Source organism: Streptomyces sp. SUK 48, assembly GCF_009650765.1.
Classification (GTDB): Bacteria; Actinomycetota; Actinomycetes; order Streptomycetales; family Streptomycetaceae; genus Streptomyces.
The window spans coordinates 566,059-623,729 of the sequence record NZ_CP045740.1 but is presented as its reverse complement, the minus strand read 5'-3'; the positions used below and the strand labels follow the sequence as shown (position 1 = coordinate 623,729).

Sequence of the window (57,671 nt, the reverse complement as noted above, 5' to 3'; positions counted from 1 at the left end):
CGCCGCCCTCGACCACTGGCGCACCCGGCTGGCCGGCCTCACCCCGCTGGAGCTGCCCACCGACCACCCCCGCCCCGACACCCCCGGCGGGCGCGGCGACGCCCACGTCCTCACCCTGCCGCCCGCCCTGACCGGCGCGCTCGCCGAACTCGGCCGCCGCGCGGGCACGACGTCGTACATGACGGTGCTCGCCGCCTTCCAGGCCGCGCTGGCCTTCCACAGCGGACAGCGGGACATCGCGGTCGGCACCGTCGTGGCCAACCGGGAGCGGGCCGAGACCGAGCAGCTCGTCGGGTTCTTCGTCAACACCCTGGTGCTGCGCGGTGACTTCACCGACGACCCGACACCGGCCGCGCTGCTCGCCCGTACCCGGGAGCGGGTGCTGGAGGCGTTCTCGCACCAGTCGCTGCCGTTCGAGCGGGTGGTGGAGGCGCTCAGCCCCGAGCGCGACCTCGCCCGCAACCCGCTCGTGCAGGTCCTGTACACGCACACCGACACCAGCGGCTCCGCCTTCGACCTCGGCGCGGCCGGCGGGACGCCGTACCGGATCGACCTCACCACCGCCAAGTTCGACCTCACCCTCGATCTGCGCGACGGCGACGGCCGCACCGAGCTGGCGTTCGTCTACCGGCCCGACCTGTACGACGCCGCCTCCGTCGCGGCCCTCGCCCGGCACACCGTGAACCTGCTGGCGGCGTTCTGCGCCACCCCCGACATCCGGCTCAGCGCCATCGACCCGCTGACCCCCGCCGAGCGCGCCTTCCTGCTCGGCCCGGGCGGGCCCGCGAACGCCGGCAACGAGCCCCGGACCGCCCCGCGCACCGCCCCCGACCGGCTCGCCGAGCACATCGGCGCGGCGCCGGAGGCGATCGCGGTGGTGCGCGGCACCCGGTGCCTGACCTACGCCGAACTCGACGCCCGGGCCTCGCGCCTGGCCCGGCGGCTGCGCGCGGCCGGGGTCACCCCCGGCGCCCTGGTCGGCGTCTGCCTCGACCGCACCCCCGACCTGGCCGTCGCCCTGCTCGGCGTCTGGCGCGCCGGAGCCGCCTACCTCCCGCTCGACCCCTCCCACCCGAAGGCCCGCCGCGAGTTCACCGTCGCCGACTCCGGCATCGAGTGGATCGTCACCGACCGCGCCACCCGCGGCGCGGTGGAGCAACTGCCGGTCCGGCTGCTGGCGTTGGACGAGGACGGCGGCCCCGAGGAGGAGAGCCCCGACCTCCTCCCCGCCCCCGAGGACCTCGCGTACGTCATCTACACCTCCGGTTCCACCGGCCGCCCCAAGGGCGTCGAGATCACCCACGGCAACCTGGCCTGGCTGCTGGCCGCCGCCGACCGGCACTTCGTCTTCGGGCCGGACGACGTGTGGACGCTGATGCACTCGCCCGCTTTCGACTTCTCGGTCTGGGAGCTGTGGGCGCCGCTGACCAGCGGCGGACGCGTGGTGGTGCTCGGCGCCGACGAGGTGCGCGACCCGGCCGCCGTGCACCGGGTGCTGCGCGAACAGGGCGTCACCGTCCTCAACCAGACCCCGGCCGCCTTCAAGGGCCTGCGCGCCCATCTGAAGAGCGCCGGCGGCGACTTCGCCGAACTCCCGCTGCGTACCGTGGTGTTCGGCGGTGACGCCTTCGACGTCCGCGACTACGGCGACTGGTTCACCGCCCTGGGCGAGAAGCCCGCCCTGGTGAACATGTACGGCATCACCGAGACCACGGTGCACGTCACCTTCCGCACCATCACCGAGGACGATGTGCGCGGCACCGTCCGTTCCCCCATCGGGCGTCCGCTCACCGGACAGCACGGGTACGTCCTCGACCCCGACGGCCGGCTCGTGCCCTCCGGCAGCGTCGGCGAACTGTACGTCTCCGGCGGCGGCGTGGCCCGCGGCTACCGCAACCGGCCCGAACTGACCGCCGAACGCTTCTTGGACGACCCCTTCGGGGCGCCCGGTGCCCGGATGTACCGCACCGGCGACCTCGTACGGGTGCTGCCCGACGGCCAGTTGGCGTACATCGGGCGCGCCGACCACCAGGTGAAGATCCGCGGCTACCGCATCGAGCCCGGCGAGATCGAGACCGCGCTGCGCGCCCTGCCCGGCGTCGCCGATGTCGCGGTGGTCGCCCGCCGAGACGGCGACACGGCCCGCCTGGTCGCCCACGTCGTCACCCCGGAGGCCCGCCCCCTCGATCCGCCCGCGCTGCGCGAAGGGCTGCGGCTGACCCTGCCCGACTACATGGTCCCCGCGCTGTTCGTCCGGCACGAGCGGCTGCCGCTGACCGCCAACGGCAAGGTGGACCGCGCCGCGCTCACCGCCGTCGCCCCCGCCGCGGCCGGACCCGGCACCCATGTGCCGCCCGAGGGCCCCGTCGAGCAGGCGCTGGCCGGAGTGTGGAGCCAGGTGCTCGGCGCCGAACACGTCGGCCGCGGCGACAACTTCTTCGACCTGGGCGGCGACTCGATCCTCGCGCTGCGCCTGGTCGGCCTCGGCCGGCTCGCCGGGCTCGGCTTCTCCGTCGCCGACGTCTTCCGCACCCGCACCCTCGCCGACCTCGCCGCCCTCGTCACCGAGGCCGTCGACGCGCCCGCCCCCGTCGCCCCGTTCTCCCAGCTCGACCCCGCCGACGCGGGCCGGCTGCCCGACGGCCTGGAGGACGCCTACCCGCTGACCATGCTCCAGGCCGGCATGCTGCACGAGATGCTCGCCGACCCCCGGCGCGGCGCCTACCACAACGTCACCGACCTGAAGATCAGCACCCCGGAAGGCTTCGACCTCCCCGCGTTCCAGGCGGCCGTGGACGCGGTCGTCGCCGGACACCCCATCCTGCGCAGCTCCGTCGACCTCGTCGGCTACCGCGAACCCCTCCAGCTCGTGCACCGCGCCGCCCGCCTGCGCGTCGGCTACACCGATCTGCGCAACCTGCCCCGCGACGAACAGCGCGCGCGGCTGCGGGAGTTCGTGGACGAGGAGTTCGACCGGCGCTTCGACCTGGCCGCCGCGCCCCTGGTCCGCATCCATCTGCACCACATCACCGACCACGATCTGCGGCTCGTGCTCACCGACTGCCATGTGGTGCTGGACGGCTGGAGCCTCACCTCGCTCGTCGCCGACCTGCTCGCCCTGCACCGCGAGGCCGTCGCCCACGGCACCACGCCCCGGCCCCCGCAGGCCCCCGCGTTCGCCGAGTACGTGGCCCTGGAGCGGGCCGCCCTCGACAGCGAGGAGTCGCTGACGTACTGGCGCGACAGCCTCGCCGACCTGCGCCCCGTGACCTTCCGCCGCCGCACCCAGGGCGGTACGGGCACCGACCGGCCGCCGGTGCACGAGGTCCGGCGCTCCTACGCCCATCTCGCCGAGCGCATCGGCACACTGGCGAAGAACGCCGGGGTGCCGCGCCGCACCGTACTGCTCACCGCCTTCCACCACACCATGAGCCTGTTCGCCGACCGCGACGAGAGCGCCCTCGGGCACAGCATCGGCCTGGTCACCAACGGTCGGCCCGAGGTGCCCGGCGCCGACCGGATGCGCGGACTCTTCCTGAACACCGTGCCGTTCGGCGTCACCCGCCCGCGCGGCAGCTGGCGCGGCTATCTGCGGGACGTGTTCGAGGCCGAGAAGGAGATGCTGCCGCATCGCAGGGTGCCCCTGGTCCGCATCGCCCGACTGCGGCCCACCGAGCCGAGCCTGACGGACACCGTCTTCAACTACGTCAACTTCCACCGGCTGTCGCACGACTCCTGGGACGACTCCCTGGAGATCGCCCGGACCATGTTCCCGCTGCTGGTCAACGCCAGCGTCAACGCCTTCACCCTCGACGTGGACCCGGAGTTCGTCGCCCCCGCCACGGCCGAGCAGCTGGCCGACGTGTACTGCGCCCAGCTGGAGGCCATGGTCGCCGGCCCCGACGCCCGGGTCACCCGGCCCGCACTCACCGGCGCCGCCCGCGCCACCGCCCTCGACGACTGGGCACGCGGACCCGAGATCCCGTCCTCGCCGCTGATGCTGCACGAGCACATCGCCCGCCACGCGGCCCGCACTCCGGACGCGGTCGCGGTCGAGCACCGCGGACAGCGGCTGTCGTACGGCGAACTCAACGAACAGGCCGAGCAGTTGGCGCGGCGGTTGCGGAGTCTGGGCGTCGGCCCGGAGACGGTCGTCGGGATCTGCGTCGAGCGCGGGCCGGACCTGGTGCGCGCCGCCGTCGGCGTGCTGCGCTCCGGCGGTGCCTTCCTGCCGCTGGACCCCCAGCACCCCACCGAGCGCCTGAAGTTCATGGCCGACGACAGCGGCATGCGGGTCCTGCTGACCCAGCGCGCCCTCGACGGCACGGTGCCCTTCGAGGGCCCCGTGCTCCATCTCGACGCCCCCGCCGAGCCCATGGAGCCCGTCCCGGGCCGGGAGCCCGACGCCGACACCCTCGCCTACATCATCTACACCTCCGGCTCGACCGGCACCCCCAAGGGCGTCGCCCTGCCGCACCGCGGACTGTCCAACATGCTGGAAGGCCAGCGCGACCTGGTACGCCCCACCCCCGGGGACCGGGTGCTCCAGTTCGCGTCCTTCGGATTCGACGCCTCGATCCTGGAACTCACCTGGTCCCTCGCCAACGGCGGCCGCCTGGTCACCGCGCCCAAGGAGGACCTGCGCCCCGGCCCCGACCTCGCCCGCACCCTGCGCGCGGCCCGCGTCACCTGCGCCATGCTGCCGCCCAGCGCCCTCGCGGTGCTCGGCGAGGACGACTTCCCCGAGCTGCGGGTCCTCCAGGTCGCCGGCGAGTCCTGCCCCGCCGAACTCGCCGACGTCTGGTCGCGCGGCCGCCGCTTCCACAACGTCTACGGCCTCACCGAGACCTCCGTATGGTCCGTGGCCGTCGAACTCAGCCCCGGCCAGGGCCAGCCGCCCATCGGCACCCCGATCCGCAACACCCGCGTGCACGTCCTGGACGACGACCTCCAGCCCGTCCCGGCCGGCGTCCCCGGCGAGATCTACCTCGGCGGCCAGGCCGTCGGCCGCGGCTACCTCGGCCGCCCCGGACTCACCGCCGCCACCTACGTGCCCGACCCCTACGGGCTCCCCGGCGAGCGGCTGTGCCGCACCGGCGACCTCGGCACCCACCGGCCCGACGGCTCCGTGGAATGGCTCGGCCGCCGCGACTCACAGGTCAAGCTGCGCGGCTTCCGCATCGAACTCGGCGAGATCGAGCACGCGCTGCAGGCACTGCCCGAGGTCCGCCAGGCCGTCGTACTGCACCGCACCGACCTGCCCGGCGGCGAACCGGCCCTCGTCGCCTACCTCGTCCCGCGGGCCCCCGCCCGGCCCGCCTCCGAGGAGCTGCGCCGCGCCCTGCGCGCCTCGCTGTCCGCGTACATGATCCCCGCCCGGTTCGTGCTCCTCGACGAACTGCCCGTCAACCGCAGCGGCAAGATCGACAAGCGGGCGCTGCCGCTGCCGCCCGCCGAACTCGACCAGAGCGAGACCGAGTTCGTCGCCCCGGCCACCCCGGCGGAGAAGGTCCTCGCCGAGATCTGGCGCGAGGTCCTCGGCCTCGCCCGGATCGGCGTCCACGACGACTTCTTCCGCATCGGCGGCAGCTCCCTGTCCACCGTCCGGGTCTCCCTGATGTCTGCCGCACGCGGCCTGACCGTCTCCGTCGGCGACCTGATCGAGCACCCGACCATCGCTCAGCTCGCCGAGCACGCCACCCGCGCGGCCGGGGCGGGCCTGCCCGCCGCCGTCACCTCCGAGGTACGGCTGCGCGAGGGCACCGGCGACCCGCTGTGGTGCGTGCACCCCACGGGCGGCAGCGCCGCCTGGTTCGTACCGCTCGCCCGCGCCCTGCCGCCCGGCCGCCCCGTGCACGCCTTCCAGGCGCGCGGACTGCTCGGCGGGGTGGACCCGAGCACCGTCACCGGGATCGCCGCCAACTACGTCGCCGAGATCACCGACCGGGCCCCGGACACCACCCCGGACGCCACCCCGGACACCACCGGCGAGCGGGCCCCGCACGCCCTCCTCGGCTGGTCCATGGGCGCCAACATCGCCCTGGAGATGGCCACCCAGCTGCACCGCGCCGGCCACCCGGTGGCCCCGCTCGTCCTGATCGAGCCGTACCTGCCCAACCCCGCAGCCCGCGCCCGGCTCAGCGGCGTCACCGACGACCTGCGCACCGCCTGGCGCCAGCGCGACCTGATCCGGCAGCTGCCGCCGTCCCCGGAGCGCGACCGGGCCACCGCCGAGCTCACCGCCACCCTGCTGGGCGCCGGCATGAGCCCCGCCGAGGCCGCCCTCGTCGAGAACGCGCCCATCGAGGTGTGGCACTCGCTGCTGGCCGCCCTCGCCGGCTACGAGGTCCGCCCCTACCCCGGCCACATCCACCTCGTGGTCGGCAGCGAGGCCGCGGGCCTGCCGCGCGGACGCACCATGCCGGGCCTGGACGTCGACTACGACACCTACCTCGCCCGCTGGCGCGACCTGGCCGGCGGCGGACTGACCGTGCACATCAGCGAGGGCGACCACATGTCGATGATGGCGGAGCCGCGGGTCGGCGGCATCGCCGGGATCCTCACCGCGATCGAGGAAGGGGAGAACCGATGACGACCGCGACCTCGACGAGTACGGCGACCGCCCCCGCGCCGGTGTTCACCGAGCGCTACCTGCTGTCCCCGGACATGATCGCCGACCCCTACGGGCACCTCGACGCCCTGCGCGCGCACGCCCCCGTGCACTGGAGCCCGATGCACCACGCCTGGCTGGTCACCGGCTACGACCAGGTGATGCGCTGCCTGCGCGACCCGGCCGTCACGGCCGACCGGGTACGGCCCCTGATGGACGCCGTACCGCAGGGCGCCCGGGAGGACGCCGAGCGGGCGTTCGGCATCCTGTCCCGCTGGATGGTGTTCAACGACCCCCCGCAGCACCGCAGGCTGCGCCAGGTCTTCCAGGAGGCGTTCGCCGCACGGGCGGTGGCCCGCTACCGGACCTTCACCGAGAAGGCCACCCGGGCCGTCCTCGCCCGCAAGGCCGTCCCCGGCCGCACCGGCGACCTGATGGCCGACGTGGCCAAGCCGCTGCCCGCCCTGGTGTTCGCCCGCTGGCTCGGCATCCCGCGCACCGACGCCGCCGCCTTCTGGTACTGGAACGCCCGCGTCGCCGACCTCGTGCTCGGCACCGCCCAGGAGGAGAGCGAGTACCGGGCCTCCCTCCAGGCCCTGGTGAGCCTGGAGGACTACCTCGCGGGGCTGGTGGCCCGGCGCCGCGCCGAACCCGCCGACGACCTGATCAGCCAGGTCCTGAAGGAGGGCCGGGTGGGGGAGTCGGTCACCGAGGAGGAGTTCGTCGGGATGCTCACCCAGATGGCGTTCGCCGGCGGGGAGACCACCAGCAACCTCATCGCCAACACCGTCCTCGCCCTGCACACCCGCCCCGGTCAGCTCGCCGCCGTACGCGAGGACCCCGCGCTGGCCCAGGGCGCCGTGGAGGAGGCGCTGCGCCTGGACGGGCCGTCCAAGATGTCGATCCGCGCCGCCGTCTCGGACCTGGAACTGGACGGCCACACCCTGCGCGCGGGCGACCGGATCTTCCTGGTGACCGCCGCCGCCAACCGCGATCCGGCCCGCTTCCCCGACCCCGGCCTGTTCGACGTCCGCCGCACCGGCGCCACCCACCTCGGCTTCGGCTTCGGCGCCCACTTCTGCATCGGCGCCGCGCTGGCCCGGCTGGTGGCCGTCGCCGCCGTCAAGACGCTGGTCCGCGACCACCCGGGCCTGACCCTGACCGACCCCGGCGCGCTCACCTGGCAGCCGTCCCTCCTCAACCGCAGCCTCACCGCGCTGCCCGTCCGCTACTGACCGGACCGCCGCGCGCGGCCGCACCCCCGAAAGGCACATCATGGCCACCACCCTCGCCGGCGCCGGTCCCCGGCTGTGGGCACCCGCCCGGCAGCGGCCCTTCCGACTCCTGTGGCTGGGACAGTCGTTGTCCCTGCTCGGCGACGGCTTCAGCGTCGTCGCGTTCTCCTGGATCACCCTCGGCCTGACCGGCTCCACCCTCACCCTCGGCTACGTCCTCGCCTTCCAGGCCGTACCCCGCGCCCTGCTCACCCTGGTCGGCGGCAGCCTCAGCGACTCCTGGTCCACCCGCACCCTGATGATCGCCTCCAGCTGGACCCGCGCCGTCCTGATGGCCGGGGTCGGACTGGCCGGTCTCACCGGGCACCTGACGGTCTGGATGCTGTGCGCGGCGGCCGCCGCGTTCGGCGCGGTGGACGCCTTCTTCCAGCCGGCCCGGGTGTCGATCCTGCCCTCGGTGGTGGACAAGGACCTGCTCACCCCGGCCAACGCGCTGCTCGGCGCGGGTTCGCGCACCGCGGCCGTCCTCGGCCCGGCGGTCGGCGGTGTGGTCATCGCGCTGACCCGGGCGCCGGTCGCGTTCGTGGTCGACGCCGTCTGCTTCGCGCTGTGCGGCTGGTGCGTGTCCCTGATCGCCGCCCGGCCCCGCCCCGCCGCCGCGCCGAAGGAGGACGCGAAGCCCGCCGACGACAAGGAGGTCGAGCGCCCCCCGTCCCTGGGCGCCCGCATCCGCGAGGGCGTCGTCTTCACCCTCCGCGACCCGCGGCTGCGCACGGTCGTCGTCCTCGACACCGCCGTCAACTTCTGCTACGCCGGGCCCTTCACCGTCGGCTTCGCCACCCTCGCCGAGCAGGTGCTGCGCGGCGGCTCGGCCACCCTGGGCGTGCTCAACGGCTCCCTCGCCGGCGGCGCGATGCTCGGCACCCTGGCCGGCGGCGCGATGGGCGGGCGGCCCCGGGTCGGCCTGCTGGTGGCCGCGCTGGCCGGCTGGCTGGGCGCCGGGATGGCGGTGCTCGGGCTGGTGCACAGCACCCCGGCGATCGTGGGGACCGTGCTGGCGATGGGCTTCGCCATCGGCTTCCAGGGGGTGTTCGGGCTGAGCTGGATCCAGCGCAACATCCCCCAGGAGGTGCTCAGCCGGGTCATCTCCGTCGACATGGTCCTCGGCTACGCCGCCGCCCCGCTCTCCCTCATCGTCTGCGGCGCGCTGGCCCGCACCAGCACGCTCGCCCTGTTCGGGGTGGTCGCCGCGGTGCTCGCCCTCACCGGGCTCGCGGTGCTCGGCTCCCGGGCGGTGCGCGAGATGCGGTAGGGCCCCGCCGGACGGGCGCTAGGAATCGCGCAGGGCGGCCGAACGCGCGCACAGATCCGCGCGGTTGGCCGCCCCCGTCTTCGTGATCAGACTGGCGATGTGCTTCTCCGCCGTACGGGGAGATATGAACAGCCGGTCGGCGATGTCCTTGTTGGACAGCCGCTCCGCGAGCAGCCGGAACACCTCGAACTCCCGGACCGTGACGCCCTGGGCGCGCAACTGGTCCGGGATGCCGCTGCTCCCGGTGCGGTGCTGGCGCACGGGGGCGCCGAGCCGGCGCAGCCCCGCCCGGCAGGCGCCCGCCACGGCCGGGACGTCCCGCTCGTGGAAGTAGTGCTCCGCCTGCCGCAGCCAACTGACCGGATCGCCCCAGCCGTCCTGGTGCGCCGCGTCCGCGATCAGCCGCAGCCCGAGGTGCCGGGCCAGCGGATACGGCTCCGCCACCGCCTGCGCCGCCTCGGCCGCGCGCGCCGCCTCGGCCCCCGCGCCCTCCCGGCCCAGCAGCACCGCCTCCGTGAGCAGCACGAACTGCCGGTTCCAGCGCATCCGGGCCATCGCGGTGGCGGTGATCTCCGCGTGCCGGGTGCGGTCCGCGCGCCCGGCGAGCACGTCCAGCAGCAGCACCATGCCGTGAGTGCCGCTGAGATGGTAGGTCGAGGGGTTGTCCGCCTCCAGCGCCAGCACCGTGCCCAGATCCTCCCGGGCCAGCTCCCGGTCCTCCTCCAGCAGCGCGCAGAACGCCCGGGCCAGCCCGTGGCTCAGCGGCTCCTCCTGCGAACCGGCCCCGTCCCACTGCGCGAACGCGGCCAGCGCCGTCTCCATCCCGGCACGGTCGGCGTGGTGCGCCGCGAGGACCGCCTGCGCCATCAGGACGTACCGCACGGCGGGCGCGAGCCGCAGCCGCCGTACGACGGCCAGGCACTCGGCGGCCCGCGCGCGGGCGGTGTCGTCGTCACCCCGCAGTACGGCGTCGAGGACGAGGATGCCCTCGACGGTGTGCACGATGTTGACCGAGCCGAGCCGCAGCGCCTCCTCGCGCGCCGCCAGCAGGCCCGACGTGTCGCCCTCCGCGAGCCAGGCGTTGCCGCCGAGCCGGGTGGCCGCGTACATCCGCTGGAGGGGCAGCCGGTGGCGTTCGGCCGTGGCGAGGGCCTGGCCGAGCATCGCCTCGGACTCCTCCGGGTCCCGTTCGCGGGCCACGGTGGCGAGCAACTCCTGTGCCTGGCAGGCCACCACGGGCAGCCCGTGGCGTTCGGCGGTGTCGGCGGCCGAGCGGGCCAGCTTCTCCGCGTGCTGGGTGCGGTCGGGACCGGGGGTGTCGAGGGCCAGATAGGCCGCCGTCACATCGACGGTGGCGGCGGTCGTCTCGTCCGGCGACGCCGCCAGCACCTCACGGGCGCGGGCCACCTGCCGGTTGCCGTCGCTCCACCGTCCCGCGGTATGGGCGACCTTGGCCAGCCGGGCGTGCAGCGTGGCGAGCCGCACCGGACTGAGCCCGAAGCCGCCCAGCACATGGAGATCCTCGGCCAGTTCGAAGGCGCGCGCGAAGTCGCCGGCCTCGGCGAGCGCGGGCAGCAGGTTCTCCAGGACCGCGGCCCGGCCCTGCGCGTCCCCGGCCTCGGCCAGCAGGTTCTCGGCGCGGCAGAGCAGGGTCACGGCGGAGCCCAGCGCACCGGCCGCGAGGGCCCGGCCGCCCGCGTCCGCGAACAGCAGCCCGGCCGCGCCCTGGTCCCCGGCCTCGCTGCGCAGCCCCGCCGCCAACGCGCACCAGTCGCCGCCGAGTTCGGGATGCAGTTCCTCGACGGCCTCCGCGCCCCGGCGCGCGAGGTCGGCCCGCTGACCGGGGGTCATCTGCGTGAACAGGGCCTCCACGGTCAGCGAGTGCCGGAAGGAGTACCAGTCGGGGGCCGGTTCGTCGGGGATCACCAGACGGGCCGCGACGCCCGCGTGCAGATGGCTGAGCAGCGCGCGGTCGTCCACCCCGCTCATCCGCTGGAGCACGGTCAGCGGGAAGCGGCGGCCGAGCACGGCGGCCGCCGACAGCAGGGTCAGGCCCTGCGCGCCGAGCCGGTCGATGCGGCGCAGGATGTCCCGCGCCAGCGTGGAGGAGACATCGCTGCGCAGATCCCCGATCGCCCGCCAGCCGTCCTGGCCCTGCACCAGGGTGCCCGCCCCGATCATGGTCTGGAGCAGCTCCTCGACCAGGTACGGGCTGCCGGAACTGTCCTCCCACAGCCGCTGGAGGACCGTCTGCGGCACCTCTTGCGGGTCGGCCGCGCCCAGTTGGGCCGCGACCATCTCGTCCGCCTGCCCCCGGGTCAGCGGCGGGATCTCCAGAAGGGTGGCGGCACCGCGCCGGCGCGCGGACTGGGCCAGGTCGAGGGCGTCGCTGAAGTCCGTGCGCACGGTGGCGAGCAGCAGCACCGGCGTGTACTCCAGGTTGTCCACGAGGTATTCGAGGACGCCGAGCGTCTCGGGGTCGGCGTCGTGCAGATCCTCCAGGAGCAGCAACTGGCCCTGCCCGCGCCCGGCCGCGATCAGCAGCCGCAGCACCGCCTCGCCCAGGATGACCATGGAGCTGCTCTCGCGCTCCCCGGTGTCCCAGTCGGGAATCAGCCGTCCGAGCACCGGCCGGTACGGGCCGAGGGCCAGGTCGTCCATGGACGCGCCGCCCCGGAACAGCGACATCAGCGCCTCGGTCAGCGGCCGGAAAGGTACCGCCGGGCCCGTGGTGCTGCTGCGGCCGCGCAGTACCCGCATGCCGGCGTCGAGCGCGCCGCCGACCACCTCGGCCGCGAGCCGCGACTTGCCGACGCCGGCCTCGCCGACCAGGAAGACCACACCGCCGCGTCCCTGTTGAGCGCCGCTCAACGCACGTTCGAGGAGGTGGAGCTGGGGACCCCGCCCGACCAGGGAAGGCGCATGGGAACGCATGAACGCTGATGATAATCGGAATATCGGCACCTGTGGCAGATCGCCCGCCCGGACCGTACGGCTCCGCTTGGGCACACGGCGGCGCGGACCCGCAAGACGGGTCCGCGCCATCACGCCTGTGCCGGCCCGCGGTGCCTACCGGGGGGCGGAGACCGAGGTGTCCATGGTGCTCAGCGTGATGACAAGGCCGCTGGTGAGGACCATTCCAGCCAGCACCCGGGCGCGGGCGCAGGCGCGGTTGCGGCCCTTGAGGGTGATGCCACCGGCCGCGTCCTGCTCGTCGGCGGCGATCTCGGGAGCGATCTCGGCGGCGTCGGCGGCGTCGGCGGTGGCGGCGAAGTTCTTGTCCATGAGGTGATCCCCTTCAGATGGTCCCGCGCGGGTGGGCGCGGGGGCGGAGGCGGAGACGTGCGGTGTGGTCAGTTGCCGTACCGGCCGGGGTGTCCCAGGAGCAGGACGGAGGGCACGGTGTCGGGGTGGGCGAGGCGGAGCAGTCCGTAGCCGATGCCGGAGAGACCGGTCAGCAGCCCGGGGGAGGGAACGTGGTCGGGGGTGGCGCAGCGGTGGCCCTGCGCCTCGACGAACGCGAGTGCCTGCCCGGTGCGCAGGGTCAGGGCTTCGGCGGCCGGGGTGTCGCCCCGCCCGGCCAGGACGGTGAGGGCGTCCAGGGCGCCGAGGGCACCCTGGCCGAGGCTGAGATCGGGCCCGACCTCGGCGGCCCGCAGCCGGGCCGAGAAATCGGCCGTGGCGGAGGGGAGTTCGGTGAGCGTGGCGGCGGCGGCCGCCGTTCCGGCGAGCCCCTGCGCCCACGACGGATCGGTGTCCGCCGCCCGCGCCTGCCGGACCGCGCCGTCGAGCAGGGCCCGGCCGGTGCTCGCGGGCGCCGCGGAGCGCTCCGGGCGAGCGGCGGCGTACCGCAGCAGCGCCCAGCCGATCCCGGCGGCGCCGTCCGCGAAACCGGCGTCCTCGACGGGTCCCGCCTGGCACAGCCGGTCCGCCAGGGCGTCCGCCAGCTCCAGCGCGCCCGGGGTCCCGGTCGCCTCGTGCACGGCGACGGCGGCGGCCAGCGCCCCGGCCGTGCCGCCGGCCAGCCCGGGGTCCGTACATCCTTCCGCCGCGTGGGCGAGCGCGGTGAGCGCGTCCGGCAGACACCGCGCCAACTCCTCGCCCAGCAGGGCCGAGAGCCGGACCAGGGCGTAGCAGATACCGCCGAGACCGTCGTAGGCACCGGGGCCCGCCGCCGCGCCCAGCTCGGGGTCGGCGGCCAGGGCCTTCAGCAGCGCGGGCAGCGGCCGTACCGCCTCCCGGGCCAGCGCGGTGTACCGGTCGGCGCCGGTCAGCGCGCCGGTGTGGGCGAGGAAGAGCGCCACCCCGCAGTAGCCCTGCGCGAGCCCGGCGCCCATCGGCAGCACCGCCCAGTGCGGGCCCGAGACCCGTTCCAGACCGAGCCAGTTGGCGCGCCCGCCGTCGCGTACGGCGCGGGCGGCGATGTCGTCGGCGATCCCGCACACCGCGGCCAGCAGCCGGGACGCGTCGGGCACCACGGCCGGCACGGGCGCGACCGCGAGCGCCGACCGCGGCCGGTCCGCCGGATCGCAGGCGCCCCGGGCGGCCAGCGTCGCCGAGACGATCCATTCCTGGTCGCGGCAGTCGATCTCGTCCATCCGCGCGATCTTCTTGCGCACCGCGGCCAGGCTCGCCTCCGGCAGCACGTCCTCCAGGAAGGTCCCGTCGGCCGTCCGGACCCCTGTTCCGGACGGCCGATGGGTGAACAGGGGCACGTCGCCGCGCCACAGGTCGGCCGTCTCGTGCTCGATGAGCAGCGAGCGGGCCCGGTCGTGCTCGGACTCGGTCCACAGCACGGCGAACACCCCGTCCCGGGCGAGCGCGTCACCGAGCAGCGCCGGATGCGTGGACTCCTCCAGCAGGGTCGCGTACAGCCGGGTGGCACGGGCGATCAGCCGCGCCGGGCTGTCGGCGGCCGCCGCCAACGGGCCGTCCTCACCGGCCAGTTCGCCGCCGTGCGCCGCGATGGCCGCGTACGCCGTGCGGAAGCCGTCGAGCAGCGCCGCCCGGTGGTCGGCGCCGTCCAGCGGGCGGCCGTCGGGCAGCGGCTGGTTCTGGGCTGCCGGGCTGAGCAGCGGCCCCCGTACGGCGCGCATGGTGTCGAGGCCGCTGTCCGCCCAGTGCAGGCCCTCGCTGGGGAAGGTGCCGTCGGTGGAGCGGCCCAGCGCGGAGATGTCCAGCGCGCCGTGCTCGCCGATCAGCAGATGGGGCAGCAGGCAGGTGCGGTGCACGGAGGTGTGCAGGGCCTCCGCGGCCGGGTCGGCGCCGGCCGTCATGGCCTGCCCGAGCCCGGTGTGCAGCAGCGTCTCGGCGTCCACCAGGACCGGCTGGTCGCCGCAGGCGATGACGTTCTCGTAGTGCATGTCGGCGCCGTCCACCGCGTAGAGCAGCGCGAGCAGCACGCCCTGGCGGCGGTAGAAGGCGTCGGTCTCGGTGACCGAGCGGCACCAGCGGTGGGCCACGAACTCCAGCCAGCCGTAACCCTCCCGGCGCAGGCTGCGGGCGGTGCGCAGCGGGAGGCCGGGCACCTTGGTGTCCATCCAGGCCGCCAGCTCGTCCAGCAGGGCGTGCTGGCCGAGGGGCCGCGGCTTGTACACCACCCGGGCCCCGCCGGCGAAGCGCAGGACGGCCACCGACCGGTTGCCCTGGTGGGCGTCGCCGAGCCCGAGTTCCACCCGGGTGAGCGCGCCCGGCTCGCGGCCGTCGAGGAGGACGGCGACCAGGTCGTCCCGGTCGGCCCGGAAGCGGGTGATCAGCTCGGCCGCCGCGGCCAGGGCGTCCAGCGCGGTCTGCCCGAGCATCCGGGCCAGCACCGGGTAGGCGGCGAACAGTTCAGAGAGCCCCCGCCGGGTGCCCGCGCCGGCGACGAAGGAGGCGAACCGCTCCCGGGGGGTCGCCCCCTCGAGGCGCCCGGCGCGCCGGGCCCCGGCCAGTTCCCGTACGAGGGTCCGCGCGGCCAGCCGTACCAGCTGCGCGGTGAGCCAGGTGTCGAACTCGGCCTGCCACACGCTCCGTTCGGTGGCCGGCAGGCCCGGCAGCAGCGCGGCGAGGCGGGCGGCGGCCGGGGCGACGAGCGGTCGTACGACCGGGGCGAAGACCTCGGCGCCCGTCCCGTCCGCGGCCGGCTCCGCGCGGTGGTCGGGGGCGGCGTCCAGGGCCGCCTCCACGTACCGGACCCAGCCGGGCTCGGCGGCGCGGGCGGCGAGCCGCTCGGCGGGCTCCGCCGCGAGGGCCGCCGCCGTGGCGCCGTCCACCCCGAGGTGCGCCAGCCGCAGCGCGAAGCCCTCGGCGTCCCCGGCGGCCCAGGGGGCGCGGACGGGGGCGGCGGGGTCGGCGGGCGCGGCCGGTCGGCCGGGGGCGGCGAGGCGCTCCGCGAGGGAAAGCGCCGGGGCCCACCAGGCGAGCGGCAGGCCGGCGCTCCGGGGAGCCGGGAGGCTGGCGGTCTCAGTCACAGGAAGAAGGTCCCAGACGCGGGCAGGCCCCCACATGGGGAAGTGACCCCCATATTCTCCCCGGCCCCTCCCCAGGGGTGGGGCCGGGAACCGTGGGGGATGGGGAAACCGCAGGTCGGCGCCGTACTACCCATGACCCCCACGACCGCCCCCCATACGTCCCCAGGAGCACCCCCCATGCCCCTACGGGTGCCACCCGTACGCATCCCTACCCAGAGGCGCCCCCACACGCCGCGCCGGGCACCCCACAGGGGCGGCGCACCCGCGGCCACGCGTCCGACATGCCCTCACGGGGGCCGCGCATGCCCTTACGGGGGACCGCCCCCACCGCCCGGCGGGGCCCCGCACCGGAAAGGTGGGGACCGACTACCGATGCCCGCACCCGGGCGGCGGCGGCAGGGTGAGCGTCGTACCCCACAGGCCGCCCGCGGTGCTCACCACCGGGCGAACGACCTTGCAAGGAGCAGAAGATGGGAGTTCCCGTACCCGTCGGTGTGGTCGCCCTCGACCCGGTCCTGGAGGCCGGCACCCGCAGTACCCTGCTCGCCTGCCCGGAACTCACCGTGTGCGAGCCCGGGAACGCCCGGGTCGCCGTGCTCACCGTGGACCGGCTCGGCCCGGCCGAACTCGACATGGTGCGCACCACCCGTGCCCACCTGACGCGTCCCGCCGTCGTCCTGGTGGCCGGCGCGCTCGCCTCCGGAGACGCCCTGCACGCCCTCGCCGCCGGCGCCCGGGGCCTGCTGCTGCGCCGCGAGGCGGACGCGTCCCGGCTGGCCCACGCGGTGCTCGCCGCCGCGCAGGACGACTGCACCGTCCCCACCGACCTGCTCGAACAGGTCCTCGACCGGCCCGAGAACGACGATCGGGGCTGGGCCGGCGGATCGCTCTCCGACCGCGAACGCTCGGTGCTGCGCCTGGTCGCCGACGGGCACGAGACGGCGGAGATCGCCCAGCAGCTCGCCTACTCGCCGCGCACCGTGACCACCGTGGTGCACGACATCACCCAGCGGTTCCGACTGCGCAACCGCGCCCACGCGGTCGCCTACGCACTGAGAGCGGGCCTGCTGTGACCGCCACCCTGACCGCCGCACCCGGCGGAGCGACCACGACCCTGCCCCTGCGTGTCCAGCCGTCACGGCACGCGGACCGGGTGCGCGAACTCGCCCGCCGCGCGGGACTCGACTGCGCGATCGGCCACGGGCAGCCCGGGACCGTCACCGTCGTCGTCACCGACGACGCCGAACGGGCGCTGCGCATAACCCGGTTGCCCGGGCCGCTGCTGCTGGTGTGCGACACGGTGGGCCGCACCGGGCTGCTTCAGGCCCTGCGCGCCGGAGCCGTGGTGCTGCGCAGGGCGGACCTCACCGAGGAGAGCCTCGTCGCGGCCGTCCGCCGCGCCGGGGCGCCGCACCCGAGCATCCCCTACCCGGAGCTGTCCCACCTGCTGACCACCGGTCCGGGACGCGGCGGCCACGCGGCGCACGAGGACCGGCCGCCGTCCTTGACGGGCCGTCAGATGTCCGTGCTGCGGCTCATGGCGGACGGGCACGGCAACGCGGGCATCGCGGGGCTGCTGGACTGTTCCGAGCACACCGTGAAGAACGTCGTCTACGAGATCATGGCCCGGCTCGGCGCCCGCAACCGGGCCCACGCGGTGGCGCGCGCGGTGCGCCACGGACTGATCTGAGATGCGGCGGCCGGCGACCCGGGGGTCACACCCCCGGACTCGGCAGCAGCCGGGGAGTGATGCGCTCCTCCACGGCCCGCCCGTCCTCGCGGCGCACCACGTACGCCCCCTTGCCCGGCAACTCCGCGACCGCCTCGATAAGTTCGGTGCCCCGGTAGACCAGGCCCACCCCGTCGTCGGTGCAGTGCGCCGTGGGCAGGGTGCCGTCGGCGACCAGCCGGTGGATCAGCGGACGCCGGCCCGGGTCGGAGTCGTAGTGCACCCCGTTGCCGTACGGCAGCAGCCCCAACGCGTCCGTCACCGGCCGCAGTTCAGGGCCGAAGGAGTCCGTGGCGCCGCCCTCGAACCAGCAGATGGAACCCGCGCTGACCCCGGCGAGCACCACCCCCGCCCGCCAGGCCCGCCGCATGACCGCGTCCAGGCCGTGCACCCGCCACACGGCGAGCAGGTTCGCCACCGAGCCGCCCATCACCCACACCACGTCGTGGTCCAGGACCGTGCCCTCGACGTCCTCGACGTTCGGCATGGGGAACAGGTGCAGGGGCGTCAGATCGAAGCCCGCCACCCGGGCCGCCTCCGACATCCGCGCCGTGACGTGCTCGGCGTCCCCGATCGCGGTGCCGACGTACAGGATGCGCGGTCGCCGTCCGTGCACACCGGAGAGATCCACCGCGTGCTGGACCAGGGCGTCGAAGAGCACCCGGGTGCGTGCGGCGGCGCGATGTCCTCCGGAGGTGGCGACGATGGTGGGTTCCGGGGCGGTCACGCGGTGATCGTAGCGCGCGGAACGTGCTCCGGACGTGGGGGAGTCGTGAAGGCCCGCCCGTGGGGACGGGTGGGGCAGTGCCCGCGAAGAGGGGCGCGGGCGCGTCCGCGAGGACGGGCGGGGCACAACGCGGCGGGGACCGGTCGTCGGACCGGTCCCCGCCGTCTTCGCGTGCGCTGTTCCCGTCGCGCCCTCACTCCCGTCGCAGCGCCACGGCCGCCGCGTACCCCGCCGGGACGAGGACGTCCCGCAGCTGCCAGTCCGGCGACGGCGACACCGGCCGCGGCCCGGTGCCGACGTGGTCCAGGGCCGGATCGCGCACCAGCCCCGTGCCCAGCCCCTTGAGGTACGCCTCCTTGCGCACCCAGGTCCGGGTGAAGGCCGCCTGCCGCTCGTGTGCCGGGAGCCGGGCCAGCTCCGCCACCTCCGCCGCGTGCAGCGCGCACTGGGCGCTGCGCACCGCCTCCACCGTGGCCACGCCCTCCACATCGACCCCGACCGGGGCGCCGGCGAGCGCCACCAGCACCAGGTCCCCGCTGTGCGAGAGGGAGAAGTGCACCCCCGAGGTGCGCAGCACGGGCCGCCCGTGCGGGCCCCCGCAGCCCGCGCACGGCTCCCGCGTCAGCGGCAGCTCGTCCGCCGGGACCCCCAGCAGGGGGCTGAGCAGGGCGCGCAGCGTGGCATGCGCGATCACGTACGCGTCCCGGTCCCGGGGCCGCCGGAAGGCACGGGCCCGCGCCCGCTCCTGCGCGTCCAGCAACTCCTGGGCGCGCAGCAGCGACCGGTCGTCCTGGCTGCCGACCTCGGTCAGATACAGCTCCAGCGGACCGCGCAGCGGCCGGGGGCCGACGGGGTATTGCGGGTACGGCGGACCGGGCAGGTCCAGGAGGGCGGGGCACAGCGGGCCGGGGGGCGCGGCCGACGACGGCGGGTCGCCCGGTTGCGCCGGTGTCCGGAGGGTCGTGAGCACACCGCCGGACTCCGTCGCCGTCAGCAGGTCGACTCCCGCAGTGAGCAAGGTTCTTGACGGTACGTCACTCACGCGCTCCGTAGGCCGCCGTGTCGGCGGTGCGTTGGCCGGCCGGGCCGGCGTCAGGGCCGGCCGGACCTCAGACATCGGCCCCGGCGAGCCGGCGGCGCAGGCTCAGCGGGCGCATGTCCGTCCAGACGGCGTCGATGTGGTCGAGGCACTCCTGCCGGCTGCCCTCGCGGCCCTCCCGGTGCCAGCCGGCCGGCAGCTCGCGGTCCGCCCGCCAGATCGAGTACTGCTCCTCGTCGTTGCGCACCACGAGATACACGTCCCCGGCGTCGGGGCGCGTCTCGTCGCCGCCGGCGGCGTTCGCGGAGTCGGATTGCGTCACGGTGAACCTCCCGCAGGTGATGGGCCGGCCGCGGATCAGGGTCCGGCGACGCAAGAGTGCCCGGCACCCGCCCCGCCGGGTCAGGGACGAACACGCCGAAGCGGTGGCACCCGTTGCTGCCGGAACTTCCCTGGTGACCCACCGCCCCGACGCGGGACCGTGCTCTTCGGTCGCGGGCCGCCCGGCACCCCGGAAACCCCGGGCCACGCGATTTCCCGCGCACCCCATTCGGAAGGAGCACGCGATGTCGGACGAGCACGCACCTGTCCTGCTGCCGGGCGGAGGCTGGCGGCTGTGGGAGCAGTTCGCGCTCCGCGGCCCCGGCTTCCCCGCCGACGGCGTGCTGCGCCTCGCCCCGCCCGGACTCGCCGAGGCCGCCGACAAGTTCGGCCCCGGCGACGAGTTGTCCGGACCGGAGTGGGGGGCCTTCACGGAGGATCTCGCGACGGCGGCCGTGGACACCGCGCGCTACCTCCAGGAGATCGCGGCCCAGCCCCGCTTCCAGGCCGCGCTCGCCTGGCAGAACCCCGCCGTCCTGCGCACCGGCATCGCGCCGTTCCTGCGCTGGACCCCGAGCGCGGACAGCCGCAGCAGCATGCCGCGGCAGCGCGAGGAGCTGGTCGCGCACTACTGGCAGCGGTTCTGCGTGAAGAACGACACCATCGGCTTCTTCGGACCCGTCGGCTGGGGCCACTGGGACCCGGCCGACGGCGGCGGCGTCACCATGTCCCCCGGCGACGGCTTCCTCGCCGCCCGCGAGGTGTACTTCTCCGGCTGGGCGATCGACGCCCTGGCGAAGGTCCTGGCCGCGGACAGCGCGCTGATGCGCTGGATACCGCCGCGCCGGGTCTCGTTCGTGCGCTGCGCCGACGGGACGGTCCAGGTGCCCGGCCGCCCCGCCCGGCAGATCGGCGACCGCGAACGCGCCGTACTGGAACTCTGCGACGGCACCCGGCACCTGCCCGCCGTCGCCGCCGAGCTGGGCCTGTCCGAGGACGAGGCCACCCAGGTCGTACGGGACCTGATGGCGCGCCGCTGGGTGCAGTGGAAGCTGGACGTGCCGGCCGCCACCCATCCCGACCGCGCCCTGCGCGAGATCCTGGAGCGGGTCCCCGAACAGGCGCCGCGCGAGGCCGCGTTGGAGCGCCTCGCCGTACTGGAACGCGGCCGGGACGCCGTACGCGCCGCGGGCACCGACGCCGCCGCCCTGACCGACGCGATCACCGCGCTGGAGGCCGACTTCGCCGCGCTGACCGACAGCGAGGCCCAGCGCGCCAAGGGCGAACGCACCGCACCCTGCCGGGGACTGGTGTACTCCGACGCCCGGCGCGCCGCCACCGCCACCACCGGCGCCGCACTCCTCGGCCACCTCGAACCGCTCCAGCTGTGCCTGACCGCCGCCCGCTGGATGACGAACCGCTTCGCCGAGGCCGTCCGCGCCCGGCTGCGCACCGTGTACGAGCGGCTGGGCGCCGGCGGCGCGCAGGTCGACCTGGGCACCCTGTGGCTGCACACCCTGCCCTCCCCGCACCCCGACGCGGGTGACCTCATCGACGCCATCCAGGACGAACTGCGCGCCAAGTGGGCCCGCGTCCTCGATCTGCCCGAGGGCGTGCGCCGGGTCCGGGTGACCACCGCCGAGCTGGCCGAGCGGGTCCGCCGCGAGTTCGACGAGCCCGGCGACGGCTGGTCGCTCGCCCGCTACATCAGCCCCGATGTGCTGGTGGTCGCCGCCGACGAGGCCGCCCTCGCCCGCGGCGACGTGGACCTCGTCCTCGGCGAGATGCACTGCGCGCTGAACACCATGGGCGCCTCGCTCTTCGTCCACCAGCACCCCGACCGGGACGAGCTGCTCGCCGAGACCACCCGCGACTTCCCCGGCCCGCGCCTGCTGCCCATGCTGCCCAAGGAGCTGCCCCTGAAGTGGTCCACCCGCAGTCGGCCCTCCCTGGACCGGCCCGAGGACCACTACGTCGCCCTGGTCGACCAGACCGGCGACCCGCACCGCCCGCGCACCGTGCTCAGCGCCGACGTCCGGGTCGAGGACCGGGGCGGCCGGCTCACCGCGGTGCTGCCCGACGGCACCGCCTACGACGTGCTCGACGCCTACGCCAACACCCTCACCCAGCGCGTCATGGACCGCTTCACCCTGCGGCCCGAGGGCGAGCACACCCCGCGCATCACCCTCGGCCGGATGACCGTGGCCCGCGAGACCTGGCAACTGCCGGTCTCCGAGGTGGACTTCGCCGACGAGAAGACGGAGGCCGCCCGCTTCGTGAAGGCCCGGCACTGGCAGCGCCGGCACGAGCTGCCCCGGTTCGTGTTCGTGGTCTCGCCGACCGAACCCCGGCCGTTCTACGTCGACTTCGACAGCCCCGTCTACCTCACCATCCTCGCCAAGGCGGCCCGCAGGCTCGCCCGCAAGGACCCCGGCGCCCGGCTCAAGGTCAGCGAGATGCTGCCCACCCCCGAGCAAGCCTGGCTCACCGACGACCAGGGCAGCCGCTACACCTCCGAACTCCGCTTCGTCGCGGTCGACATGACCGTCACCGACCCGGGGGAGCGGTGATGCGCACGGTCGCCGACGACATCGCCGCGCACGCCCTGCGCCACCCCGGGCGCACCGCCCTCAGCACCCCGGCCGGCGAGGTGTCGTACGCCCGGCTGGCGGCCCGGACCGAGGAGATCGCCCGCCTGCTGCGCGCCCGCGGCGCCCGGCCCGAGACCGTGTGCGCCGTGGCCGTCGAGCACGGCACCGACGCGGTCGCCTCGATCGCCGCCGTGCTGCGCTGCGGCGCCGCCTTCCTCACCCTGGACGTGAGCCAGCCCCGCGAGCGGCTGACCGCCTTCGTCCGCAGCGCCGGCGCCCGGCTGCTGCTCACCCACGCGGCCCTCGCCCGGCCCTCGAACTCGGCCTGCCCACCGTCCTGCTGGACCAGGAGGAACCCCCGGACGGCCCGCTTTCGGACGCGGGCGCCGACCCGCGGGCCCTCGCCTATGTCAGCCACACCTCCGGCAGCACCGGCGAACCCAGCGCCGTACTCGTCGAACACGCGAGTCTCGACGCCTATCTCCGCGACACCGCGCGGGCGTTCGGCCTCGGCCCGGACACCGTGGCCCTCCAGAGCGCACCGCTCGGCTACGACGCCTCCATCCGGGACACCTTCGTACCGCTGCTCGCGGGCGCCCGGCTGGTCATCGTGGACCGCGCCCGGCTGCTGCGTCCCGCGGAGTTCGCCGCCACCGTCCGCGAGCACGGGGTGACCGCGCTGCTCAGCGTCACCCCGTCCTTCCTCACCCACCTGGGCGGACAGACCGACCTCGCCGAACCCCTCGCGGGTGTCGAACTGGTCGCCTCCAGCGGCGAGTCCCTGCGGCCCTTCCTCGCCGCGGGCGGCCGAAGCCTCGTACCCGGCCGGCTCGTCAACCAGTACGGCCCCACCGAGTGCACCATGACCACCACCCGGCACAGCGTGCCCGCCGCCCCGGACCCCACCGCCGACCTCGTCGGCACGCCGCGCGAGGGCACCGTCGTCCGCGTCCTGGACGCGGCCCTCGCCCCGGTCCCCGACGGCGCGGTGGGCGAGGTCTACATCGGCGGGTGCGGTGTGACCCGCGGCTACGGCGGCCAACCCGCCCGTACCGCCGCCGCGTTCGTGCCCGACCCCCTCGGCCCGCCCGGCTCCCGCCTCTACCGCACCGGCGACCTCGGCCACTGGGGCCCCGGCGGACTGCACTACACCGGCCGCACCGACCGCCAGCTCAAGATCCGCGGCTACCGCGTCGACCCCGCCGAGATCGAGGGCGCCCTGCTCTCCCACCCGGGCGTCACCGGCGCGGTGGTCACCCCGCACACCGACGACCTGGGCCGCGTCCACCTGCTCGCCCATGTCACCGGCGCCCTGTCGGACACGACGGACGCCACCCTGCGCCGCCACCTCGCCCGCACCCTGCCCCCGCACCTGATGCCGCGCCGCTTCGTACGCCTGGAGACGCTGCCGACGACCCGCGCGGGCAAGGCCGACCGCCGGGTGCTGGCCGCCGGGAGACCGGCATGAGCACGACGGGGATCGAAGCCGGTACGAGCGTGACCGGGCTCGGAGCGGTCACGGCAGACCGGCGCGCCGGTGCGGGCACGGCCGTGCTCGGGGCCGGTACGAGTACGGCGGGACGCGGAGCCGGTGCGAGTACGGTCGGGCTCGGAGCCGGTGCGAATGGGGCCGTGCTCGGAGCCGGTGCGAGTACGGCCGGATGCGGCGCCGGGGCCGGCGGTGTGCGGCCGGTGGTCGCCGCCGGCCTGCCGGGCAGGGCCGATCTCCTGGCCGCCGCCGCCCGGATCGCGCCGTACGTCGTGCGCACCCCCCTGCTGCCCGGCCCGGTGACCGCGGCGCACGGGACGGGGCTGCTGCTGAAGGCCGAACACCTCCAGCTCGGCGGCTCGTTCAAGATGCGCGGGGCCGCCAACGCCGTCCTCGCTCTGGGCGCCGACCGGGTCGTCACCGGCTCCTCCGGCAACCACGGCATCGCCCTCGCCCGGATCGCCCGGACGCTCGGCATCCGGCTGACCGTCGTCCTCGCGGCGGGCGCCATGCCGTCGAAGGCCGCCGCCATCCGCGCGCTCGGCGCCGAGACCGTACAGGTCGGCGGGGGAGTGGCGGAACGGGAGGAACGGGCCCGCGCCCTCGCGGCCGAGCAGGACGCCGTGCTCGTACCGTCCTCCGACCACCCCCTCGTCGTCGCCGGACAGGGCACCGTCGGCCTCGAACTCCTGGCCGCCGCGCCCGACACGGAGACGGTGTACGTCCCCACCGGCGGCGGCGGACTCCTCGCGGGCCTGTGCCTCGCCGCGGCCGGCCACCCGGTCCGGGTGGTCGGCGTCGAACCCGCCCTCACCCCGCGCTACGCCCGCTCCCTGGCCGCCGGCCACCCGGTCCGCCTCCCGCCCTGCGCCACCGTCGCGGACGGACTGCGCGGACAGAGTCCCGGAGCCGTGCCCTACCCGATCATCCGGAACCGCGTCGACGAACTGATCGCCGTCGGCGACGCGGAGATCCTCGCCGCCACCGCCCTGCTGCACCGCCTCGGCGTCGACGCCGAACCCAGCGGAGCCGTCGCCCTGGCCGGCGCCCTGCGCGCCGGTCGCCGCGAACGCGCCGTGGCCATCGTCTCGGGCGGCAACACGCCGGCCCGGCTGCACACCCCGCAAGCCCACACCGGTACCAGCACCAGCACCGACGTCCACATCTGATCCGTAAAGAAACGAAGGAGCCCACGCCATGACCCCGAACGCCGCCACCGCCGCCCCCGTCGCCACCCCCGCCGTCACCGTCGACCTGCTGGTCGACATCTTCCGGGACGTGCTGCGCCTGCCCGACCTCACCGCCGAGACCGACTTCTACGAGGCCGGCGGCGACTCGCTCACCGCGTTCCAGATCACCGGCCGCCTCCAGGAGATCCTCGGCGCCGACGTCCCGGTCTCCCTGGTCTTCGCCTACCCGACGCCGCTGGAGCTGGCCGAGGTCGTCGAGGCCGACTACGGCACCGTCTGACCCGCCCCGCTCCCGTCGAGGCGTCCCGTCCTTCGCCGTCGCTCCCGTCCCCGTCCATCCGCGCTCGCCAAGGAGAGCCGTGCCATGACCGAAGATCTCGTGCCGTCCCTCGGCCGCTGGCGGCTGTGGGAGCAGTTCGCCCTGCGCGGGGCGGGCTTCCCCGCCGACGGCGTGCTGCGCCTCGCCCCGCCCGGACTGGCCGAGGCGGCCGACAAGTTCGGCGCAGGCGAGCCGCTCGACGGACCCGAGTGGGCCGGTTTCGCCCGCCTCTTCACGGAGGCGGCCGTGGAGACCGCGCACACCTTGCAGGACATCGCCCGCTCACCGGCCTTCCGGGAGGCGGTGGCCTGGCAGAACCGGCCGGTGCTCACCTCCGGGATCGCGCCGTTCCTGCGCTGGACCCCGAGCGCGGACAGCCGCAGCAGCATGCCGCGGCAGCGCGAGGAGCTGGTCGCGCACTACTGGCAGCGGTTCTGCGTGAAGAACGACACCATCGGCTTCTTCGGCCCCGTCGGCTGGGGCCGCTGGGACTCCGGCACCCGGACGGCCGAGGTGGACCCCGGGACCGGTCTGATCGCGAAGTCCTCCGTGTACTGGGCGAGTTGGGGGATCGACGCGGTCGCGAAGATGCTGGACGCCGACCCCGCCCTGCGCGAGTGGATCGCCCCGCGCCGCGTCCCGTTCCTCGTGCTGGACGGCGACCGGGTCCGCGTCCCGGGCCGGCGCCCGATGACCGTGCCCGCCGAGACGGCGGCCGTGCTCGCCCGCTGCGACGGCGTCCGCCCGGCCCGGTCGATCGCCGCCGAACTCCCGGACACGGACGTCCCCGCCGTGCTGGCCGACCTGGTCGCCCGCCGCTGGGTGGTCTGGCGCCTGGAGATCCCCGCCGACACCCATCCCGACCGCGCCCTGCGCGCCTGGCTGGAGACCGTCGGCGCGCCGCAGCCCCGCCGGCGCGGCCTGGCGGCGCTGGACCGGCTGGAACGCGGCCGCGCCGGGGTGGCGGCGGCCACCGACGTGGACTCCCTCGTCCAGGCCCTGACCGCCCTCGAACAGGACTTCACCGAGCTCACCGACACGGCCGCCGTACGGGAGAAGTCCGCGTCGACCGCGCCGTGCCGCTCGCTGGTCTACTCCGACACCCGCCGCTCGGCCACCGCCCGCCTCGGCCCCGGAATGCTCGAAGCGCTGCACCCGCTGAAGCTGTTGATGGACAGCGCGGCCTGGCTCACCGCCGAACTCGCCGCCGCCGTCCGGCAGGAGATCCGCCTCGTCCACGACCGCCTGGCCGCCGAGGGTCCGGTCGACCTCGCCTCCTTCTGGTTCGCGTGCCTCCCGGTCCTGCACGGCGCCGCCCGCGCCAAGTCGGCCGAGCTGCAACGGGAGTTCGCGGCCTGCTGGGGGCAGATCCTGGCGGTACCGGAGGGCGCCCGCCGGGTGACGGTGCCGACGGCCGGCATCGAGACGGCGGTACGGGAGCGGTTCGCGTTCGGCGGCGACGGCTGGACGGCGGCCCGCTATCTGAGCCCGGACGTCCTGATCGCGGCCGAGGGCACGGAGGCGATCGAGCGCGGTGACTTCACCCTGGTCCTGGGCGAACTCCACATGGCCTCCAACACCTTGGGCGCCTCCCTGTTCACCTGCCAGCACCCGGACATCGCCGAACTCTTCGCGCTGACCGACCGCGACCATCCCACCCCCCGCCTGATGCCCCTGATCCCCAAGGAGCACCGCGCCCGCCTGTCGGCCCGCGTCCGCCACACCCTCGTACGGCCCCAGGACCACCAGGTGGCCCTCGCCGACTTCACCGCGGACCCCGCGCGGACGGTCCGCAGCGCCGACGCGACCGTGGAGAACCGGGACGGTGACCTCGTCGTCCGCCTCCCGGACGGCTCCGTCCTGCCCGCACTGGACGTCTTCTCGCACGTCCTGACCACCCTGTCGATGGACCTCTTCCAGCTCCTGCCCGAGGCCGACCACACCCCCGCGTCACCCTGGACCGGATGGTGGTGGCTCGCGAGACCTGGCGCGTGCCGGCCGCGCACGCGACGTTCGCCGACGAGAAGGACGAGGCCCGCCGCTTCGTGGCCGCGCGTCGCTGGCGCGCCCAACTCGGTCTGCCGCGCTACGTCTTCGTCGTCTCCCCGACCGAAACCCGCCCGTTCTACGTCGACTTCGACAGCCCCGTCTACCTCACCATCCTCGCCAAGGCGCTGCGCCGCCTCGCCCGCAAGGACCCCTCCGCCACCGTCACCCTCACCGAGATGCTCCCCACCCCCGAACAGAGCTGGCTCACCGACGACCAGGACCGGCGCTACACCTCCGAACTCCGCTTCGTGGCCTTCGACACCGCGGCACCGCGCTAGGGTCTTTCGTTCGGATCAGGCCGGATCAGGGCGCGGTGCCAGGGCCCGCGAGCCCGGCAAGATCCAAACGAGAGGCCCTAGGTTCTGTCGTCAAATGTCACGCCCACATCAGGAGTGATGCGAGGGTGACGGCCGCTTGATAGGACTGGGCGGTCTTGTCGTAGCGGGTGGCGATGCCTCGCCACTGCTTGAGGCGGTTGAAGCACCGCTCCACGACGTTGCGGTGCTTGTAGACCTCGCGGTCGAAGGCCGGCGGGCGGCCTCCGCGGCTGCCGCGCCGGGCCCGGTTGCCGACCTGGTCGGCCCGCTCGGGGATCGTGTGCGGGATGCCGTGGCGGCGGAGCCAGCTGCGGATGGCTCTTGAGCTGTAGCCCTTGTCGCCCAGGACATGATCAGGCCGGACGCGGGGTCGCCCCGGTCCCGGGCGGGGCACCCGGATCGCTTCCATCACGGTGATGAACCGGGTGCAGTCGTTGGTGTTGCCGCCCGTGAGGACGAAGGCGAGCGGGCGGCCTCTGCCGTCGCAGGCCAGGTGGATCTTGCTGGTCAGGCCGCCTCTGGACCGGCCGAGGGCTGGGTCGCGGAGCCCCCTTTTCGGGCTCCGGCCGCATGCTGGTGAGCGCGGACGATGGTGGAATCGACCGACACCAGCCACTCGATGTCTCCCGCCGCGTCCGCCTTCGCCTGTGCGGCCTGCAGCATCCGGTCGAACGTCCCGTCCGCCGCCCACCTGCGAAACCGTGTGTGCAGCGTGGCCCACGGACCATAGCGCTCGGGCACATCCCGCCAGGCCGTTCCGGTCCGGAACTTCCACACGATCCCGTTCAGGACCCTGCGGTCGTCCAGCCGCTTCCGCCCCCGCAACGACTCGGGCAACAACGGCCGGACGAACTCCCACTCGGCATCAGACAGTTCATGACGACGTATCACCACACCATGATCCCTCAGCAGTGATCATTTGAAGACACTGCCTAGCCCGCTCCGGACGTGGCCGCCGGCCCGGCGAGCACCCGGGAAACCGGGTCGACGGCGAGCGCGGCCCTGAACGATCATGCGGTCATGCCGTTGGAAGACACCCTTGCCCGAGTCGACGCAGACCTGGCCGCCGGCCGCGTCCCCGCCGCGCGCCGGCGTCTGCGCGGCCTGGTGTCGTCCTTTCCGGACGACCTGACGCTGCGCCGGCGCCTGGCCGAGGTGTACCGCCGGTACGAGGAACCCGCCGAAGCGGGCCGCTGGATGTACCTCGAAGAGGACCGCGACGCGGCGGAGACGGCGGCCTTCGAGGCGCGATACGCCACATCGGCGGCGCGGATGAGGGCCCTTGGCTGGAAAGGGTCCGAGGCGCTGGCCCGAACACCCTTCGCCAGAGGGCAATTGGCGGCCGTACGCACGGCCTGCTCCCAGGACGCGGGGCGCCCCGTCGACTGGGACGCGGTGCCGTCCGCCGGGGACGAAGCCGGCCGCCGGAGATCCCTCACCAGCTGTCTCGCGGGCGCCGGATGCCTCGCCGTGGCACTCGCGTTCCTCGCGATCTGGGTGAACGGTCTCATCGCCCTCTTCGACTGAGCCGGGTGGCCGACCGGAGCAACTGCCGCGTTCCGCACGGCTCTCGCCGCGATGAAGCGCGCCCCCCGCGTGCGCCCCCGTGGTGAAGTCCGTGAACGCCTCACCTCCGACACTCCGTCACGGTTGGTGATCAAGAAACTCCGACCTGTGATCAACTGTGCCCTGGTCGTCGGGCAACGGGCCCGAGATGTCCGAGGAGAGTTCATGCATCGAGTTGCTATGGGCCGGCGTATCGCCGCCGCCGTCGCCACCGCGTCCCTCACCGGCGCGCTCGGCGTCGCCGGTGCGGCACCGGCCCTGGCGGCGGCGCCCGCGCCGCTGAGCTTCACCATCGACTACACGAGGAACACCTCCATCCCGCAGTCGCCGACCCTGGGTGCCGGCTTCGCGGGCAACGGCCCGGTGCTCGACGCCTACGGCCGGGTGATCGGCAGGACCTTCGACACGTGCGCCATCGACGGCGTCGAGGGCCCGACGAAGATGGACGCCGACTGCGGCGCGTACATCATCTTCAACGACGGTGACGAGCTCAACCTGAGCACCCAGGCCGTGATCGACGGCAACCCGATGGACTACCCGTACCGGTTCAAGGCCGTGGTCGAGGGTGGCACCGGGGAGTACAACGGCGCCCAGGGCGAGGCCACCGTCACCGCCGAGCGCCCCGGTGTCTACAAGGTCGACGTCAAGTTCTCCTGACGCCGCGAACCGCTGTGTGAGGAGTCGCCGGCCGGTCCTGCGGCTCCTCCGCCACCCGCCAACTACCCGCCAAGTGCCGTCAGGAGCTCCGGTGCAGCCCTCTGCCCCCACGTCGGCCGTCGCGGTCGCCGAGCCCGGTGGGGGACCCGCCCCCGCGGACCCGCCGCCCGGCATCGCGTGCCACCCCGTCCGGCGCCCGCGCCCCCGGCTGGCCGCCCATCTCCGGCTGGCCAAGCTCGGGATGGTCGACTACTACCTGAGCCTGCTCGTCGTCGTGTCACTGCTGCCCCTGACCGGCGGCCGGACCCTCGACGCCCCGTCATGGACGACCCTCGCCGCCTTCCTGCTCGGCGAGTTGTGCCTGGTGGCCGCGGCCGTCGCGTACGACGACATCACCGGGTACCGGGACGGCAGCGACGCCGCGAACTACGGCACGGACGCGGCCGTACGGCGGCTCGCCCGCAAACCCCTCCTCGCCGGCACCCTGACCGAGGCGGACGCCCTCCGCTTCGCCCGCGCCGCGCTCGCCGCCGGTGTCCTGTGCTGGACGACGGCGCTGGCGCTCGCGCCCCACCGGCCGTTGTGGGCCGTGCTCGGCGTCGCGGCCGCCGGCCTCCTCGTCCCCCAGTACTCCTGGGGCCTGCGGCTCGGCTACCACGGGCTCCAGGAAGTGTTCCTCGCCGCCGTCGGCTGGGCCTTCGTGCTGCCGCTGTACGGCCTGCTCACCGGGCGGGCCACCGCCCTCGCCGCCGTGGAAGCCTTCCTGTTCGGCCTCGGGCCCCTCCTCTTCGGCGTGTACTCGAACACGAACGACATCGCCGGGGACCGCGCCGTGGGGCGGCCCACCGCCGCCTGCCTCCTCTCCCGCCGCGGCAACACCGTCTTCATCGGCGCCCTTTCCGCCCTGGAGAGCGCGGTGATCGTCACGACCGCCGTCCTCGGCCTCGCGCCCTGGTGGTTCCCGCTGGCCCTCCTTCCCGTGACGGGCGCCCGCGTCGCGCAGTTCACGGTCGGCATGGTGCGCGACGACGTCCTGCGCGGCCGGCTGATCGGCATCCGGGCGCACCGGATTTTGGTGGTCGCCCTGGTCGCGGTCAACGTGCTGCGCGCGGCGACCACTTGACCCGCCCGGCCCCCGCGCGGCGAGCCCGCCCCGCTGCCGCTCGACCCGCTCCCGCTCACCGCGACGGGAAAGGCGCGGCGCCAGAAACCGCGGGGCCGGCCGCTCGACGGGGCGGCGGTCCCCGGCACCGGACGCCGGACCTGACCCGCGTCACCGCGCCGCCGTACCCCCACGCGAGGAAGAACCGCTGATGGCCGACACAGACGTCGATGTCGCCGTGGTCGGAGCCGGGATCTCGGGCCTGGCCACCGCCTTCCACCTGGCGCGCACCGGCAGATCGGTGCGTGTGTTCGAGGCGGGCCCCCGGGTGGGCGGGCGGATGGCCGCGCGCCGCCACGAGGGCTACGTCCTGGACGAGGGCGCCGAGCAGATCGCCACCCGCGGCTACGACGCCACCTGGGAGCTGATCCGCGCGGCCGGCCTGCCCGCCGACGCCCTCGTGCCGGTGGGCGGCCGGATGGCGGTCTGGCGCGACGGCCGCGCCCGCCCCGACTTCGGCCATCCGGCGGGGCTGCTGACCGGCGCGGGCATGACCTGGCGCGGCCGGCTGTCCTGGCTGCGCTTCACCGCGACCCTCCTGCGCCACCGCGCCCGCTTCGACCCCGAGCACCCGGAGTCGACACCGTTCGGCGAGCTGACCGTCGAGGAGTACGCCCGCCGCCACCATCGCGACCTGTACGAGCGGCTGTTGCAGCCGATGTCCGGCACCTTCTTCGGCTGGCGGCCGGAGCGTTCGGCGATCGGCCCGATGGCCGCGCTGCTGCTCGCCGTAGGCGGTGCCGGAGAGCGCTGGGTGGCGTACCGGGACGGCATGGACACCCTGGCCAGGGCGCTCGCGGACCGGCTGGACGTCGTCACCGGCACCCCCGCCGTCGCCGTCGAACCGGGCCTGCGCACGGCACGCCTCGGCCTCGCCGACGGCACGACGGTGACCGCCGGACACGTCGTCCTCGCCGTACCCGCGCCCCGCGCGCTCGCGCTGCACGCCGATGTCCCGGACGACGAGCGCCCCTACCTGGAGGCGAGCACCTACCGCCCGATGCTCAAGGTGTCCTGCCTCCTCGACCGCCCCCTGTCGAGCCCCACCCGCCGGCCCTCCTACGGACTCCAGGTGCCCGCCGTGGAGGACCGGGTGTTCGCCGGGGCCATCCTCGACCACGTCAAGGCTCCCGGCCGGGTACCGCCCGGACGCGGTCTGGTCAGCCTGTTCGCCTCCCCGTACGCGTCGACGCGACTGCTGGAGCGCACCGACGACGAGATCGTGTCCGAACTCGGCGCGCACGCCGAGCGGTATCTGCCGGGCCTGACCGAGGCGACGCGTACGACGTTCGTGGCACGCTGGCCGCACGGCCTGCCGGAAGCGCCACCCGCCGCACTGCGCCTGCGCCGGGCCTTCCTCCAACGCCCCCCGCGCCGCGTCGAGTTCGCCGGAGACTGGGTGGCCCTGCGACCCCACAGCGAGGCCGCCGCCCACTCGGCCACACTCGCCGTACGCCGGGTCCTCGCCACGGCAAGCGACTGACGCGACCGGGGGCACGGATCGGCGGCGGCAACTGGCTCACTCGGTAAGGAACGTGAGGACGCGCCGTCCCGGGCGGCGGCGAGACCCTGGAGAGCCCGCGCGTCGAACCGGCCACCCGGCTGCTGGTGCGGAGCAGTACGGGGGCGGTACGGGGGTGAACCCGGGGCCCGGCCGCCCGCCCCTCTCCCGCCCGCCCGCCGCCGGGTCAGGGGGTGAACAGCACCGTCTCGGTGCGGCCGGTCGCCTGTTGCCAGTGGTCCAGCAGGGTGCGGACCTGGCTCTGGAACTCCGCCTTCGGCAGACCCGACTTGGCCTCGACCAGACCGGGCAGCGGCATCGGGCGCCCGTCCGCCAGATGGATCCGGGCGATCATCCAGGCCGGCCCGAACATGCCCGACCGACGGCAGACCTCGACGCGCGTGATCCGCTCCCACGGGACGGTCCGCCGGCCGAAGCGGGTGGCCAGCACCACGCCCGCTGGGGTCAGCAGCGTCGCGCCGGAGCCGTACCTCAGCAGGGTCAGCACGATGATGACGAAGGCGACCACCAGAAGGACCAGCGCGGGCCGGTCGATTCCGTCCGGCCTGGACATCAGGAACAGCGCCGCCGCCACGATCAGCCCCGCGAGACCGATCGCGCGCAGCCGTACGTCCCGCCGCTCGCGCGGGCCGAATCCGAGTCGTATCTCTTCCACCCGAGGATGGTAGGGCCGGCGGCCGGCGCCAAGGACCTCCCGTTTGGGAATGGGCGACCCGCCCGAGGCCGTAGCCTCGGGGGGTTGCCCGGAATGGCGCGCCGCCGTGACGTACGACACAGGAACTCTCCGCGTCGTGCGGAGAGAAGTGAGTGTGAACAAGTCAGAGAACGACATCCGCCGCCGCGTACGCGAGGGGGATCGCGAGGCGTTCGCCCAGCTCTACGAGAAGTTCGCCCGGCCCGTCTACCACCACGGGCTGCGGCTGACCGGCGACTGGTCGACGGCCGAAGAGGTCATGTCAGAGACGTTTCTGACCGCGTGGCACTCGCGTGCGCGGGTCCAGGAGGACGGCGGCTCGCTGCTGCCCTGGCTGCTGGGCATCGCCACCCACAAGGCGGACAACGCGCGCCGGAGCACCTGGCGGCGGCAGCTGTTCCTGTCCCGCCAGCCGCCACCGCCGGACGTCGAGGACTTCGCCGCCCGTTCGGCCGGGCGCATCGACGACGCGCGCCGGCTCCGGGCCGTGCACGCGGCGCTGGGCCGGCTGCGGCGTCAGGAGCGCGAGGTCCTCGCCCTGTGCGTCTGGTCCGGACTGGACTACCAGCAGACGGCCGAGGCGCTCGGGATCGCGGTCGGCACCGTACGCTCCCGGCTCTCCCGTGCCCGCAAGAAGCTCGCCCGCCTCGTGGACGAGAGCGCCGAACGGAACCTGGAACCGCAGGTCCGCCGCGGAGAGGTAACCAGTGTGGCCGCGATCGCGGCCCTGCCCGTGCGGGAGGAACTCACATGAACGACCGTCACGCTTCCCCGGGGCGGCACGACGACCGCGACGAGATCGCCCGTCTGCTGCCGGTCCCGGCCGAGTGGGACCTCCCGCGCGAGCAGCACCTTCGTCACAAGGATCTGCTCATGCGCCACATCGACCGCGACCAGGCCGCATCCGCCACCCCCGCATCCGCCACCCCCACATCCGCCACCCCCGCATCCACCGCCCGGCCCGTCCGGCGCGCCCGGCCCCTGCTGCGGCCCGCGCTCGTCGCGTCGGCGGCCGCGCTGGCCCTGGCCGTGGCGGGGACCACCGGTGCCGTCCTGAGCGGCAGCGGCGGCCGGCACGACGACGCGGCACGGCACGCCGCCGCGGACACGCGGCCCGCCGCCGCACTGCTGCACCGCATCTCGAACGCCGCGGCGAACCACGGCACGCTCACCGTGCGCGACGACCAGTTCCTCTACACCCGGGAGAAGGTCCGCGAGGCCGACATCACCAGCGGCAAGGCCGTCGTCAGCCCGCTCAAGGACTACGAGTCCTGGATGTCCCAGAAGCCCGGACCGCTGCACCGGCTCGGCGTGTTCCGCGCCGACGGCGAGACCCTGCCCATCAACGCCGAGCTGGGGGACACCGAGGGCACCCCGGCGGGGCTCAGCCGGCCCACGTACACCTGGCTCGCCTCCCTGCCCACCGACCCGGACAAACTGCTCGCCTACCTGTACGCCAAGACGCCCGCGGCCCACGGACGGGAGCGCGACCAGGCGGTATTCGAGCAGATCGGCACCCTGCTCGGCGGACTGATGCCGCCCCGCACGGCCGCCGCCCTCTACCAGGCCGCCGCGAAGATCCCCGGCGTCGACCGGTCGGCGCGGGTGCGGGACGCGATCGGCCGGCCGGGTCTCGGCATCGTCCGCGACGACACGCGCTACGGCGTGCGCACCGAGTGGGTCTTCGACCCGAAGGACTACGCCTACCTCGGCTCCCGCAGCTACCTGACGAAGGACACGTCGTACGGCAAGGCCGGCACCCTGCTGTCCAGCACGGCCGAACTCGCCCACGCCGTGGTCGACAAGGCGGGCGTGCGGCCCGCGGCCGAGGACCACACCGGAACCGCCTGATGATCCCGGCCGAGGACCGTACCGGAAACGCCTGACGGTCCCGGCCGTGCCCCGAGGGGGAAACACCCCGCGGGGCACGGCCGCCGGGCGCGGGGGACGCGGCACAACCGCCGGACGGCTGATTGACACGACCGGCGGGCGCTCCCATCATGGGAGCGCTCCCAAGGTTCATGTCCCAAGCCCCGCAAGCCCGTTGGCGCGCCACCGGCGGGTGACCCGGTGCTGGGTGCCGCACGGTTCCCCGTCCAACGTCCGGCTCCGCGGTGTGGCCCCGGGCCGGCGCCTCACCCGGGAGGAACACCCCCATGCCGTTCCGCAGGAGAACAGCCCGCAGGAGAACGGACGGGCCGCGCGGCCCGCTCGCCGTCATGGCCTCGGCCGCCCTGGCCCTGGCGGCCGCGCTCGTGCCGCTCGCCACGTCCGCCTCCGCCGGCGCGGCCGCCGCCGGCGACACCACGGTCACGGTCGACGCGAACGCGGGTCTGGGCACGGTCACGTCCACCGCGCTCGGCGCCAACACCGCGGTCTGGGACGCGTACATGAACGACCCCGGGGTGGCCCCCCTCTACCGGGCCGCGGGGATCGGCGCACTGCGCTACCCGGGCGGCTCCTACGCCGACCTCTACCACTGGGCCGACAACACCGCGCCCGGCGGCTACGTCGCCCCCGGCACCGACTTCGACTCCTTCATGGGCACCGTGAAGGCATCCGGCGCCCAGCCGATCCTGATCGCCAACTACGGCTCCGGGACCGCCCAGGAGGCCGCCGACTGGGTCCGGTACGCGAACATCACCAAGGGCTACGGCGCCAGGTACTGGGAGATCGGCAACGAGCTGTACGGCAACGGCGTCTACGGCAGCGGCTGGGAGAACGACACGCACGCCGACAAGACCCCGGACCAGTACGCCCGCGAGGTCGAGTCCTACGCCGCCGCCATGAAGGCGGTCGACCCCACCGTCAAGATCGGCGCGGTCCTCACCATGCCCGGCAACTGGCCCGACGGCTCGGTGGCCGCGGGCGACACCGGCGACTGGAACCACACCGTCCTCGCCGCCGTCGCCCACGACATCGACTTCGTCAGCGTCCACTGGTACCCGAACACCAGCGACGGTGACCAGTCGCTGGCCGCCGTACGGCAGTTGCCCGGCGAGCTGCACGAGGTGCGCGACCTGGTGGACCGGTACGCGGGCGCCGACTCCGCGCACATCGGCATCGCGATGACCGAGGTGAACTCCAACTCCGGCTCCGGCGCCTTCACCAGCCGCCCCAACGGCCTGTTCGCCGCCGAGGCCATGATGACCGCGCTGGAGAACGGCGTGTTCACCGTGGACTGGTGGGACACCCACAACAGCGCGGGCAGCATCGGCACCGTGGGCGGCGAGACCGACTACGGCGACATGGGCATGCTGTCGAACGGCAGTTGCTCCGGCGGCGTCTGCGAGCCCGCCGTGAACACCCCCTTCGCGCCGTACTACGGCATCGAGACGCTCGGCGCGCTCAGCGACCCCGGCGACACCATGGTGGCCTCCGCCGCCTCCGGCTCCGAGGTCTCCGCGCACGCGGTGCTGCGGTCCGACGGCGACCTCGGGCTCCTGCTGCTGAACAGGAGCGCCGGCACCGAACACACCGTGGACCTGCGGTACCAGGGCTTCACCGCCGGCTCCGGCGCCCCCGGGGTCCAGCGCTGGGCACCCGGGGACGACGGCCTGGTGGACGAGACCGGCACCGCCACGGCCGGATCGGTGACCCTCGCGCCGTACTCCGTCACCGTGCTGACCCTGCACCCGCAGAGCGGCACGGGCTCCGCCGCCGTCGGCGCCCCCGGCACCCCACGGACCACCGCGGTCGGCGCCCACACCGCCACCCTGAGCTGGCCGGCCGCGACCGGCGCGGTGGACCGGTACGAGGTCTACGAGCAGCTCGGCACCGGCATCCAGCTGCTCGGCTCGTCCACCGGCACCTCCGTCACGCTCTCCAACCTGCCGCCCGGCTCCCGGCACACCGTCAATGTGCTGGCCCGCGACCAGGCGGGACGTCTCTCCCGGCCCTCCGCCCCGCTGACCTTCACCACCGGCACCCCGGACGACAGCACCTGCACCGTCTCGTACCAGGTGACCTCCGGATGGGGCAACGGCTTCGTCTCCGACGTGGTGGTGAGCAACGTCGGCTCTACGGACATCAAGGGCTGGACCCTGACCTTCGACTGGCCGTCGGCCGGGCAGTCGGTCTCCTCCTCGTGGAACGCGAACGTCACCGGCGACGGGCGGCACGTCCATGTGACCAGCACCGACTCCAACGCCGAACTCGCCCCGCACGGCGGCACCTCCGCCACCTTCGGCTTCGTCGGCGCCAACGATGGTGCCAACCCCTCCCCGACGTCCTTCACGCTCAACGGCACGGTCTGCCGGACGCTCTCCTGATCCGCTCCGGCCCCGGGCGGGACGGCCCGACCGCCCCGCCCGAGGCGTACCCGGAACCGGTGCGGCTCAGATCGCGGTCCGGCCGCCGTCCACGGCGATGGTGGCGCCGGTGACATAACTGGCCCTCGGCGAGGCCAGGAAGGCGACCACCTCCGCGACCTCGGAGGGCTCGGCGACGCGTTTCATCGCGGTGGTCGCGCCCAGCGCGTCGAACAGCTCGCGCCCCTCCGGCCGGGTGTACACCGGGCCGGGGGCCACGGTGTTGAAACGGACACCGCGCGCGCTGTACTCGGCCGTCCAGCTCTGCGTCAGCGACGCCAGGGCCGCCTTCGTGGCGCCGTAGGCCGCGGCGTTGGCCAGTCCGAGGCTGCCGGCCATGCTGCCGATACTGATCACACTGCCCGAGCCCTTCGCGGCCATCGCGGGGGCGAAGGCGGCCACCAGGAAGAAGGGCGCGCGGACATTGCCGTCGAACATGGCGTCGTAGTCGGCGGGGCGCATCTCCTCGGTCGGCGCCCAGTGCGCGACGCCCGCGTTGTTGACCAGCACGTCCACCTCGCCCACCGCGGCCGCCAGCCGGCTCGCGCCGTCCGGTTCGGTGAGATCGGCGGCGACGAACCGGGCCTGCCCCCCGGCCCCGGCGATCTCCGCCACGGCCTCGGCACCGCGCTCGGCGTCGCGGCCCACGACCACGACGGACAGCCCGTCCTCGGCCAGCCGTCTGGCGATCGCCCGGCCGATACCGGAGGTGGCCCCGGTGACCAGCGCGGTCTGGGGGCGGGTGGCGGGGGCGGCGCTCTGTGCGGACATACGGGACACCTTTCGAGGTCACGAGCCGGGCGGGTCCGTCCGGCTGACTGAGGGCACGTCCGGGACGATGCCCCCTCCCAGGGAACGCAGCGCGGGCGCGCGCGGGTGCCACGACACCCCGTGGGGCCGCCTGATCGGCGCTTTCGGGGGAAGGACCGTAGGAGTCGGAGTTCGGGGTCGGAGCTGGAGCGGGTGTCGGGGGCTTGGGGCCTTCGCGGGTGGGGCCCGGTGGATGCGGGGCCGGCGGGTGCGGGGCCGCGCGTCGCCCGTCCCCGCCCGGACTCGGCCCGGCCGCCGAGGAGTTGGGGCGGCCCTGTCCTAGTGTGATTGAGTTGCCGGAGGCCGGCACTGCCGGGAGGCCAGGGGAGGGGCGCGTGCCGCTACACAAGGACGATCCGAGATCCGTCGGCGGCTACAAGCTGATCGACCGGCTCGGCGCCGGCGGCATGGGCAGGGTCTACCGGGGCAGATCGCGTTCCGGACGCGAGGTCGCCGTCAAGGTCGTGCACGCCGAATACGCCCAGAACCCCGTCTTCCGGGCCCGCTTCCGGCAGGAGATCGAGGCCGCCCGCCGGGTGAGCGGCGCCTTCACCGCGGCCGTGGTGGACGCCGACCCGGAGGCCGACGCGCCCTGGATGGCCACCCAGTACGTGCGCGGCCACTCCCTCGCGGACCGGGTCCGCGACCAAGGCCCGTTGCGCGTGACCGAGTTGCGGCCGCTGGCTCTCGGCCTGGTGGAGGCGCTGCGGGACATCCACCGGGCCGGGGTGGTGCACCGCGACCTGAAGCCGGCCAACGTCCTGATGGCCGAGGACGGCCCCCGCGTCATCGACTTCGGCATCTCCCGCGCCGTGGAGAGCCACCACACCCTCACCGAGACCGGGCAGGTGATCGGCACCCCGCCCTTCATGTCCCCGGAGCAGTTCACCGACGCCCGCACGGTCGGCCCCGCCTCGGACGTCTTCTCGCTCGGCGCGCTGCTGGTGTGGTGCGTCACCGGACACGGTCCCTTCGACGCCGACAGCCCCTATCTGACCGGCTACCGGGTCGTCCACAACGAGCCCGCCCTCGACGGCGTGTCCGGCTCCGTGCGCGCGGTGCTGGAGCGCTGCCTGGCCAAGGAGCCCGCCGACCGGCCCGCACCGGACCGGCTGGCCCTGGAGTTCGCCGAGGCCCTGCCGGAGCCGTCCCCGGGCGAACCGGAGACGATGACGCTGCGGCTGCCCTCCGCGCGCCCCGCGCACCCGCCCCTCACCAGCGCCCCGACCAGCGCCGACCGCCGTTCCCGATGGCGCGGCCCCCGGGCGCTGCTGGCGGTGTCCGGCGTGCTGGCCGCCGCCCTGACCGGCTATCTCCTGCTCGACCCGCCGGGCGAGGGCGGCGGCACGGTACGGACCACCGCCACGGCCGCCGGACGCTGGGCCCCGCTCCCGGCCGGCTGGAAACCGTGGCAGACGACCGCGTCCGCCGACGCCGAGCAGGGCGTGCGGAAGGCACCGGGATACGACGGCAACCGGGTACCGGCGTGCGTACCGGACGGTGGCGCCCTCTACTGCGCGGGCAGCCAACTCCTCCCGGAACGGGTCGACGCCGCCACCGGACGCACCCTGTGGCGCTCCGGCATCGCCCCCGCCGGGCTACCGGCCGACCGGTACGTCACGAATATCCTCGGCACGTACGAGGGCGTGGTGCTCGTGGAGCTGACGGTCAGCGGCACGAGCGGCAGAGGACAGGGGCAGTCCGTCCTCGGGCTCGACGCCAGGAGCGGCACCCGGCTCTGGGCCCACCCCGTGCGCACCGACAGCCTGGGCTCGGCCTACGCCGCCGGGGTGACGATGACGCAGGAGGGCGACGGCGGCGCGGTGACCGTCCGCTCGGCGCGCGACGGAACGGTGCGCGGGCAGATCCCCGTACCCGCCGGATACGACTGCTACCCGCTCGCCGCGCAAGACCGCCCGTACGTGGAGTGCATCACCCGCGCGGAGGGCAAGCACCTCACGAAGTTCCTCGTGGTCGACCCCGCCGACGGGTCCGCGCACACCCTTGCGTCACCCGCCGAGCAGCGGAGCTTCATCGGGACCCTGGACGGCCGGCTGGTCTTCCTGGAATCGACCGACAACGACGCGCCCGACAGCCCCGACATGGTCTACACCCGTATCGTGCGGGTCGACCCGCGCACCGGGGCGCGATCGCTGACCCCCCTGCCCGAGCGGTACCGGGGAGGCATCCCGACCCTGGCCCGCGGCACGCTCTACCTCGCCACCTCCAGCGGCATGGTCACGGCCGTCTCGCCCCTGACCGGGGCCAAGCTGTGGCAGACCCACACGACCCTGGAGACGCCCGGCCAGCCGTCGGTGGACCCGGCCGGCCGTACCGTGTACCTGGCCGGCGGGAGCGGCCGGGTGGCCGCCCTCGACGCGGCCCGCGGCACCCTGCTGTGGGAGTCCTCGGCCCGCGCGGAGGTGCTGGACGGCGGCCTGCTGCCCACGGTGTGGTTCGACCAGGGCGCGCTGATCCTCGCGGCCTGCGACGGCAAGCTCTTCACCCTCGACCCGGCCCACCCGGACCGCGAACCCGTACCGGGGTGATTTGGTCCGGCTCGGCCGGGCGGCCGGTCAGCCGGTGGGCAGCCACTCCGCCCGCTGGGAACCGCGCGGCACGAGGATCTGCCGGTAGGCGCCGGGGGTGTCCGACATCCTCACCTGGTCGGTGACGCCCTGGTAGTGCCCGAGCGGCGTCTCGGCGGTGAAGACCTCGGGGTCCGGGTAGGCGTGCGGTTCGCCGGTGCCCGCGATCCGCTCGGCATACGACTTCTCGAAGATGCCCAGCGACAGGATCCACAGGGCGACGCGGGACAGCGAGACATGGACGCGGTAGCTGCCGCCGTCCACGGCGCGGCGGCGCAGCGCCTCGGCGATGCCGGCCGTCATGAACCAGGAGACCAGGTAGTCGTTGACCACGGTGATGGGCGGCAGGGCCGGCTTGTCGCCGTCGCCCTCCAGGTGGAGCAGCCCGGTGAGCGCGCCTGCGGTCTGGTCGAAGCCCAGGTAGTCCTTCCAGGGGCCGCTGCGGCCGTTCAGCGAGACCGTGGCGTGGATCAGACCGGGTCGGCGCGCGATGGACTCCTCCTCGGACAGCCCGATGGAGTCGAGGAAGCCCGGGCGGCGGTTGGCGTAGAAGACATCGGCGCCGGACTGGAGCGCGTGGATCCGCTCCAGGCCCTCCCGCGTGTAGGGGCTGACCGTGGCGGAGCGCACGCCCACACTGGTGCTCAGGTAGGTGACGTCGTGCTCCAGTTCGTACGGCCGCCACAGGTTCAGCACGTCGGCGCCGTGCAGGGCGAGGGCGCGGCCGGCTCCGGCGCCCGCGATGATGTGGCCCATGCCCAGGGCGCGTACCCCGTCGAACGGCGCGGTCGGGCCGGCGGGCAGCGGCTCGGGATCGCTGTCGCCGATGCGGGTGATCTCCACCAGCGGCAGCCCGGAGAGCACCTGCCGGTACTGCGCCTCCTCCAGGATCTCGGCGGGCGTGCGCACCATCGGCATCACGCACCCGGCCTCCGCGCCGGCCTGCTCCAGCTCCCGGGCGTTCCACTTGGCGATCGCGGCCGCGACGTCCTCGGGCACCTCGCCCACACCGAGCAGCCGCTGCGCCGCGACCTTGATGTTGGGGTAGATGTTGAACGGCATCATCCAGCGGTCGTCGGCGGTGCGGTAGAAGGAGTTGGCGAACGCCTGGTTCGGCAGCGAGGGGGTGCCGCCGACATAGCCGTTGAGGAGCTCCCACTTCCCGTCGTAGAACGGGCACAGGCGGTGCGGGCCGACGCGCAGGTCCATGTGGATGTCCTGGCCGCGCCCGGTGCGGTCCTTCCACAGGGCGGCGACGGCGGCGGACTTGGCGACCAGCGCGACACCGGAGGCCGCGCCCAGCCGCAGGGTGCTGGGGACGACCGGGTCCGCGCCCTCGAAGGTGATCCTGCCGCCGGTGTCGCCCGGCTTCAGGCCGATGCCCGCGAGCACCTCGTCCGTCGCGGCGTGCACGTCGAAGGCGTCGTCCGTGGCGGGGGCGGCGATGGCCTTCTTGATCTTGTCGGTGAGATCCATGACTTCTTTGCTTCTCGTGGGTGGTGTGGGGGAGTTCAGACGCGGGCGCGCTCGGCGTCCGGGGTCTCGCCGAGGGCGCGCATCAGGGCGATCTGCGCGCGGTCGCGTTCGGCGGCGAGCCGTTCCACGGATTCGTTCCCGAACGCCTCGCGTGCCTGCTCGGTGAGGAGGGCGACGGTGGCGTCGTCGAAGGTGGGGTTGCCCAGCAGCGGCCACAGGCCGGTCTCCATGCCGCGCCCGAGGTGGTCGATGAACTGGGGGAGCCCGCCGGGGCCGCCGCCGAGATGGAAGGTGCGGAAGGGGCCCGCCACGGCCCAGCGCATACCGATGGAGGAGGTCACGACGTCGTCGAGCTGCTGCTCCGTCACCACGCCCTCGGCGACGAGGTGGACGCACTCGCGGAAGAGGGCCGCCTGGAGGCGGTTGGCGACGAAGCCCGGCACCTCCTCGCGCAGGACCTGCGGCTTCTTGCCGAGCGCGGTGTAGAAGGCGGTGGCCTCCTCGACGGTGGCCGGGGCGGTCCGCGCGCCGGGCACGATCTCGACCAGCGGCACGAGGTGCGGGGGGTTGAAGGGGTGGCCCACGATGAGGCGCTCGGGCTGCCGCATGCCCTCGGCGATGGCGGTCGCCGGGATGCTGGAGGTCGAGCTGGCCAGCAGGGCCTGGGCGGGGGCGGCCGCTTCGACCGTCGCCCAGATCCGCTGCTTGAGTTCGAGGCGCTCGGGGCCGTTCTCCTGGACGATGTCCACGTCGGCGACGGCGGTCGCGAGGTCCGCCTCGAAGGTGAGGCCGGCGGCCAGGTTCTCGGTCGGCAGGCCGAGCGCGGCCAGGGCGGGGGTGATCTCCGCGAGGCCGGTGCGGACGAGGTCCTCGATGTCGGGACGGGGGTCGTTGACGACGACGTCGATGCCGCGGGCGAGGAAGAGACCGGCCCAGGAGACGCCGATCACGCCGCCGCCGATGACGGCGGCACGCCGGTAGGACTCCAGTGCGGGCTCGGAGGTGCGGGACATGGTGCGGGCCTTTCGCGAGGACGGAGGTGGGCGCGGCGAGGCGGGGTCAGGCGGTGAGGTAGTCGAAGACCGGCTCGACCGGGCTGAGCGTCAGGTCGGTGAGGATGTGGCTGGCGCCGACGACCTCCAGCACGGGCAGGTCCGCGAGCGGGGCCATGGCGTGGGCGAAGAGCTCCAGGCGCGCGGGCGCGGTGTACGCGCTCTTGACGGTGACATCGGTGATCCGGGTGCGGACCAGGTCGCAGACGCGCAGATTGCCGTCGTAGTCCGGGATCGTCTTGACCATGAAATTCGGGGAGCACACCTGGGCGCGCGCCTCCGCCTGGTCCATGGCGTAGTGCTTGTAGCCCATGGTCGCGGTGGCCACCCGCAGCGTCCCGTAGTCCAGCGTGCCGACCAACGTGTCGGAGTCGACGTAGAGGGTGGGGGAACCGGACTTCTTCGGGTACGCGCTGTACTCGCGTCCGCTGGAGATCGCGGGCACGCTGTCCACGTACATGGCGAGGTTGAACTCGCCCTTCTCGCCCTCGTGTTCCACGGCGATCAGCTGGCCGGCCTCCGTGTAGTCGCCCAGCCCGGTGGTGTCGGGCATGCGCATGATCTCGAAGCGCACGATCGGATCGGTGACCGTCAATGGCTCCGGGACGAGGCGTCGCACCATCTCGGGGTCCGTGCGGTAGTAGATATTGAGGTATTCACGGTTGGTGAACCGGTACCGCGCGGGGGCGTAGGCCGGGGAATCCACCGGAGTGGTGAAGAGGCGGGCCACGTCTTCCTTTTGCATGCGGAGCCTCCGAGGAGAGCGGGTAATTCTCGGTCGAATCCAGTGGACACTCGACGGCATACGTCTGTCCAATATATGTATACGTCAAGATCCATATGGAAGAGGATATTGGAGGGGGGCGTCGCTGTTCCGGTGAAAGATTGCGCGCCAAGAAAAGGCCCCCGTTTCTCTGGCTCGGCGTGCGGGGGAAAGCCCCCGCTTGGAATGGGGTGGCAGCTCCATCGATGACGTGGGCCGCGACCGGTGGACGAGGTGCTCTGCGTGGCCGAGGCCCGCCCCCTTCACCGGCCTGGCGGGCCTGGCCGACTTCCCCCGCTGGCATGCCCAGCCCGAGGCATGGGCCCACGCGCTGGCTCGTCTCGCCCCGGGCGGCGCCTGCCAGGTCGAGGGGGTCGGACCGGCCACGGAAGCCGGTGAACTGCTGGAGGCCGCCCGGCACGCCTGTCTCCGGCTCACCGGCTGTCTGGAGTGATCCGCGCGCCCTGGCCCCGGGTCAGCCGTCGGCGAGGCCGAACGGCAGTGACGGATCGGAACCGGCGATCTCGATCAGCCGGTTGTACTTGGCGACGCGTTCACCCCGGGCCGGAGCCCCGGACTTGATCTGACCGCAGCCGGTGCCCACGGCGAGGTCGGCGATGAAGGTGTCCTCGGTCTCGCCGGAACGATGGGAGATCATCTGCGTGTAGCCGGCCGCGCGGCAGATCCGCATCGCGTCCAGGGTCTCGGTGACGGTGCCGATCTGATTGACCTTGATCAGGGCGGAGTTGCCGATCTTCTTGCTGATCGCCTCCTGGATGATGACGGGGTTGGTGACGAAGATGTCGTCGCCCATCACCTGGATCCGGTCGCCGAGGCGTTCGGTCAGCCGGACCCAGCCGTGCCAGTCGTCCTCGGCCAGTCCGTCCTCGATCGACCAGACCGGGAAACGGTCGGTGATGGTCTCGTAGCGGTCGATCAGGTCGTCGCTGCTCAGAGCCTCGCCCGCGACCCGGTACAGGCCGTCCGGCAGCCGGAACTCGCTGGCCGCCGGGTCCAGGGCGATGGCGACACCGTCGCGGCCGGGTGTGTAGCCGGCGTCGGTGATCGCCTCGACCAGCAGGTGCAGGACGTCCTCGGGGCGGTCGAGGGCGGGGGCGAAGCCGCCCTCGTCGCCCAGGCCCGTGGTGTGGCCGTCGGCGGCCAGCCGGGCCTTGAGCCGGGCGTACACCTCGGCCCCGGCGCGTACGGCCTCGGGCAGATCCGGTGCGCCGAGCGGGGCGAGCATGAACTCCTGGAAGTCCAGGTCGTTGGCGGCGTGGGCACCGCCGTTGACGACGTTGAAGTGCGGCACCGGCAGGCGCGGCACGGTGCCCGCCACCTCGGCGAGATGCCGCCACAGCGGCTTCCCGGCGGTGGCCGCCTCGGCGCGCCAGGCGGCGAGGGAGACCCCGATGACGGCGTTGGCGCCGAGCTTCGACTTGGTGTCGGTGCCGTCCAGTTCGATGAGCGCCCGGTCGATGTCGGCGGCCGAGGCGAAGTCGCGCCCTGTCAGGGCCCGGGCGATCCCGGCGTTGACGTGCCCGACCGCCGTGGACACGCCCTGTCCGCCGTAGCGGGTCCGGTCGCCGTCGCGCAGTTCGACCGCCTCCCGGGTGCCGGTGGAGGCACCGGAGGGGACCCCGGCCCGGATCCGGCCGCCGTCGCCCGTGGTGAGGGTGACGGCGAGGGTGGGGCGGGCACGGGAGTCGAGGATCTCGACCGCGTGCAGCTCGGTGATCCGCAGGCCCATGGGTCAGGCTCCCGTTCCCACGGCCCGGGCCCGGGAGGCCGCGATCTCCGCGTACGCCTGGTCGCGGCCCTCCCAGTGCGAGCCCTCGACGGACTTGCCGGGCTCCAGGTCCTTGTACACCTCGAAGAAGTGGGTGATCTCCAGCCGGTCGAACTCCGAGATGTCGGTGATGTCCTGCACCGGCGCGTACCGGGGGTCGTGGGCGGGTACGCACAGGACCTTCTCGTCGGGGCCGTGCTCGTCCTTCATGACGTACATGCCGACGGCCCGGCACTCGATGGTGCAGCCCGGGAAGGTCGGCTCGCCGACCAGCACCAGGGCGTCCAGGGGGTCTCCGTCGCGGCCCAGGGTGCCGTCGACGTAGCCGTAGTCCGCCGGATACTTGGTGGAGGTGAACAGCAGCCGGTCCAGCCGGATGCGGTGCAGCTCATGGTCCATCTCGTACTTGTTGCGGGACCCCTGGGGGATCTCCACGGTCACATCGAACTCCACTGTGTCCTCCTGCGGGTGAGAGCTCGCCCGGTGGTGCGGCTCGGGCGGGCGGGGGCCGGGCTCGTCGGGACGGGTACCGGGCGTGTCCGCCCGGACACATCCGTCCGGCCGGGGCGGCGCGCGGCCCGGAGACCGGCGGGCAGGGCGGGGGAGCGGGACGGGGCGGGCGTGGGCATGGCTCCTCCTGGTCATATCCGTTCGACCAGGGACCGTCAGCGGCGTGTCGCCGCGGTTGCGGTGAGCCCCATCACCGGCGCGCGTTCGGCGCGTACCCATAGTGTGCCCCGAAGATCGCCGCCGCAAGCCGCGCCCAGCGGGTCGACCGCGGTGAGGAGTGGCGCGGCGTACCCTGAAAGTGCGCGTGGCGCCCGGCGCTGGACCCCGCCGGGACCACCCCGCCCCGGGGTGGTCGACCCGCCTGCCGGCCGACGGTTCCTGCCCGCCTCGACATCGGGAGCAGCGGGGAGGACACCATGGCAGGAACCGCGCCCGGAGCGCACGCCGGCTCACAACTCACCGTATCGGCAAGCTTGTTCGCGCCCGCCTGGCTGCCGCCGGGCGGCCGTGGCAACGGCCTGGGGGCGACCGCGTGGGCGCCGATCGCCGACATTCCCGCCCGGCACGTCGACACCGTGCTCGACGCGCTGCGGGAGGCGAGCGTCCCCGCCCACGCGGCCCCGGCGCCGCGCCCGGTGCGGCCCCTCACCCCGGGCAGGCGGCCGCCGGGAGCGGTGTGGCGGCTCCGGGTGGGCTCGACGTCGTACGCGAAGGCCGAGGACCTGCTGATGCGGCTGCCGCGGACACTGGATCGTCGAACCCGCCGACCGGGCCCCGGACGACGTCAGCGCGTCCGCCTGACCACCAGGAGCAGGGGCAGCGCGGCCGCTTGCAGGGCCGCCGAGAAGACCACCACCTCGGTGACCGAGCGATCGTAGAGAACCCCCAGGGCCAGGCTGCCGGCGAACCAGCACACACCGAACCCGGTGTCGAAGCGGGCCCGGCCGAGGAGACGTCCGTCGTACGCGACGATCTGGATGACCGGGTGCCCGGGAAAGAGCGGGGTGCAGGCCAGACCGCGTGCACCGGCGAGCCGTCCGAGGGCCTGTTCCTCACGGAGGTGCCACGTGGCGTTGACGACGATCAGCCGGGCCGCGTGCAGGACCGCCATCGCCTCCTGATCGAGGTATGTCATGGCGCAGGGCTCCTGTCGGGCGGTCAGCCGCGTACCAGCCGGCGGTGGGTGATCCGGTGCGGGCGGGCCGCCTCCGCGCCCAGCCGGCCGAGCTTGTCGGCCTCGTAGCCGGCGAAGTTGCCCTCGAACCAGAACCAGTCGGCGCCGCCCTCCCAGGCCAGGATGTGGGTGGCGACCCGGTCCAGGAACCACCGGTCGTGCGCGCTGACGACCGCGCAGCCGGGAAAGCCGAGCAGCGCGTTCTCCAGCGACGCCAGCGTCTCCACGTCGAGATCGTTGGTCGGCTCGTCCAGCAGCAGGAGGTTGCCGCCCTGCCTCAGCGTCAGGGCGAGGTTGAGCCGGTTGCGTTCGCCCCCGGACATCACCCCCACGGGCTTCTGCTGGTCGGCGCCCTTGAAACCGAACGTGGCGACATAGGCGCGGGAGGGCATCTCCACGTCCCCGACGCGGATGTGGTCCACACCGCCGGACACCGCCTGCCACACCGGCATGTCCGGGTCCAGTCCGGCGCGGTTCTGGTCCACGTACGAGATCCGCACCGAGTCACCGACCCGCAGGGCGCCCGCGTCCGGCCGCTCCTCACCGACGATCATCCGGAACAGCGTGGTCTTGCCCACCCCGTTGGGGCCGAGGACCCCGACGAGGCCGCCGCGCGGCAGGGAGAACGACAGCTCCTCCATCAGCAGCCGGTCGCCGAACCCCTTGGTGACATGGTCGGCCTCCAGGACCAGGCTGCCCAGCCGCGGCCCGGGCGGGATCTGGATCTCCTCGAAGTCCAGCTTCCGCGCCCCGGCGGCCTCGCTCGCCAGCTGCTCGTGATGCCGCACCCGCGCCTTGGACCTGGCCTGGCGCGCCGTGCCGCCGGAGCGTGCCCACGCCAGCTCCTCGGCCAGCCGCTTCTGCCGCTTGGCGTCCTTGCGGCCCTCCACCTGGAGCCGGGCCGCCCTGGCCTGGAGGTAGGCGGAGTAGTTCCCCTCGTACGGATAGGCGTGGCCGCGGTCGATCTCCAGGATCCACTGGGCGACGTTGTCCAGGAAGTACCGGTCGTGGGTGACGGCGACGACGGTGCCGGGGTAGTCCGCCAGATGCCGCTCCAGCCACGCCACCGACTCCGCGTCCAGGTGGTTCGTGGGCTCGTCCAGCAGCAGCAGGTCCGGCTGGGACAGCAGCAGCCGGCACAGCGCGACCCGCCGCCGCTCACCGCCCGACAGCTCCGCGACCGGTGTGCGGGGCGGCGGACAGCGCAGCGCGTCCCTCGCCTGTTCCAGCCGGGAGTCGAGATCCCACGCCCCGGCGTCGTCCAACCGGTCCTGGAGCGCGCCGAGTTCGTCCAGGAGAGGCTGCGGCTCCGCGCCGCCGGCCGCGCCGAGCCGGGTCGTGACCTCCTCGTACCGGCGCAGCGCGGCACGGATCTCCGCGACGCCCTCCTCGACGTTGCCCAGCACGGTCGCCGAGTCGTCGAGCCGGGGCTCCTGCTCCAGAATCCCGACGCTGGTCCCGGGGGCCGGGGCCGCCTCGCCATCGGTGGGCCGCTCAAGGCCCGCCATGATCCGCAGGACGGTCGACTTGCCCATGCCGTTCGGGCCCACGACACCGATCTTGGCGCCGGGCAGGAAGGAGAGGGTGACGTCGTCGAGGACGACCTTGTCGCCGTGGGCCGTGCGGGCCTTGCGCATCGTGTACGCGTACATCCGCGATGCCTCCGGAAGCCGGGCCGCCGGGCGCGGCGGCTGGTGCTCGCAGAGGCCATCAGCACGGAACGTGCGCTCAAGGGCGAGCCTCATCGCCCGTCTCCGTCCATGGTGCGCCCGTCCGCCCGGTCCCCGCCAGCCGGCCGGGTGAGGTGGCGTCCAGGTGATGACGCGGCCAGGTGATACGGCGTTCAAGTGAGGTGCAGCCACACGCCGATCCACGTCACCGCCACCCCGCCGCAGCCGAGCACCGCCGCCCAGCGCACGGGACTGCCCGCGAAGAGCCGTCCCAGGACCGCCCCCAGCACGGTGAGGGCGACGACGGCCAGCACCACCACGATCCACGACAGCTCCGGCGCCGCGGCCCCGGCCAGCAGGGGCAGCGTCGCCCCGGCGAAGCTCGCGGTGCAGGCGATCGCCGTGGCCGTGAGCGCGCGCGTCAGCGCGAGCCGGCCGAGCCGGGTCGTGGCCAACTGCCCCCGGCGGGTCAGGTTCAGCTGCCGTGAGGCACGGATCAGATAGGCGCGGCGGTCGGCGTAGTCGGCCACGAACACCGCGAACGCGGCCGTCGTCAGCGCCACCAGCCCCACCCGGAGCGCCAGCGAGGCACTGACCGGCGCGCCGGAGCCCACCAGGGAGGCGGCGGCCAGCGTGAGGGCGTTGAGCAGGCCGTCCACCAGACCGAGGACCAGCGGCAGCAGGGACCGTACGGCGAGCGTCCGCAGACCGCGGACCGAGGTCATCGCGAACGCGGCTTGTTGTCCAGCAGATAGGCGCCGGCCACGACCTCGTCGACGCTGTGGACGACCGCGCCGGTGTGCTGGATCGCCTCGGTCAGCGCGCCGACGTCGATGGCGTCGCCCTCCACGGTGACGTTCGTGCCGACGGTCTCGATGTCGATCTCGGTGACGGCGATGTTCACCGCCTTCACTCCGGACACCGCCTCGATCACCGACGCGAGGTGGATCAGATCGGGCTCGTCGACCGTCTTGTCGACGTCCAGGACCAGCCGTCGTACGGGCATGTCCAACTCCTTCTGGCGGGGGTTCAGGCAGCCGGGGCGAAGGGCGAGTTCAGGGGGAGGCTCGGAGGAGCCGAGCGGACGCGGACGCGGTGCGGCCGTGCCGGACCTCGTGCAGTCGTGCTCGTGCCGGTGTGCTCGTGCTCGGGAGCGGCAAGGGCGAGGGCACCTCCTGGCTCGTGGCCGTCGACGGGCAGCCGCGGCGGCCGTCCGACCCGCAGAGGTAGAGGCCATCAGCACGGATGTGCGGTCAAGGGCGAGCCTCATCGCCACATCCATAGTGCGTCATCCGGCGCACGCCCCGCCACGTCCGCCACGCCGACGCCGCCCCGCCTGTCGCCTCCCCGCCCGTCGCCGCCTTGCCCGTCGGTGTCTCCGCCGCTCGCGGCGGCGGCCTCGGTCACGCGCGCGGGCGCTTTCCGGCGGAGCCCTGAAGACGCCCTTTGACCGGAGCCGTGAAGACGAGGACGGCCCAGCCGCCGTACTCGGGACGGAAGACCGCGCGCGCCGCCACGCCCCGCGCCCACAGCCGGTCGGCCGCCCCGGCGGCGGCCCGGCGGGCGGCGGGCCCGGTGCCGTAGCGCAGGACACGGGCGACCGGGCCGGCGAGCCCGCTCATGGCGCGCCGCCGTCGGTCCGCGGCGACCGGGCGGCCGCCCGGTCGCCCCTCCGGCTCCGGCCTTCACCCATCCGGATCACCACCCTCGTCGGGCAGGGACCGTCGGCGGCGCCGTGCCGCGGTCGGCGGTGGGCCCCTCCACCGTCCGTCTCACCTTCACGGTACGACGCGGGCCGCCCCGGGCGTCCGCCGCCGGTGGGCAGGGGAGTGACGATGGATTGCGCGGCGCCCCGGCGGGGCATCGGTGCAGAGGACGGCGATGAGGCTCGCCCTGTGCGACCGCCCGGCCCGCGCCGCGCTGACGACATCTGCCCGCGATCCCACCGGACAGGCGGCCCGGCACGAATCCCACCGCCCCAGGGACGCCCGGAGGAGCGTCATGAAACGAGAGCCGACAGCCCCGGTGGCAGCACCGCCCGAGGCGCTGCCACCGGAGGTCGCCGCGGCCCGGCTGCGGCTGCTCGCCGATGTGAGCCGCGCGCTGGCCTCCGGCCTCGACGCCCAGGAGTCGCTGCGCAGACTCGCCCGGCTGGTCGTCCCGCAGCTGGCCGACGCCTGCGTCGTGGACGTCGTGGAGGGCGAGGGGCTACGACGGCTCACGGTCACCGACCGGGACACGGAACGGGCGCTGCGCGTGCTGTCCGGCGCGCTGATCCCCGGCCCGGACGACTCGGCGTGCGCGCTGGCGAAGGTGCTGCGCGGCGCGGGCCCCGTCCTGGTCACCGACTTCGGCACACCCGACCCGGCCGACCCGCTGCGCGCCGCCCAATGGGCCCTGTACCGCACCCTCGGCGCCCACAGCGCGCTGATCGTGCCCATGCGCGTGCGGCGGCAGGAGCTGGGCGCCCTCACCTTCGTCCGCCGCACCGGGGCCCCGCCGTTCGACGAACAGGAGCAGGCGCTCGCCGCCGACCTGGGCCACCGTGCGGCCCTCGCCCTGGACAACGCCCGGCTGTACGCCCTCCAGGAGCACACCGCCGAGCAGCTCCAGCTCTCCCTCCTGCCCGACCTGACCGGCCTGGACCACCTCCAGCTCGCCACCCGCTACCTGGCCGCCCGCGAACGGGCCGAGGTCGGGGGTGACTGGTACGACGCCTTCCCGCTGCCCGACGGCTCGGCCGTCCTCGCCATCGGGGACGTCGTCGGCCACGACCTGGCCGCCGCCGTCCGCATGGGGCAACTGCGCAACATGCTGCGCGCACTCGCCTTCGACAGCGGCGGCGACGACCCGGCGGGCATCATGTGCCGCCTGGACAAGGTGATGCAGGGTCTGACCAGCATCGAGCTGGTGACCGCCGTCATCGCGCGCATCGAGACACCCGACACCGGCCCCTGGCGGCTCACCTGGACCAACGCCGGCCACCTCCCGCCCCTGCTGGCCCAGCCCGACGGCCGCACGCTGCTGCTGGAGGAGGGCCACGCCCCCATCCTCGGGGTCGACCCGGCGCTCACCCGGGACACGGCGACCATCACCCTGCCGCCCGGCGCCACCCTCCTCCTGTACACCGACGGCCTCGTCGAACGGCCCGGCGAGGACATCGGCCGCGGCCTGACCCGGCTGCGCCAGCACGCGGCGGCCCTCGCCCGCGAGCCACTGACCGTCTTCCGGGACGAGCTGCTCACCCGGATGAGCGACGTGCAGAACGACGACGTCGCCGTACTCGCCCTGCGCGTCCCCTGAGCCGCGACGGCCGTGACGGGCCGTCAGAGCCGTCACCCCGGGGCGGACCACATCTCGGGCCCCGCACCGCGCCCTTCGACCCGGTCCGGGCCGGCCGTACCCCGTCCGGGTCCAGCCCGGCCGTATCCCGTCCGGGTCCAGCCCGGCCGCCCACACCAGCCACAGCACGTCCACCGTGCCCCGCGCTTACCCCACGGTGCTGCCCGCCACGGTGACCCGGCGGCCCCGGGGACCGGGTGGAGGGACGACCACGCCGGCGAAGGAGCGCCCCATGACGCGTCCGCCGTCCGGGGAGCCGCCTACGGTGTCTCGCCGGACGACGGCTGGCCGTCCGGCGCCGAGACTGGGTTCACGCCCGGTGGCCTGCACGGCGACCGCCGCGCGCTGCCTGCGCCGGTCCGGCCGAACGCGCCGGTCCGCCCTCGACCGCTGGTCGCCCCTCATGATCCTGGCCGTGGGTGACGCGCCCCGCACCGCCATGCGCCGGGCCGTTGCCCGCCAACGCCCCCCGCAGGCGGGTCGGTTCGCCTCCTTCCACGGAGCGAGCCACCCCTCCCGCCACACGGCGACCGCCCTGCCGGCCACCGGCCTGGCCACCGACTCGCGCACGGCCGCCTACGGGATCGGCGGCGCCGTCGGCCTCAGCCGCATCGCCCTGCGGGTGCACTGGCCCGACGATGCCCTCGGCGGTCGGCCGTCCGGCTACGGCCGGCTGGGTGTGGCGCGGATCGCCCGGACGGGGGCGGGGGCCGCGGGGGAGATCAGTCGAGACAGAATTCGTTGCCCTCGACGTCCTGCATCGTGAGGCACGACTCGTTGAAGCCGTCGGCACGCAGCAGCCGCACCCGCACCGCGCCGAGCGCGACCAGCCGCGCGCACTCGGCCTCCAGCGCGGCCAGCCGCTCCTCGCCCACGAGCCCGGTGCCGACCCGGACGTCGATGTGCACCCTGTTCTTCACGACCTTCCCCTCGGGAACGCGCTGGAAGAACAGCCGAGGACCCACGCCCGACGGGTCGGCGCAGGCGAACGCCGCGCCCTGCCGCTCGGCCGGCAGCGAGCGATCGAAATCCGCCCAGGTGGCGAACCCCTCCGGCGGCGGCGGGACTTCGTAGCCCAGCACCTCGCACCAGAAACGGGCGACGCGCTCGGGATCCGCGCAGTCGAAGGTGACCTGGATCTTCTTGATCGATGACATCGGCGCACCCTAACAGGGAGGCTGCGCTGCCCAACTCTCTTTTACGGGACGCACGTTGCGCGGCACCGTCTTGGCCCCCGCTGGCCCGCCGTCCCAGGCTCGGCGGGCCGGCGCCGTAGGGGCGCCATCGCGAGGTAAACCGGAACGTACGCCTCCGGACGCCTCAGGGGAAGGCTTACGGGCGTGTGGTCCAGGTCACATGGGTCCGGCGTTCGGGAGCCGAACGAATTCCGCTGTGCCGCCGTTCATTTGTGAACAACCCATTGACTGGCCCCGGGAGGCTTGCCACCATCACCCTCACCCGAGAGCGCTCTCAGGCTGCGTCACGGTTCGGTCTCCAGCACGGTCCCCACCCGTTCGAGGAGTACGCCCATGCCAGTCAGCTCCGCCTCGCCACGCCTCGCGCCGGGACGCCCCCGGCCCCGGCCCCACCTCGTCCTCGCGCTGCTGATCGCGCTCGTCGCGGCGCTCGGACTCACCGTCACCGCCCAGAGTCCCGCCCACGCGGCGGGCACCCTGCTCTCCCAAGGCAGACCCGCCACCGCCTCCTCCACCGAGAACGCCTCCTTCGGCGCCGCGCAGGCGGTGGACGGCAATGACCAGACCCGCTGGTCCAGCGCGTTCGCCGACCCGCAGTGGATCATGGTCGACCTCGGCTCGGTCCAGCCCCTCACCCAGGTCACCCTGAAATGGGAGGCCGCCTACGCCAAGGCGTTCACCCTCCAGACGGCCACGGACCCGGGCGGCCCCTGGACCACCGTCTACTCGACCGCCGCCGGCACCGGCGGCGTACAGAACCTGAACGTGAGCGGCTCCGGACGGTACGTCCGGATGTACGGCACCCAGCGCGCCACCCCCTACGGCTACTCCCTCTGGGAGTTCCAGGTCTACGGCGGCTCCGGCGGCACCACGCCCCCCGACGACTTCTGGGGCACCACCGCCGACATCCCGCCGTCCTCGGCCGTCATGAAGGTGAAGGTGCTCAACCGGACCGGCGGCGCCTACCCGGACAGCCAGGTCTACTGGAGCTACAACGGCCAGGAGCACTCGATCGCCGAGCAGCCCTACGTGGACATCGTCGCCGCCCCCGCCCAGCGCATGTACTTCTACGTCGGCTCCCCGAACGGCCAGTACTACGACTTCATCGAGTTCACCACCGGCACGTCCTCGTTCAGCGGCAACACCACCCGGGTCGACGCCTGGGGCCTGCCGCTGGCCATCCGGCTGCACTCGCACAGCGGGCAGGACGTACAACTGGGCGACGCCCAGGACCTGTTCACCATGAGCCGCGACCAGGTGTTCCAGAACTTCCAGAACTCCGTGCCGCAGCAGTTCAAGGTCCTGGCCCAGACCCAGGCGCCGTACCGGATCATCGCCCCCGGCAGCGACCCCAGCTTCCGTGCGGGCGGCGCGAACGCCGGTTACTTCACGGCGTACGCGAGTTCGGTCGGCGTGAACGAGTCCACCTCGAACATCTTCGGCTGCGCCGGGTCCCTCGCCTCCAACGCCGCCCTGTGCGCCGCGCTCAACCGGCACACCGCGAACCTGCCGGCCGCGCAGCAGCAGGACCCGTCGAAGTTCTACGGCGGCGACCCGGCCAACTGGTACGCCAAGTACTGGCACGACCACGCGATCGGCCACCTCGCGTACGGCTTCCCGTACGACGACGTGGCGGGCCAGGCCGCGTACACCTCGATGGACAGCCCGCAGTGGATGGAGGTCGCGGTCGGCTACTGAGGGCCGTCCCCTCGTACGACGCCTCGCGCGCACGCCCCTCCACCGGTGATCGTCCCGGCCGGTGGAGGGGCTCCGTGCGTACGGGGCGACTGGCCGACCGGATCACGCATGAGTTAGGTTAGGCTTACCTTACTTCGCCTGGTCCTGGAGGGCCCGGATGCGTCATACCCCCAGTCCTGCCCCCGCGCCGACGGCCGCCGAGCGTGTCCGCTCGATCCTGGCCGCCGCCCACTCGATGACCGTGGTCAGCGACGGCCGCCACCATGAGATCCGCCGACTCGACGGCACCGGCGCGATGGGGCACTTCCATCTGCACGCCGCCTGGGAGGGCGACGGCACCCCGTCGCCCGTACGGGTCCCGGTCCGTCTGGAACTCACCGACATAGCGCCCACGCCGGTACGCGAGCGGCTGCGCGCCCGCGTCACCCTGACCGGGGTGCTGCGCGCGCCGTACGACCCGGACGCCACCGACAGCACGTGCATGGAGTTCGGGCAGGGCGTCCTGGAGGAATCCGGCGGACGCGCGTATGTCACCCTCCAGGAACTGGAGGCGGCCGAACTCGATCCGCTGGCCACCGGTGAGGCGGGCATCCTGACCCACCTCGTGGACGACCACGCCGACCTCGTGCCCCGGCTGCTGCGGCTCGTACGGCCGCGTCCGGAGCCCGGCGTGACGAAGGTGGTCCCGGTGGCCATCGACCGCTACGGCCTGACCCTGCGTCTGGAACACCGGCGCACCCACCACGACGCCCGCATCCCGTTCCGTACCCCCGTGCGCGACCTCGACCACGTCGGACCGCAGATCCACGCCCTGCTGTCGGCGGCGCGCCGCCTCTCCCACAGCGGCCACCTGCTGGCCTGAGCCGAAAGGCGAGACATGACATCGTCAAGCGTCCTCCCGTACTCCATGCCCGACGCGGCGTCGCTGCCGGGCGGCGGCCCCTCCCGGAGCATCGACCCGTCGCGTGCCGTACTCGTCGTGCAGCACATGCAGGAGTACGTCCTGCGGGCCCTGCGGGAGACCGCCCCGGTCGCAAAACTCCTCGACAACATAAGCCGGTTGACCGAGACCGCCCGCTGCTCCGGCGTGCCCGTCGTGTATGTGACGCGCGTTCCGGGATCGCGGTCGGCCGGGGGAGAGGGGCCGGGGCCGGTGTTCCCCGCGCCGGTCCCGCTCGCACCGCCCACCGAGGCGGACGCCCACGCCGTCGTGGACGTGCTGCGGCCGGAGGCGGGCGACACGGTCCTGACGGCCAAGCGGTACAGCGCGTTCGCCGGCACCCGGCTGCGCTCACGGCTGAAGGAACTCGGGCGGGACCAGGTGCTGGTCGTGGGCGCGGCGGCGCACACCGATGTCCTGCTCACCGCGGCCGACGCCTGGATGCAGGACCCCGAGGCGTTCGTCGTCGCCGACGCCGTGGCCGACCGGACAGCCGACGGCCACACCATGGCCGTCCGCTGGCTGGCCGCCACCAGCGCGACCGTCACCCTCACCGAGTCCGTACGCGCGGAACTCCGCGGCAGGACCGCGGACACCATGGCGCTCTGAGCATGCCCCGGACCGTCAGCGCGAGCCGGCGGGGACGGGTGCGAGCCGGAAGGCACCCTCGTGAGCGACGACCCGGCCGGCGGTGGGCGGCGCGAAGTGGGTGCCCAGGACGAGTGTCTGCGTGCCGGCGAGCGAACCGAGCAGCGCGCGGCGCGAGAGCTCGGACCGCTCGGGCTCGATGTCGACGCACGCGCCGATGCCGGGATGCGCGAGCTGGAGCGGATGGTGGATGCAGTCGCCGGTGATCAGTGCCGTGGCCCCGTGGCTGGTCAGCTCGACGGCGAGGTGGCCGGGGGTGTGCCCGGGGGTGGGGATCAGCCGCAGGCCCGGGACGACTTCGGCTCCGTCCGCGGGGATGTCGACGAGGTCGAGCAGCCCCGCCTCCTCCACCGGGATCACCGAGTCGCGGAACATCTGCCGGCGCGCCTCCTCCATGTCGTACCCGGCCCAGAACTCCCGCTCGACGCGCGAGGTGAGGTAGCGGGCGTGCGGGAAGGTGGGCACCCACTCTCCGTTCACCTCGCGCGTGTTCCAGCCGACGTGGTCGGCGTGCAGGTGGGTGAGGATCACCAGGTCGACGGAGTCCGGGGGGAATCCGGCCGCCGTGAGGCGCTGGAGGTAGTCGGTGTCCAGGTGGTGCCAGGCGGGGTTGGCCCGCTCCTTGCCGTTGCCGATGCCGGTGTCCACCAGGACGCGCAGCCCGCCGACGGTGAACGCGAAGCTGTGGCTGTCGAGGCGCAGCACGCCCTCGTCGTCGGCGAAG

Annotated in this window: 43 protein-coding genes, 2 pseudogenes and 3 riboswitches (2 of these 48 only partly in view); of the genes and pseudogenes, 24 read left to right on the top strand and 21 right to left on the bottom strand. The window is 74.1% G+C overall.

What is annotated here, in order from left to right:
- The 3 genes in view from GHR20_RS02790 to GHR20_RS02780 are tightly spaced (at most 40 nt apart) and all read left to right on the top strand, a layout consistent with a single transcriptional unit that may run on beyond the window.
- On the top strand, positions 1–6,592 hold the 3' portion of the coding sequence (locus GHR20_RS02790; protein ID WP_153812069.1) for a non-ribosomal peptide synthetase. Its footprint begins 698 nt before the window's first position; only the last 6,592 of its 7,290 coding nucleotides appear in the window; its start codon lies beyond the left edge, outside the window; it ends in the stop codon at positions 6,590–6,592.
- Positions 6,589–7,845 (top strand): cytochrome P450, encoded by a 1,257-nt coding sequence (locus tag GHR20_RS02785; RefSeq protein WP_153812068.1) that lies wholly within the window; start codon positions 6,589–6,591, stop codon positions 7,843–7,845. The genes GHR20_RS02790 and GHR20_RS02785 overlap by 4 nt, the downstream gene beginning before the upstream one ends.
- A gap of 40 nt (positions 7,846–7,885) precedes the next feature.
- Positions 7,886–9,157 carry an MFS transporter gene (locus GHR20_RS02780; protein ID WP_153812067.1) on the top strand — a complete coding sequence of 424 codons (1,272 nt, stop codon included), beginning with the start codon at positions 7,886–7,888 and terminating at the stop codon, positions 9,155–9,157.
- 18 nt (positions 9,158–9,175) lie between these two features.
- Here the strand turns inward: GHR20_RS02780 and GHR20_RS02775 are convergent, their stop codons facing one another.
- The 3 genes from GHR20_RS02775 to GHR20_RS02765 all read right to left on the bottom strand — a co-directional run bounded on the left by GHR20_RS02775 (position 9,176) and on the right by GHR20_RS02765 (position 15,609).
- Positions 9,176–12,091, bottom strand: a complete 2,916-nt coding sequence (locus GHR20_RS02775; RefSeq protein ID WP_111585030.1) for a LuxR family transcriptional regulator — start codon at positions 12,089–12,091, stop codon at positions 9,176–9,178.
- Positions 12,092–12,226: 135 nt separating this feature from the next.
- Positions 12,227–12,442, bottom strand: a complete 216-nt coding sequence (locus tag GHR20_RS02770) for a hypothetical protein (protein WP_153812066.1) — start codon at positions 12,440–12,442, stop codon at positions 12,227–12,229.
- 68 nt (positions 12,443–12,510) lie between these two features.
- A complete protein-coding gene (locus GHR20_RS02765; protein ID WP_243877876.1) occupies positions 12,511–15,609 on the bottom strand; it encodes a type 2 lanthipeptide synthetase LanM family protein in 3,099 nt (1,032 codons plus the stop codon).
- A 470-nt stretch (positions 15,610–16,079) separates the two neighbouring features.
- Here GHR20_RS02765 and GHR20_RS02760 point away from each other — a divergent pair, with 470 nt between their 5' ends.
- On the top strand, positions 16,080–16,682 hold the full coding sequence (locus GHR20_RS02760; protein ID WP_111585033.1) for a response regulator transcription factor: 603 nt from the start codon (positions 16,080–16,082) through the stop codon (positions 16,680–16,682).
- Entirely contained in the window at positions 16,679–17,299 is a 621-nt protein-coding gene (locus tag GHR20_RS37050; RefSeq protein WP_208446832.1) for a LuxR C-terminal-related transcriptional regulator, read from the top strand. The genes GHR20_RS02760 and GHR20_RS37050 overlap by 4 nt, the downstream gene beginning before the upstream one ends.
- Before the next feature lie 25 nt (positions 17,300–17,324).
- Here GHR20_RS37050 and GHR20_RS02750 read toward each other — a convergent pair whose 3' ends face one another.
- From GHR20_RS02750 to GHR20_RS37235, 3 genes are all read right to left on the bottom strand, one after another.
- Positions 17,325–18,065, bottom strand: coding sequence for a peptidase E (locus tag GHR20_RS02750; RefSeq protein ID WP_111585034.1), 741 nt, complete (start codon positions 18,063–18,065; stop codon positions 17,325–17,327).
- Positions 18,066–18,258: 193 nt separating this feature from the next.
- Positions 18,259–19,083, bottom strand: coding sequence for a 4'-phosphopantetheinyl transferase superfamily protein (locus tag GHR20_RS02745; protein WP_153812064.1), 825 nt, complete (start codon positions 19,081–19,083; stop codon positions 18,259–18,261).
- 91 nt (positions 19,084–19,174) lie between these two features.
- The gene (locus tag GHR20_RS37235; protein ID WP_236576734.1) at positions 19,175–19,363 is read right to left on the bottom strand and encodes an MbtH family NRPS accessory protein; all 189 of its coding nucleotides are present in this window, start codon (positions 19,361–19,363) and stop codon (positions 19,175–19,177) included.
- Positions 19,364–19,670: 307 nt separating this feature from the next.
- Here GHR20_RS37235 and GHR20_RS02735 point away from each other — a divergent pair, with 307 nt between their 5' ends.
- The 6 genes and pseudogenes from GHR20_RS02735 (at position 19,671) to GHR20_RS02715 (ending at position 27,459) form a co-directional block, all read left to right on the top strand.
- Complete coding sequence (locus GHR20_RS02735; RefSeq protein WP_153812063.1) at positions 19,671–21,995, top strand: lantibiotic dehydratase; 2,325 nt, start codon at positions 19,671–19,673, stop codon at positions 21,993–21,995.
- Positions 21,995–22,258: pseudogene (locus GHR20_RS38080) on the top strand (AMP-binding protein); the annotation flags it as partial. The gene GHR20_RS02735 and the pseudogene GHR20_RS38080, both read left to right, overlap by 1 nt.
- Complete coding sequence (locus GHR20_RS02730; protein WP_275549589.1) at positions 22,156–23,484, top strand: amino acid adenylation domain-containing protein; 1,329 nt, start codon at positions 22,156–22,158, stop codon at positions 23,482–23,484. The pseudogene GHR20_RS38080 and the gene GHR20_RS02730, both read left to right, overlap by 103 nt.
- The gene (locus GHR20_RS02725) at positions 23,481–24,674 is read left to right on the top strand and encodes a pyridoxal-phosphate dependent enzyme (RefSeq protein WP_275549587.1); all 1,194 of its coding nucleotides are present in this window, start codon (positions 23,481–23,483) and stop codon (positions 24,672–24,674) included. Before GHR20_RS02730 ends, GHR20_RS02725 begins: the two co-directional genes overlap by 4 nt.
- Positions 24,675–24,702: 28 nt before the next feature.
- The gene (locus GHR20_RS02720) at positions 24,703–24,975 is read left to right on the top strand and encodes an acyl carrier protein (RefSeq protein ID WP_085567961.1); all 273 of its coding nucleotides are present in this window, start codon (positions 24,703–24,705) and stop codon (positions 24,973–24,975) included.
- 84 nt (positions 24,976–25,059) lie between these two features.
- The gene (locus tag GHR20_RS02715; protein ID WP_343335985.1) at positions 25,060–27,459 is read left to right on the top strand and encodes a lantibiotic dehydratase; all 2,400 of its coding nucleotides are present in this window, start codon (positions 25,060–25,062) and stop codon (positions 27,457–27,459) included.
- Here the strand turns inward: GHR20_RS02715 and GHR20_RS02710 are convergent.
- Positions 27,439–28,271: pseudogene (locus GHR20_RS02710) on the bottom strand (IS5 family transposase). The gene GHR20_RS02715 and the pseudogene GHR20_RS02710 overlap by 21 nt on opposite strands.
- 129 nt (positions 28,272–28,400) lie before the next feature.
- On the opposite strand from GHR20_RS02710, the gene GHR20_RS02705 reads away from it, so the two are divergent.
- From GHR20_RS02705 to GHR20_RS02690, 4 genes are all read left to right on the top strand, one after another.
- Entirely contained in the window at positions 28,401–28,907 is a 507-nt protein-coding gene (locus tag GHR20_RS02705) for a DUF6584 family protein (protein ID WP_153812062.1), read from the top strand.
- A gap of 204 nt (positions 28,908–29,111) precedes the next feature.
- Positions 29,112–29,603 carry a hypothetical protein gene (locus GHR20_RS02700; protein ID WP_153812061.1) on the top strand — a complete coding sequence of 164 codons (492 nt, stop codon included), beginning with the start codon at positions 29,112–29,114 and terminating at the stop codon, positions 29,601–29,603.
- A gap of 91 nt (positions 29,604–29,694) precedes the next feature.
- Positions 29,695–30,726, top strand: a complete 1,032-nt coding sequence (locus GHR20_RS02695) for a UbiA family prenyltransferase (protein WP_243877874.1) — start codon at positions 29,695–29,697, stop codon at positions 30,724–30,726.
- A gap of 190 nt (positions 30,727–30,916) precedes the next feature.
- Positions 30,917–32,248: an NAD(P)/FAD-dependent oxidoreductase gene (locus GHR20_RS02690; RefSeq protein WP_153812060.1), complete on the top strand. Its 1,332-nt coding sequence runs from the start codon at positions 30,917–30,919 to the stop codon at positions 32,246–32,248.
- A 205-nt stretch (positions 32,249–32,453) separates the two neighbouring features.
- Here the strand turns inward: GHR20_RS02690 and GHR20_RS02685 are convergent, their stop codons facing one another.
- Positions 32,454–32,942: a PH domain-containing protein gene (locus GHR20_RS02685; RefSeq protein WP_148024822.1), complete on the bottom strand. Its 489-nt coding sequence runs from the start codon at positions 32,940–32,942 to the stop codon at positions 32,454–32,456.
- 175 nt (positions 32,943–33,117) lie between these two features.
- On the opposite strand from GHR20_RS02685, the gene GHR20_RS02680 reads away from it, so the two are divergent.
- The 3 genes from GHR20_RS02680 to GHR20_RS02670 all read left to right on the top strand — a co-directional run bounded on the left by GHR20_RS02680 (position 33,118) and on the right by GHR20_RS02670 (position 37,252).
- Positions 33,118–33,735 carry an RNA polymerase sigma factor gene (locus GHR20_RS02680; RefSeq protein WP_153815797.1) on the top strand — a complete coding sequence of 206 codons (618 nt, stop codon included), beginning with the start codon at positions 33,118–33,120 and terminating at the stop codon, positions 33,733–33,735.
- The gene (locus GHR20_RS02675) at positions 33,732–34,832 is read left to right on the top strand and encodes a CU044_5270 family protein (protein ID WP_153812058.1); all 1,101 of its coding nucleotides are present in this window, start codon (positions 33,732–33,734) and stop codon (positions 34,830–34,832) included. Before GHR20_RS02680 ends, GHR20_RS02675 begins: the two co-directional genes overlap by 4 nt.
- A gap of 305 nt (positions 34,833–35,137) precedes the next feature.
- A complete protein-coding gene (locus GHR20_RS02670; RefSeq protein WP_153812057.1) occupies positions 35,138–37,252 on the top strand; it encodes a cellulose binding domain-containing protein in 2,115 nt (704 codons plus the stop codon).
- A 66-nt stretch (positions 37,253–37,318) separates the two neighbouring features.
- Here the strand turns inward: GHR20_RS02670 and GHR20_RS02665 are convergent, their stop codons facing one another.
- Positions 37,319–38,062 carry an SDR family oxidoreductase gene (locus GHR20_RS02665; protein WP_153812056.1) on the bottom strand — a complete coding sequence of 248 codons (744 nt, stop codon included), beginning with the start codon at positions 38,060–38,062 and terminating at the stop codon, positions 37,319–37,321.
- A 374-nt stretch (positions 38,063–38,436) separates the two neighbouring features.
- On the opposite strand from GHR20_RS02665, the gene GHR20_RS02660 reads away from it, so the two are divergent.
- On the top strand, positions 38,437–40,650 hold the full coding sequence (locus GHR20_RS02660; RefSeq protein WP_153812055.1) for a serine/threonine-protein kinase: 2,214 nt from the start codon (positions 38,437–38,439) through the stop codon (positions 40,648–40,650).
- A gap of 27 nt (positions 40,651–40,677) precedes the next feature.
- On the opposite strand, the gene GHR20_RS02655 is transcribed toward GHR20_RS02660, so the two are convergent.
- From GHR20_RS02655 to GHR20_RS02645, 3 genes are read right to left on the bottom strand one after another with little or no spacing between them, the layout of a single operon-like run.
- Positions 40,678–42,165, bottom strand: coding sequence for a CoA transferase (locus GHR20_RS02655; protein ID WP_153812054.1), 1,488 nt, complete (start codon positions 42,163–42,165; stop codon positions 40,678–40,680).
- A 35-nt stretch (positions 42,166–42,200) separates the two neighbouring features.
- On the bottom strand, positions 42,201–43,178 hold the full coding sequence (locus GHR20_RS02650) for a 3-hydroxyacyl-CoA dehydrogenase NAD-binding domain-containing protein (protein ID WP_153812053.1): 978 nt from the start codon (positions 43,176–43,178) through the stop codon (positions 42,201–42,203).
- A gap of 46 nt (positions 43,179–43,224) precedes the next feature.
- Positions 43,225–43,962: an acetoacetate decarboxylase gene (locus GHR20_RS02645; protein ID WP_153812052.1), complete on the bottom strand. Its 738-nt coding sequence runs from the start codon at positions 43,960–43,962 to the stop codon at positions 43,225–43,227.
- A gap of 229 nt (positions 43,963–44,191) precedes the next feature.
- Between GHR20_RS02645 and GHR20_RS02640 the strand changes: the two genes are divergently transcribed.
- A complete protein-coding gene (locus tag GHR20_RS02640) occupies positions 44,192–44,434 on the top strand; it encodes a hypothetical protein (RefSeq protein ID WP_153812051.1) in 243 nt (80 codons plus the stop codon).
- Positions 44,435–44,455: 21 nt separating this feature from the next.
- Here the strand turns inward: GHR20_RS02640 and eno are convergent, their stop codons facing one another.
- The 7 genes from eno to GHR20_RS02600 form a co-directional block, all read right to left on the bottom strand.
- Positions 44,456–45,730, bottom strand: a complete 1,275-nt coding sequence (gene eno, locus GHR20_RS02635; RefSeq protein ID WP_153812050.1) for a phosphopyruvate hydratase — start codon at positions 45,728–45,730, stop codon at positions 44,456–44,458.
- 3 nt (positions 45,731–45,733) lie between these two features.
- Positions 45,734–46,222 (bottom strand): inorganic diphosphatase, encoded by a 489-nt coding sequence (locus GHR20_RS02630; protein WP_111585080.1) that lies wholly within the window; start codon positions 46,220–46,222, stop codon positions 45,734–45,736.
- 196 nt (positions 46,223–46,418) lie between these two features.
- Positions 46,419–46,483: riboswitch (Fluoride riboswitch) on the bottom strand.
- 580 nt (positions 46,484–47,063) lie between these two features.
- Positions 47,064–47,414, bottom strand: coding sequence for a hypothetical protein (locus GHR20_RS37225; protein WP_243877872.1), 351 nt, complete (start codon positions 47,412–47,414; stop codon positions 47,064–47,066).
- Between the two features lie 23 nt (positions 47,415–47,437).
- Entirely contained in the window at positions 47,438–49,105 is a 1,668-nt protein-coding gene (gene ettA, locus GHR20_RS02615) for an energy-dependent translational throttle protein EttA (RefSeq protein WP_153815796.1), read from the bottom strand.
- A 42-nt stretch (positions 49,106–49,147) separates the two neighbouring features.
- Positions 49,148–49,211: riboswitch (Fluoride riboswitch) on the bottom strand.
- An 85-nt stretch (positions 49,212–49,296) separates the two neighbouring features.
- Complete coding sequence (locus GHR20_RS02610) at positions 49,297–49,848, bottom strand: hypothetical protein (RefSeq protein WP_148024812.1); 552 nt, start codon at positions 49,846–49,848, stop codon at positions 49,297–49,299.
- A complete protein-coding gene (locus GHR20_RS02605) occupies positions 49,845–50,129 on the bottom strand; it encodes a DUF211 domain-containing protein (RefSeq protein WP_111585054.1) in 285 nt (94 codons plus the stop codon). The genes GHR20_RS02610 and GHR20_RS02605 overlap by 4 nt, the downstream gene beginning before the upstream one ends.
- A 214-nt stretch (positions 50,130–50,343) precedes the next feature.
- Positions 50,344–50,406, bottom strand: a riboswitch (Fluoride riboswitch).
- A gap of 120 nt (positions 50,407–50,526) precedes the next feature.
- Positions 50,527–50,745, bottom strand: coding sequence for a hypothetical protein (locus GHR20_RS02600; protein WP_153812049.1), 219 nt, complete (start codon positions 50,743–50,745; stop codon positions 50,527–50,529).
- Between the two features lie 379 nt (positions 50,746–51,124).
- On the opposite strand from GHR20_RS02600, the gene GHR20_RS02595 reads away from it, so the two are divergent.
- Positions 51,125–52,426, top strand: coding sequence for a GAF domain-containing SpoIIE family protein phosphatase (locus tag GHR20_RS02595; protein ID WP_153812048.1), 1,302 nt, complete (start codon positions 51,125–51,127; stop codon positions 52,424–52,426).
- 761 nt (positions 52,427–53,187) lie between these two features.
- On the opposite strand, the gene GHR20_RS02590 is transcribed toward GHR20_RS02595, so the two are convergent.
- The gene (locus GHR20_RS02590; RefSeq protein WP_111585057.1) at positions 53,188–53,622 is read right to left on the bottom strand and encodes a VOC family protein; all 435 of its coding nucleotides are present in this window, start codon (positions 53,620–53,622) and stop codon (positions 53,188–53,190) included.
- A gap of 372 nt (positions 53,623–53,994) precedes the next feature.
- Here GHR20_RS02590 and GHR20_RS02585 point away from each other — a divergent pair, with 372 nt between their 5' ends.
- From GHR20_RS02585 to GHR20_RS02575, 3 genes are all read left to right on the top strand, one after another.
- Complete coding sequence (locus GHR20_RS02585; protein ID WP_153812047.1) at positions 53,995–55,359, top strand: beta-1,3-glucanase family protein; 1,365 nt, start codon at positions 53,995–53,997, stop codon at positions 55,357–55,359.
- 157 nt (positions 55,360–55,516) lie between these two features.
- Positions 55,517–56,221, top strand: coding sequence for a DUF2470 domain-containing protein (locus GHR20_RS02580; RefSeq protein ID WP_153812046.1), 705 nt, complete (start codon positions 55,517–55,519; stop codon positions 56,219–56,221).
- A 15-nt stretch (positions 56,222–56,236) separates the two neighbouring features.
- Positions 56,237–56,908 (top strand): isochorismatase family protein, encoded by a 672-nt coding sequence (locus GHR20_RS02575; protein WP_153812045.1) that lies wholly within the window; start codon positions 56,237–56,239, stop codon positions 56,906–56,908.
- Positions 56,909–56,923: 15 nt separating this feature from the next.
- On the opposite strand, the gene GHR20_RS02570 is transcribed toward GHR20_RS02575, so the two are convergent.
- A protein-coding gene (locus GHR20_RS02570) for an MBL fold metallo-hydrolase (protein WP_153812044.1) crosses the window boundary here: on the bottom strand, positions 56,924–57,671 show its 3' portion. Its footprint extends 197 nt past the window's final position; 748 of the gene's 945 nt are visible here — the last part of the coding sequence; the start codon falls outside the window, past its right edge — the gene reads right to left on this strand; its stop codon occupies positions 56,924–56,926.

Bases quoted from the DNA above. Each gene is read 5' to 3' on its own strand.
- GHR20_RS02785 (WP_153812068.1), top strand. From the start codon at position 6,589: ATGACGACCGCGACCTCGACGAGTACGGCGACCGCCCCCGCGCCGGTG.
- GHR20_RS02780 (WP_153812067.1), top strand. From the start codon at position 7,886: ATGGCCACCACCCTCGCCGGCGCCGGTCCCCGGCTGTGGGCACCCGCC.
- GHR20_RS02775 (WP_111585030.1), bottom strand. From the start codon at position 12,091: ATGCGTTCCCATGCGCCTTCCCTGGTCGGGCGGGGTCCCCAGCTCCAC.
- GHR20_RS02770 (WP_153812066.1), bottom strand. From the start codon at position 12,442: ATGGACAAGAACTTCGCCGCCACCGCCGACGCCGCCGACGCCGCCGAG.
- GHR20_RS02760 (WP_111585033.1), top strand. From the start codon at position 16,080: ATGGGAGTTCCCGTACCCGTCGGTGTGGTCGCCCTCGACCCGGTCCTG.
- GHR20_RS02735 (WP_153812063.1), top strand. From the start codon at position 19,671: ATGTCGGACGAGCACGCACCTGTCCTGCTGCCGGGCGGAGGCTGGCGG.
- GHR20_RS02725 (WP_275549587.1), top strand. From the start codon at position 23,481: ATGAGCACGACGGGGATCGAAGCCGGTACGAGCGTGACCGGGCTCGGA.
- GHR20_RS02720 (WP_085567961.1), top strand. From the start codon at position 24,703: ATGACCCCGAACGCCGCCACCGCCGCCCCCGTCGCCACCCCCGCCGTC.
- GHR20_RS02715 (WP_343335985.1), top strand. From the start codon at position 25,060: ATGACCGAAGATCTCGTGCCGTCCCTCGGCCGCTGGCGGCTGTGGGAG.
- GHR20_RS02705 (WP_153812062.1), top strand. From the start codon at position 28,401: ATGCCGTTGGAAGACACCCTTGCCCGAGTCGACGCAGACCTGGCCGCC.
- GHR20_RS02700 (WP_153812061.1), top strand. From the start codon at position 29,112: ATGCATCGAGTTGCTATGGGCCGGCGTATCGCCGCCGCCGTCGCCACC.
- GHR20_RS02690 (WP_153812060.1), top strand. From the start codon at position 30,917: ATGGCCGACACAGACGTCGATGTCGCCGTGGTCGGAGCCGGGATCTCG.
- GHR20_RS02675 (WP_153812058.1), top strand. From the start codon at position 33,732: ATGAACGACCGTCACGCTTCCCCGGGGCGGCACGACGACCGCGACGAG.
- GHR20_RS02670 (WP_153812057.1), top strand. From the start codon at position 35,138: ATGCCGTTCCGCAGGAGAACAGCCCGCAGGAGAACGGACGGGCCGCGC.
- GHR20_RS02665 (WP_153812056.1), bottom strand. From the start codon at position 38,062: ATGTCCGCACAGAGCGCCGCCCCCGCCACCCGCCCCCAGACCGCGCTG.
- GHR20_RS02655 (WP_153812054.1), bottom strand. From the start codon at position 42,165: ATGGATCTCACCGACAAGATCAAGAAGGCCATCGCCGCCCCCGCCACG.
- GHR20_RS02650 (WP_153812053.1), bottom strand. From the start codon at position 43,178: ATGTCCCGCACCTCCGAGCCCGCACTGGAGTCCTACCGGCGTGCCGCC.
- GHR20_RS02645 (WP_153812052.1), bottom strand. From the start codon at position 43,962: ATGCAAAAGGAAGACGTGGCCCGCCTCTTCACCACTCCGGTGGATTCC.
- eno (WP_153812050.1), bottom strand. From the start codon at position 45,730: ATGGGCCTGCGGATCACCGAGCTGCACGCGGTCGAGATCCTCGACTCC.
- GHR20_RS37225 (WP_243877872.1), bottom strand. From the start codon at position 47,414: ATGACATACCTCGATCAGGAGGCGATGGCGGTCCTGCACGCGGCCCGG.
- ettA (WP_153815796.1), bottom strand. From the start codon at position 49,105: ATGTACGCGTACACGATGCGCAAGGCCCGCACGGCCCACGGCGACAAG.
- GHR20_RS02610 (WP_148024812.1), bottom strand. From the start codon at position 49,848: ATGACCTCGGTCCGCGGTCTGCGGACGCTCGCCGTACGGTCCCTGCTG.
- GHR20_RS02605 (WP_111585054.1), bottom strand. From the start codon at position 50,129: ATGCCCGTACGACGGCTGGTCCTGGACGTCGACAAGACGGTCGACGAG.
- GHR20_RS02600 (WP_153812049.1), bottom strand. From the start codon at position 50,745: ATGAGCGGGCTCGCCGGCCCGGTCGCCCGTGTCCTGCGCTACGGCACC.
- GHR20_RS02595 (WP_153812048.1), top strand. From the start codon at position 51,125: ATGAAACGAGAGCCGACAGCCCCGGTGGCAGCACCGCCCGAGGCGCTG.
- GHR20_RS02590 (WP_111585057.1), bottom strand. From the start codon at position 53,622: ATGTCATCGATCAAGAAGATCCAGGTCACCTTCGACTGCGCGGATCCC.
- GHR20_RS02585 (WP_153812047.1), top strand. From the start codon at position 53,995: ATGCCAGTCAGCTCCGCCTCGCCACGCCTCGCGCCGGGACGCCCCCGG.
- GHR20_RS02580 (WP_153812046.1), top strand. From the start codon at position 55,517: ATGCGTCATACCCCCAGTCCTGCCCCCGCGCCGACGGCCGCCGAGCGT.
- GHR20_RS02575 (WP_153812045.1), top strand. From the start codon at position 56,237: ATGACATCGTCAAGCGTCCTCCCGTACTCCATGCCCGACGCGGCGTCG.